The 57,671-nt window shown below is 55.4% G+C and carries 56 protein-coding genes and 3 pseudogenes (2 of these 59 running past the window's edge); 54 read left to right on the top strand and 5 right to left on the bottom strand.

Features of this window, described 5'->3' with window-relative positions; genetic code table 11:
• The 5 genes from G7K71_RS17205 to ispF all read left to right on the top strand — a co-directional run.
• Positions 1-762 carry the 3' portion of a lactate racemase domain-containing protein gene (locus G7K71_RS17205; protein ID WP_243175080.1) on the top strand. 489 nt of this gene lie to the left of the window's left edge, so the window shows 762 of its 1,251 coding nt (coding positions 490-1,251); the start codon falls outside the window, past its left edge; the stop codon is at positions 760-762.
• A gap of 218 nt (positions 763-980) precedes the next feature.
• A complete protein-coding gene (locus tag G7K71_RS17200; RefSeq protein WP_013824152.1) occupies positions 981-1,457 on the top strand; it encodes a CarD family transcriptional regulator in 477 nt (158 codons plus the stop codon).
• 141 nt (positions 1,458-1,598) lie between these two features.
• Positions 1,599-2,738 carry a PIN/TRAM domain-containing protein gene (locus G7K71_RS17195; RefSeq protein WP_166349065.1) on the top strand — a complete coding sequence of 380 codons (1,140 nt, stop codon included), beginning with the start codon at positions 1,599-1,601 and terminating at the stop codon, positions 2,736-2,738.
• On the top strand, positions 2,725-3,444 hold the full coding sequence (gene ispD / locus G7K71_RS17190) for a 2-C-methyl-D-erythritol 4-phosphate cytidylyltransferase (RefSeq protein ID WP_207713022.1): 720 nt from the start codon (positions 2,725-2,727) through the stop codon (positions 3,442-3,444). Before G7K71_RS17195 ends, ispD begins: the two co-directional genes overlap by 14 nt.
• Before the next feature lie 95 nt (positions 3,445-3,539).
• Positions 3,540-4,154 (top strand): 2-C-methyl-D-erythritol 2,4-cyclodiphosphate synthase, encoded by a 615-nt coding sequence (gene ispF / locus G7K71_RS17185; protein ID WP_313885036.1) that lies wholly within the window; start codon positions 3,540-3,542, stop codon positions 4,152-4,154.
• A gap of 96 nt (positions 4,155-4,250) precedes the next feature.
• On the opposite strand, the gene coaE is transcribed toward ispF, so the two are convergent.
• Complete coding sequence (gene coaE / locus G7K71_RS17180) at positions 4,251-4,853, bottom strand: dephospho-CoA kinase (RefSeq protein WP_166349061.1); 603 nt, start codon at positions 4,851-4,853, stop codon at positions 4,251-4,253.
• A 244-nt stretch (positions 4,854-5,097) separates the two neighbouring features.
• Here coaE and gltX point away from each other — a divergent pair, with 244 nt between their 5' ends.
• The 46 genes and pseudogenes from gltX (at position 5,098) to ltrA (ending at position 52,498) form a co-directional block, all read left to right on the top strand.
• The gene (gltX, locus tag G7K71_RS17175; protein ID WP_166349059.1) at positions 5,098-6,546 is read left to right on the top strand and encodes a glutamate--tRNA ligase; all 1,449 of its coding nucleotides are present in this window, start codon (positions 5,098-5,100) and stop codon (positions 6,544-6,546) included.
• A 40-nt stretch (positions 6,547-6,586) separates the two neighbouring features.
• The gene (gene cysE / locus G7K71_RS17170; protein ID WP_013824146.1) at positions 6,587-7,324 is read left to right on the top strand and encodes a serine O-acetyltransferase; all 738 of its coding nucleotides are present in this window, start codon (positions 6,587-6,589) and stop codon (positions 7,322-7,324) included.
• 160 nt (positions 7,325-7,484) lie between these two features.
• Positions 7,485-8,936, top strand: coding sequence for a cysteine--tRNA ligase (gene cysS, locus G7K71_RS17165; RefSeq protein ID WP_166349057.1), 1,452 nt, complete (start codon positions 7,485-7,487; stop codon positions 8,934-8,936).
• Complete coding sequence (locus G7K71_RS17160) at positions 8,933-9,364, top strand: Mini-ribonuclease 3 (protein WP_207713021.1); 432 nt, start codon at positions 8,933-8,935, stop codon at positions 9,362-9,364. The genes cysS and G7K71_RS17160 overlap by 4 nt, the downstream gene beginning before the upstream one ends.
• On the top strand, positions 9,357-10,127 hold the full coding sequence (gene rlmB / locus G7K71_RS17155) for a 23S rRNA (guanosine(2251)-2'-O)-methyltransferase RlmB (protein ID WP_166349055.1): 771 nt from the start codon (positions 9,357-9,359) through the stop codon (positions 10,125-10,127). The genes G7K71_RS17160 and rlmB overlap by 8 nt, the downstream gene beginning before the upstream one ends.
• Positions 10,105-10,617: an NYN domain-containing protein gene (locus tag G7K71_RS17150; protein ID WP_166349053.1), complete on the top strand. Its 513-nt coding sequence runs from the start codon at positions 10,105-10,107 to the stop codon at positions 10,615-10,617. The genes rlmB and G7K71_RS17150 overlap by 23 nt, the downstream gene beginning before the upstream one ends.
• Positions 10,618-10,861: 244 nt before the next feature.
• The gene (gene sigH / locus G7K71_RS17145; RefSeq protein ID WP_013824141.1) at positions 10,862-11,506 is read left to right on the top strand and encodes an RNA polymerase sporulation sigma factor SigH; all 645 of its coding nucleotides are present in this window, start codon (positions 10,862-10,864) and stop codon (positions 11,504-11,506) included.
• A 205-nt stretch (positions 11,507-11,711) separates the two neighbouring features.
• The gene (locus tag G7K71_RS17140; RefSeq protein WP_166349051.1) at positions 11,712-12,050 is read left to right on the top strand and encodes a nucleotide pyrophosphohydrolase; all 339 of its coding nucleotides are present in this window, start codon (positions 11,712-11,714) and stop codon (positions 12,048-12,050) included.
• A gap of 148 nt (positions 12,051-12,198) precedes the next feature.
• A complete protein-coding gene (gene nuoE, locus G7K71_RS17135) occupies positions 12,199-12,729 on the top strand; it encodes an NADH-quinone oxidoreductase subunit NuoE (protein ID WP_166349049.1) in 531 nt (176 codons plus the stop codon).
• Positions 12,730-12,754: 25 nt separating this feature from the next.
• Positions 12,755-14,621 (top strand): annotated as a pseudogene (locus G7K71_RS17130) (NADH-ubiquinone oxidoreductase-F iron-sulfur binding region domain-containing protein).
• A gap of 3 nt (positions 14,622-14,624) precedes the next feature.
• A complete protein-coding gene (locus G7K71_RS17125) occupies positions 14,625-15,266 on the top strand; it encodes a 2Fe-2S iron-sulfur cluster-binding protein (RefSeq protein WP_166349047.1) in 642 nt (213 codons plus the stop codon).
• A 284-nt stretch (positions 15,267-15,550) separates the two neighbouring features.
• Positions 15,551-15,772, top strand: coding sequence for a 4Fe-4S binding protein (locus G7K71_RS17120; RefSeq protein ID WP_166349045.1), 222 nt, complete (start codon positions 15,551-15,553; stop codon positions 15,770-15,772).
• Entirely contained in the window at positions 15,769-16,929 is a 1,161-nt protein-coding gene (locus G7K71_RS17115; RefSeq protein WP_166349043.1) for a 2-oxoacid:acceptor oxidoreductase subunit alpha, read from the top strand. The genes G7K71_RS17120 and G7K71_RS17115 overlap by 4 nt, the downstream gene beginning before the upstream one ends.
• Positions 16,913-17,734, top strand: coding sequence for a 2-oxoacid:ferredoxin oxidoreductase subunit beta (locus G7K71_RS17110; protein ID WP_166349041.1), 822 nt, complete (start codon positions 16,913-16,915; stop codon positions 17,732-17,734). Before G7K71_RS17115 ends, G7K71_RS17110 begins: the two co-directional genes overlap by 17 nt.
• A gap of 18 nt (positions 17,735-17,752) precedes the next feature.
• Positions 17,753-18,310, top strand: coding sequence for a 2-oxoacid:acceptor oxidoreductase family protein (locus G7K71_RS17105; RefSeq protein WP_166349039.1), 558 nt, complete (start codon positions 17,753-17,755; stop codon positions 18,308-18,310).
• A 216-nt stretch (positions 18,311-18,526) separates the two neighbouring features.
• A complete protein-coding gene (locus G7K71_RS17100) occupies positions 18,527-19,741 on the top strand; it encodes an MFS transporter (protein ID WP_166349036.1) in 1,215 nt (404 codons plus the stop codon).
• A gap of 92 nt (positions 19,742-19,833) precedes the next feature.
• Positions 19,834-20,166, top strand: a complete 333-nt coding sequence (locus G7K71_RS17095) for a DUF3870 domain-containing protein (protein ID WP_013824131.1) — start codon at positions 19,834-19,836, stop codon at positions 20,164-20,166.
• Positions 20,167-20,426: 260 nt separating this feature from the next.
• On the top strand, positions 20,427-21,449 hold the full coding sequence (locus G7K71_RS17090) for a TRAP transporter substrate-binding protein (RefSeq protein ID WP_166349034.1): 1,023 nt from the start codon (positions 20,427-20,429) through the stop codon (positions 21,447-21,449).
• A gap of 99 nt (positions 21,450-21,548) precedes the next feature.
• Complete coding sequence (locus G7K71_RS17085; RefSeq protein ID WP_166349031.1) at positions 21,549-22,106, top strand: TRAP transporter small permease; 558 nt, start codon at positions 21,549-21,551, stop codon at positions 22,104-22,106.
• Positions 22,084-23,361, top strand: a complete 1,278-nt coding sequence (locus G7K71_RS17080) for a TRAP transporter large permease (protein WP_166349028.1) — start codon at positions 22,084-22,086, stop codon at positions 23,359-23,361. Before G7K71_RS17085 ends, G7K71_RS17080 begins: the two co-directional genes overlap by 23 nt.
• A 242-nt stretch (positions 23,362-23,603) precedes the next feature.
• Entirely contained in the window at positions 23,604-24,770 is a 1,167-nt protein-coding gene (locus G7K71_RS17075) for a PrpF domain-containing protein (protein ID WP_166349026.1), read from the top strand.
• Positions 24,771-24,801: 31 nt separating this feature from the next.
• Entirely contained in the window at positions 24,802-25,803 is a 1,002-nt protein-coding gene (locus G7K71_RS17070; RefSeq protein ID WP_166349023.1) for an isocitrate/isopropylmalate dehydrogenase family protein, read from the top strand.
• Between the two features lie 14 nt (positions 25,804-25,817).
• Positions 25,818-26,498 (top strand): 4Fe-4S dicluster domain-containing protein, encoded by a 681-nt coding sequence (locus tag G7K71_RS17065; RefSeq protein WP_313885023.1) that lies wholly within the window; start codon positions 25,818-25,820, stop codon positions 26,496-26,498.
• Positions 26,499-26,517: 19 nt separating this feature from the next.
• Positions 26,518-28,143 carry an FAD-binding protein gene (locus G7K71_RS17060; RefSeq protein WP_395858285.1) on the top strand — a complete coding sequence of 542 codons (1,626 nt, stop codon included), beginning with the start codon at positions 26,518-26,520 and terminating at the stop codon, positions 28,141-28,143.
• 101 nt (positions 28,144-28,244) lie between these two features.
• Positions 28,245-30,167: an aconitate hydratase gene (locus tag G7K71_RS17055; protein ID WP_166349020.1), complete on the top strand. Its 1,923-nt coding sequence runs from the start codon at positions 28,245-28,247 to the stop codon at positions 30,165-30,167.
• 84 nt (positions 30,168-30,251) lie between these two features.
• Positions 30,252-30,653, top strand: a complete 402-nt coding sequence (locus G7K71_RS17050; protein WP_166348975.1) for a 4Fe-4S dicluster domain-containing protein — start codon at positions 30,252-30,254, stop codon at positions 30,651-30,653.
• Between the two features lie 16 nt (positions 30,654-30,669).
• Positions 30,670-31,533, top strand: a complete 864-nt coding sequence (locus tag G7K71_RS17045; protein WP_166349017.1) for a CoB--CoM heterodisulfide reductase iron-sulfur subunit B family protein — start codon at positions 30,670-30,672, stop codon at positions 31,531-31,533.
• A gap of 43 nt (positions 31,534-31,576) precedes the next feature.
• Positions 31,577-33,397, top strand: coding sequence for a sigma 54-interacting transcriptional regulator (locus tag G7K71_RS17040; protein WP_166349014.1), 1,821 nt, complete (start codon positions 31,577-31,579; stop codon positions 33,395-33,397).
• A 156-nt stretch (positions 33,398-33,553) separates the two neighbouring features.
• A complete protein-coding gene (locus G7K71_RS17035) occupies positions 33,554-34,249 on the top strand; it encodes a FadR/GntR family transcriptional regulator (RefSeq protein WP_166349011.1) in 696 nt (231 codons plus the stop codon).
• Between the two features lie 195 nt (positions 34,250-34,444).
• Positions 34,445-35,413, top strand: a complete 969-nt coding sequence (locus tag G7K71_RS17030) for a TAXI family TRAP transporter solute-binding subunit (RefSeq protein WP_243175132.1) — start codon at positions 34,445-34,447, stop codon at positions 35,411-35,413.
• Between the two features lie 86 nt (positions 35,414-35,499).
• On the top strand, positions 35,500-37,404 hold the full coding sequence (locus G7K71_RS17025; RefSeq protein WP_166349005.1) for a TRAP transporter permease: 1,905 nt from the start codon (positions 35,500-35,502) through the stop codon (positions 37,402-37,404).
• The gene (locus G7K71_RS17020) at positions 37,401-38,330 is read left to right on the top strand and encodes an oxaloacetate decarboxylase (protein WP_166349002.1); all 930 of its coding nucleotides are present in this window, start codon (positions 37,401-37,403) and stop codon (positions 38,328-38,330) included. The genes G7K71_RS17025 and G7K71_RS17020 overlap by 4 nt, the downstream gene beginning before the upstream one ends.
• Positions 38,331-38,343: 13 nt before the next feature.
• Positions 38,344-39,117 carry a citryl-CoA lyase gene (locus tag G7K71_RS17015; RefSeq protein ID WP_166348999.1) on the top strand — a complete coding sequence of 258 codons (774 nt, stop codon included), beginning with the start codon at positions 38,344-38,346 and terminating at the stop codon, positions 39,115-39,117.
• A 67-nt stretch (positions 39,118-39,184) separates the two neighbouring features.
• Positions 39,185-40,423: a succinate--CoA ligase subunit beta gene (locus G7K71_RS17010; RefSeq protein WP_166348996.1), complete on the top strand. Its 1,239-nt coding sequence runs from the start codon at positions 39,185-39,187 to the stop codon at positions 40,421-40,423.
• Positions 40,423-40,701 (top strand): ferredoxin family protein, encoded by a 279-nt coding sequence (locus tag G7K71_RS17005; protein ID WP_013824114.1) that lies wholly within the window; start codon positions 40,423-40,425, stop codon positions 40,699-40,701. The genes G7K71_RS17010 and G7K71_RS17005 overlap by 1 nt, the downstream gene beginning before the upstream one ends.
• Positions 40,701-41,600, top strand: a complete 900-nt coding sequence (locus G7K71_RS17000) for a CoA-binding protein (protein ID WP_166348993.1) — start codon at positions 40,701-40,703, stop codon at positions 41,598-41,600. The genes G7K71_RS17005 and G7K71_RS17000 overlap by 1 nt, the downstream gene beginning before the upstream one ends.
• 11 nt (positions 41,601-41,611) lie before the next feature.
• Positions 41,612-42,961, top strand: a complete 1,350-nt coding sequence (locus G7K71_RS16995; RefSeq protein WP_166348990.1) for an MmgE/PrpD family protein — start codon at positions 41,612-41,614, stop codon at positions 42,959-42,961.
• A 6-nt stretch (positions 42,962-42,967) separates the two neighbouring features.
• Complete coding sequence (locus G7K71_RS16990) at positions 42,968-43,648, top strand: 2Fe-2S iron-sulfur cluster-binding protein (RefSeq protein ID WP_166348987.1); 681 nt, start codon at positions 42,968-42,970, stop codon at positions 43,646-43,648.
• A gap of 21 nt (positions 43,649-43,669) precedes the next feature.
• Positions 43,670-45,298 (top strand): FAD-binding protein, encoded by a 1,629-nt coding sequence (locus tag G7K71_RS16985; protein WP_166348984.1) that lies wholly within the window; start codon positions 43,670-43,672, stop codon positions 45,296-45,298.
• 12 nt (positions 45,299-45,310) lie between these two features.
• The gene (locus tag G7K71_RS16980; protein ID WP_013824110.1) at positions 45,311-45,811 is read left to right on the top strand and encodes a fumarate hydratase C-terminal domain-containing protein; all 501 of its coding nucleotides are present in this window, start codon (positions 45,311-45,313) and stop codon (positions 45,809-45,811) included.
• Positions 45,812-45,823: 12 nt separating this feature from the next.
• Complete coding sequence (locus G7K71_RS16975; RefSeq protein WP_166348981.1) at positions 45,824-46,714, top strand: fumarate hydratase; 891 nt, start codon at positions 45,824-45,826, stop codon at positions 46,712-46,714.
• Entirely contained in the window at positions 46,695-48,326 is a 1,632-nt protein-coding gene (locus G7K71_RS19975; RefSeq protein WP_166348978.1) for an L-aspartate oxidase, read from the top strand. The genes G7K71_RS16975 and G7K71_RS19975 overlap by 20 nt, the downstream gene beginning before the upstream one ends.
• A 54-nt stretch (positions 48,327-48,380) precedes the next feature.
• On the top strand, positions 48,381-48,782 hold the full coding sequence (locus G7K71_RS16965; protein WP_166348975.1) for a 4Fe-4S dicluster domain-containing protein: 402 nt from the start codon (positions 48,381-48,383) through the stop codon (positions 48,780-48,782).
• A gap of 16 nt (positions 48,783-48,798) precedes the next feature.
• Positions 48,799-49,662: a CoB--CoM heterodisulfide reductase iron-sulfur subunit B family protein gene (locus G7K71_RS16960; RefSeq protein ID WP_166348972.1), complete on the top strand. Its 864-nt coding sequence runs from the start codon at positions 48,799-48,801 to the stop codon at positions 49,660-49,662.
• A 44-nt stretch (positions 49,663-49,706) separates the two neighbouring features.
• A complete protein-coding gene (locus tag G7K71_RS16955) occupies positions 49,707-50,708 on the top strand; it encodes a PAS domain-containing protein (RefSeq protein WP_313885022.1) in 1,002 nt (333 codons plus the stop codon).
• Between the two features lie 528 nt (positions 50,709-51,236).
• Positions 51,237-52,498: pseudogene (gene ltrA, locus G7K71_RS16950) on the top strand (group II intron reverse transcriptase/maturase).
• A 46-nt stretch (positions 52,499-52,544) separates the two neighbouring features.
• Here ltrA and G7K71_RS16945 read toward each other — a convergent pair.
• Positions 52,545-52,862: a DUF1670 domain-containing protein gene (locus G7K71_RS16945; RefSeq protein WP_166348969.1), complete on the bottom strand. Its 318-nt coding sequence runs from the start codon at positions 52,860-52,862 to the stop codon at positions 52,545-52,547.
• Complete coding sequence (locus tag G7K71_RS16940; RefSeq protein WP_313885035.1) at positions 52,849-53,826, bottom strand: IS4 family transposase; 978 nt, start codon at positions 53,824-53,826, stop codon at positions 52,849-52,851. Before G7K71_RS16940 ends, G7K71_RS16945 begins: the two co-directional genes overlap by 14 nt.
• A gap of 185 nt (positions 53,827-54,011) precedes the next feature.
• Here G7K71_RS16940 and istA point away from each other — a divergent pair, with 185 nt between their 5' ends.
• Positions 54,012-55,493 carry an IS21 family transposase gene (gene istA, locus G7K71_RS16935; protein ID WP_313885021.1) on the top strand — a complete coding sequence of 494 codons (1,482 nt, stop codon included), beginning with the start codon at positions 54,012-54,014 and terminating at the stop codon, positions 55,491-55,493.
• Positions 55,490-55,828, top strand: coding sequence for an ATP-binding protein (locus G7K71_RS16930; protein ID WP_166348963.1), 339 nt, complete (start codon positions 55,490-55,492; stop codon positions 55,826-55,828). The genes istA and G7K71_RS16930 overlap by 4 nt, the downstream gene beginning before the upstream one ends.
• Before the next feature lie 12 nt (positions 55,829-55,840).
• On the opposite strand, the gene G7K71_RS16925 is transcribed toward G7K71_RS16930, so the two are convergent.
• Positions 55,841-56,248 carry a helix-turn-helix domain-containing protein gene (locus G7K71_RS16925; protein ID WP_166348960.1) on the bottom strand — a complete coding sequence of 136 codons (408 nt, stop codon included), beginning with the start codon at positions 56,246-56,248 and terminating at the stop codon, positions 55,841-55,843.
• Positions 56,249-56,508: 260 nt separating this feature from the next.
• Complete coding sequence (locus tag G7K71_RS16920) at positions 56,509-56,952, bottom strand: transposase (protein ID WP_243175078.1); 444 nt, start codon at positions 56,950-56,952, stop codon at positions 56,509-56,511.
• Between the two features lie 102 nt (positions 56,953-57,054).
• On the opposite strand from G7K71_RS16920, the pseudogene G7K71_RS20300 reads away from it, so the two are divergent.
• A pseudogene (locus G7K71_RS20300) lies at positions 57,055-57,671 on the top strand (IS110 family transposase) (its annotated part continues 94 nt past the right edge of the window); the annotation flags it as partial.

Below are 57,671 nucleotides of genomic sequence, written 5' to 3'. Positions count from 1 at the left end.
GCTGTTGGATTAGGGAAAAAAGAAGGGGCATCTTTTATTCACCGGGTGGGTCCGGATAAGATTGCTTCTGCGCTCCTGGAAATTGGGGAAATTTTCTTGCATTCGAAAAAGGTTGTTGCCGGCGTGGGGATTGTTGAAAACAGCTACGACGAAACTGCCCTAATTCAAGCAACGTTGCCGGAAGATCTCATCCAGACGGAAATGTGCCTTTTAAAAGAGGCCTACCGGTTAATGCCTCGCCTGCCAGTGGAAAAACTCGATTTTCTGGTGGTCAAGGAAATGGGGAAAAACATAAGCGGCACGGGTATGGATGTCAACGTAATTGGGAGGATGAGAATAGCAGGGGTGCCTGAACCAGCAAAACCTCTTGTTGCCAGGATTGTGGTTCTTGATTTAACGGAAGAGTCCCACGGTAACGCGACCGGAATTGGCCTTGCGGATATAACCACCGAACATTTGGTGAAAAAAATAAACCGGGAGGTAACCTACCTTAATTGTTTGACCAGCGGGAACGTTCAAAGGGCTATGCTTCCCATAATTATGCCCGATGATCAAAAGGCAATTGAAGCGGCCATCAAGAGCCTGGCAGCAGGAGATCCTACCGGTTTAAGAGGGGCAATAATAAAAAATACCCTTGAGCTGGAATACCTCTGGGTTACCGAAAATTTGGCCGAAGAGCTTATTCAAGGAGGACAGGTGGAACTTGTCGACCCGGTACGCCCCTTAGATTTTCAGGATGGATTTCTTGTCCTTGATGTATGAGGGAATTGCTTTGTCTATTAATGAGTTGGCAGGCTCTGGCCACCGGTTGCCAGGTGGCCGTGTAAACCCATTTTGACTACAAAAATCTGACATTCACGCTGCCAAAATTGCTGTTGACACCGTATGGCAGCTATGCTAAAATTATAGTTTCTTGACAAAAGCCAGGCCCCGTGTTATAATAATACCAGGGCAAAGTTTTAGTTTAAGGGGGTCCGGCGTTGTTTAAAGTTGGTGATAAAGTCGTGTACCCCATGCACGGGGCAGGGATCATCGAAGCCATTGAGGAAAAGGAAGTCCTGGGAGAGAAGAAGCAGTATTATATTTTGCGCCTACCCGTGGGTGATATGAAAGTAATGATTCCCATCGCCAACTGCCGGGAGGTTGGCCTGCGGGAGGTTATAGACCGGGCAAGCGTTCCCAAGGTAATCAATATTCTCAAGGGAAAAAGTACCGCCATGTCCTCCAACTGGAACCGGCGCTACCGGGCCAACCTGGAAAAAATGCGCAGCGGTGATATATATGAGGTAGCCGAAGTGGTGCGCAACCTGGCCAAACGGGAGAAGGAAAAAGGCCTTTCTTCCGGGGAAAGAAAAATGCTTGAAAATGCGCGTCAAATACTAATCAGTGAGCTGGCTCTGGCTACCGAACTGGAGGAAGAAAAGGCCCAGTCCCTGGTGGACAGCGCTTTCGCCTGATACACGTCAGTGATTACTGGCGTGTTTTTTTTACAGGTAAGATTCTCCATTTTTTAGTTGAAGTGGCTGTCCCATGGGACTATAATATAAGTGTCAGCAGTGCTAATAATAAACAGCAAAAGAGAAAGGGAGGTGAAGATATTGCTCAGGCGCATTATTTTTTTTCTGCTGATCGCCCTCTTTTCGGCATCCGGATTTTATTCGGGTTTGCTCATCCTGGATAAGGGTCTCTTTTCCCTTCCAGCTGGTTTACCCCAGCTGAAGTTTGGTATCCTGGCCCTGAGCACCCTGGTCGGGCTGGTTCTGGGATTAGTGCTGACTTCTCCGATTATCCGCGGGGCGCTGCGCTTGACTTCTTTCCTGGAACAGCGCCTTTCCAGGACACCGACCCAGGACCTGGTCATGGGTTCTGTGGGCTTGATTATTGGACTCATAATTGCTAATTTATTAGGTTCAATTCTTTTCGTTCTGGGGCCTTTGGGCAGGTTAATCTGGATCCTGGGTACGCTGCTTTTAGGCTACCTGGGTATGAGTGTGGCCGTGAAAAAGCGGGAGGAATTGCTGGGCCTTTTCAGCAATTTTCCCCGTTTCGGCAAGGAAAAGGTTTCCCGGGCGGAAAACCGCCAGTCCAATTACAAGCTGCTGGACACCAGTGTGATCATAGACGGCCGCATTGCGGATCTGGTTGAGAGCGGCTTCATCGAAGGCACCCTTCTGGTCCCCGCCTTTGTGCTGGAGGAACTGCGGCATATTGCCGATTCCCCGGACGTGCTGAAGCGCAACCGCGGCCGTCGGGGCCTGGATATCTTAAACCAGATGCGCAAGAATTCCCCGGTCAAGGTGCAGATTATCGACAACGTACGGGGCCTGGATGATGTGGCCGAGGTAGACTCCAAGCTGGTTAAGCTGGCCCAGCGGTTGGGGGCCAAAATAATGACCAACGATTTTAATCTGAACAAGGTGGCCGAGCTTCACGGCGTGAAAGTGCTCAATATAAATGAACTGGCCAACGCCATCAAGCCGGTGGTTCTGCCGGGAGAAGAGATGACCGTGCAGGTGGTGCGGGACGGCAAGGAGGCCGGCCAGGGCGTGGGCTACCTGGATGACGGCACCATGATCGTGGTGGACGGGGGCAAGAAATATATGGGTCAAACCATCAGCGTGCTGGTAACCAGCGTTTTGCAAACCGCAGCCGGACGGATGATCTTTGCCCGCCCCCGGCAGGAACAGCGCCAGGAGGCACAAAATGTGCGGTACAACGGGGTGAATGCCCTTGGATAGTGTTTTTGGCGTGGTGGTGGCCGCGGGACGATCGGTACGGATGGGGCAGGGAGTAAACAAACAGTTCCTGCCCCTTTCCGGTTTGCCGGTACTGGCCCGGAGCCTGCGGGTTTTTGAAGAGGCCGTGCCGGTCAAGGGATATGTTCTGGTAGTGGCAGAGGGTGAGGTAGACCGCGCGTCCCGGCTGGCCTGTCAGGAATGGGGCTGCCGGAAGCTGCTGGCGGTGGTGTCCGGCGGCGAGCGGCGGCAGGATTCCGTGCGCAAGGGGCTGGAGGCCCTGCCGGCGGAAGCGGAGATAGTGCTCGTTCACGACGGTGCCAGGCCGCTGGTGGGGGTGGAAGAGCTGGTGGCGGTGGCCTCCGAGGCCGCCCGCTGGGGGGCGGCCACCCTGGCCGTGCCTGTGAAAGATACGGTCAAAGAAGCCGGTACCGATGGCTTTGTGGTGCGCACCCTCCCCCGGGAGGTACTGTGGCTGACCCAAACCCCCCAGGGCTTCAAGTGTTCCCTGCTCCGGGAAGCCCACCGGAGGGCGGAGGCGGAAAAAATTTCGGCCACCGACGACGCTTCCCTGGTGGAGGCCCTGGGCCACCGGGTGAAGCTGGTGCCCGGCTCCTACCGGAACATCAAGATCACCACCCCTGAAGACTTAGCCGTGGCAGAGGCGCTGCTCGAAATTGAACCTGCGACGACAGGCCAGAATAGGTGAAGCCGGGCGCACAATAAACGTGCCCGGCTCCGCGGTGTTACCGGCATTGTCTCTAAAGCCTGTCATGTGGAGGTGCGTAGCAGGTAACAGTGAACATGACGCTAATTGCCCAAATTGTAAATTTCATAATTTTAGTGGCCGTTGCCTTCGCTGCAGTTTATTTTATCGTCAGAATATTACTTAGAGAATTTCATAAGCAATCGAAGGCTGCGGGGATTTCCACGCCTCTTGCTCCTTTGCGGGTGGGTTTGGGATATGATGTGCACCGGCTGGTTGCCGGTCGCCCCCTGATCCTGGGGGGGGTAAACGTGCCCTTTGACCGGGGGCTGGAGGGCCACTCCGATGCCGACGTACTGGTCCATGCCGTTATGGATGCCCTCCTGGGTGCATCCGGTCAGGGGGATATCGGCCGCCATTTTCCCGATCATGATCCCCGGTATGCCGGCATTTCCAGTCTTGTGCTGCTGGAACAGGTGGGACGGTTGCTGGCGGAACGGGGCTACAGGGTGAACAACGTCGATGCCGTGGTGGTGGCCCAGGCACCCAGGCTGGCCGGTTACATTCCGGACATGGTGCAGCATATCGCCCATGCCCTCAATATCGATGCGAAGTGCGTGAACGTAAAAGCTACGACCACCGAAGGGTTGGGATTTACCGGTACGGGTGAGGGAATAGCGGCTTACGCTGTGGCCACCATCGTTTCTCCCTGACGGAACAGCCGGAAAGCTGGTATAGTTCGTAATTCAAACATCTCGTTGACAAACTTTACCACCCAAACCGGGTGTTACGATGTAAGTGCTGGTTCCTCAAATAGTTCCTGCCTGTACCAGTTGCCGGTAGACTTCTGCCACTTGCCTTCTGGTTTCTTCCAGGTCGCCGTCGTTATAAATGACAAAATCGGCCCACTTCATTTTTTCGCCCAGGGGAGCCTGGGCGTTAATTCTTTTCAGGGCCTCATCCCGGTCGAGACCCCGGGCTAAAAGCCTTTGCAGCTGCACTTCGGGGGAAGCGTAGACCACAATGATTTTGTCCACCAGGTGCCCGGTTCCTGTTTCGATCAACAGGGGAATTTCTTTAATAATCACTGCCCGGGGATCCCCGGCTAAAATTTCTGCGGTAATTTTTTGATCCTCTTCAAAAACTGCCGGGTGAACGATCCGGTTCAACCGCGCCAGCTTTTCCGGGTCGTCAAAAACCAGGCGGCCCAGCTTTTTACGGTTGATGGTTTGGTCGGGGTTCAAAACTTCCACCCCGAAAAACCTGACGATTTCCTCCCAGGCCTTCAACCCCGGGCGCGTTACCTCGTGGGCCAGGACGTCAAAATCGATGACGTGGGCTCCCAGTTCTTGGAACAACCTGGCTACCGTACTTTTGCCCGTGGCAATGCCGCCGGTAAGACCTGCGATCATCTCCCACTACCATCCTTTTCCCCTGTCACGGCCATGAAGGCGGCCGTGCCGGGCAAAAATCCCGCCCCCGGTTGTTCGAACACCGGGGAAAGGCGCTTTTTCTACGTCATTATTCTAACCCCGCGCGAACGGCCCGGCAAGGCCCCGATTACATTCAAAAGTTGCCTCTCTACCGGCCCGGTGATATAATATGGGTCGAATAATGAGGTTTTAAAAATCTCTTAAAGCAGAGGAGGACTATTTTTTGTCCGGCGTCAGAGTAAGATTTGCCCCCAGCCCCACCGGCCCGCTGCATATCGGGGGGGCTCGTTCGGCTTTGTTTAACTGGCTGTTTGCCCGCAATCAAGGCGGCACTTTTATTGTGCGCATCGAGGACACGGATCTGGAGCGTTCTTCCCGGGAATCCGAGGAAAACATCCTGGCCGCTTTGCGCTGGCTGGGCCTCGATTGGGACGAGGGGATTGAAGTGGGCGGTCCCCACGGCCCTTACCGGCAGACGGAGCGGCTTCCCATTTATCAACGTTATGCCCGGCAGCTTTTAGAAAGCGGGTGGGCCTACCGCTGTTACTGTACCGAAGAGGAGCTGGCTGCCGAGCGGGAAGCCCTTTTGGCCCGGGGCGAGATGCCCCGCTATAGCGGCCGATGTCGTCACCTGTGCGAGGAGGACAGGCGCCGTTTGGAAGCCGAGGGGCGCCGGCCGGTACTGCGTTTCGCGGTCCCCTCCGGGGAAACCATAACCGTGCAGGACCTGGTCCGCGGGGAAGTATCCTTTGATGTTGACGGCATCGGCGACTTTATTATCGTTAAGTCCGACGGCATTCCCACCTACAACTTTGCCGTGGTGGTGGATGATCACACCATGGGCATTACCCATGTCATCCGGGCGGAGGAACACCTGTCCAATACGCCGCGGCAGATTCTCCTTTACCGGGCCTTCGGCTGGCCGGTGCCGCAGTTTGCCCACGTTTCGCTGATCCTGGGCCAGGACCGCACCAAGATGAGCAAGCGGCACGGAGCCACTTCCATCGAGCAGTACCGGGAGATGGGCTACCTTCCCGAGGCCCTGGTCAACTTCCTGGCCCTTTTAGGCTGGTCCCCCGGCGGCGAAGAGGAAATCTTTACTCTAGAAGAGTTAAAACGGCAGTTTTCCCTCGAGCGGGTGGCCAAAAATCCAGCCGTTTTTGACCTGGACAAGCTTAACTGGTTGAACGGCCACTACATTCGTCAAAGCCCCCTGGAGCGGATTACCGATCTGGCCATACCCTTTTTGCAAAAGGCCGGTTATATTTCAGGCGAGGTAACTCCGGAGCAGTACCAATGGTTGAAACAACTGGTGGCGGCCGTACGGGATTACCTGACCAACCTGTCCGGGATTACCCGGCACGTGGACATTTTCTTTGCGCCGGAAGTGGAGCCGGAAGATGAAGAGGCCCGCGCTGTGCTGGCCGGGGAGCAGGTTCCCCGCGTCCTGGCCGCCCTGGCGGAGAAAATCAGATCGGCAGACGGATTGAATGAAGAAACTGCCCGGAGCATGTTGAAAAAGCTGCCCAAGGAACTGGGTTTGGGTGCCCGCAAAGTTTACCTGCCCATCCGGGTGGCCCTCACCGGCCGGACCCACGGTCCGGAACTTTACCAGGTCATCCCCCTCCTGGGCAAGGAAAAGGTGCTGGCCCGCCTGGCCCGGGCAGGTTAATTGTATCTATGCTCCGGTCTGCCACCTGGAGGTTGGGGTTATGTTCAAGCAGCTTAAGCGTGACATACAGGCGGTATTTGAACGGGATCCGGCGGCCAAAAGCCTTCTGGAAGTGCTGCTCTGCTATCCCGGCCTGCATGCCATTATCATGCACCGGATAGCCCATTTCTTTTACCGGAAACGGCTCTTCACCATTGCCAGGTTGATTTCCCATATCTCCCGCTTCCTCACCCAGATTGAAATTCACCCCGGGGCCAAGATCGGCCAGGGACTGTTCATTGACCACGGAGCCGGGGTGGTCATCGGGGAAACGGCGGAAATTGGCGACAACGTGACCATCTACCAGGGAGTAACCCTGGGGGGAACGGGGAAGGAAAAGGGCAAGCGCCACCCCACCATCGGCAACAACGTGGTGATCAGCGCCGGCGCCAAAATTCTCGGCTCCTTTACTGTCGGGGACAACTCAAAGATCGGTGCCGGCTCGGTGGTGCTCAAGCCCGTACCTCCCAACAGCACCGTGGTGGGGGTGCCCGGCAAGGTAGTCATCCAGGACGGCAAGCGGGTGGATTCGGCGAGCGTGCCGGATATTGACCTGCGTCACGACCTGCTGCCCGACCCGGTGGCGGAAGTAATTAACTGCCTGATGCACAACATTGAGCGCCTGGAAAAACGGGTCCTTGAACTGGAGAAAAAGCTGGCGGACAGCAAGCCGGCTGAACCATTAAAGTCCTGTGACGCCTTGGTGCAGGGCGCCTTTTCCCGGCCAAACGAGTCGTGAGGGGGCGGTACGCCGGTCCTGAAACGAAGCGCTGTGAGCCCGGGACCGGCGTACAGGCCGCTACATAGGTACTGTCGCAAAACCAGAAACGAAACGGGCGGCGGTCGTCCCTTAAGGAGCGACTTATCTCACAACGTGGATTTAGAGGAGCGATTGTTCCATGGAAATATACAATACTTTAACCAGGCGTAAGGAAAAGTTTATTCCCCGGCATCCGGGGCGGGTGGATATGTACGTCTGCGGGCCGACCACCTACAACTTCATCCACCTGGGCAACGCCCGCCCCCTGGTCTTTTTTGACACCGTGCGGCGGTATTTCCAGTACCGGGGCTACCGGGTGAAGTATGTTCAGAATTTTACAGACATCGACGACAAGATCATCAACCGGGCCCGGGAAGAAGGTGTCGATGCCCTGGCCCTGGCCCGCAAATATATTGACGAATACTACCGGGACGCTGAGGCCTTAAATGTGCGGCCGGCCGATGTGCACCCCAGGGTTTCCGAGCACCTCCCGGAAATCATCGATCTCATCAGTACCCTTATCGAAAAGAAGGCCGCCTATGTGGTAGATGGGGACGTATATTTTGACATCAGCGCCTTTCCCGAGTACGGCAAGCTGTCCGGGCGCACCCTGGAGGAAATGCAGGCGGGAGCCCGGGTGGAGGTGGACCCCCGCAAAAAACACCCCATGGATTTCGCCCTGTGGAAGGCGGCCAAACCCGGCGAACCGGCCTGGGACAGCCCCTGGGGCAAAGGGCGTCCCGGCTGGCACATTGAATGCTCGGCCATGGCTTTAAAATACCTGGGGAATAACTTCGACATTCACGGGGGGGGCTTTGACCTTGTCTTCCCCCACCACGAAAATGAAATTGCCCAGGCCGAGGCGGCCACGGGCCGGCCGTTTGTGCGCTACTGGATGCATAACGGCTTCATTACCGTCAACCAGGAAAAAATGTCTAAATCCCTGGGCAACTTCTTTCTGGTGCGGGAAATTTTGGACAAGTTTCCCCCGGAGGTAGTGCGTTTCTTCCTCCTTTCCACCCATTACCGCAGCCCGCTGGATTTCGACGACGAAAAGATGGCCGCCGCCGGGCGGGGACTGGAACGCTTTAAAAACAGCATCCGCCTGTTGACCGAGGCCCTGGACCGGCCGTCCCGGGAACAAATAGAACCCGAAGATGAAGAATTTATAGCCGCCCTGGAAAAGCACCACCGGGATTTTGTGGCCGCCATGGATGACGATTTTAATACCGCCCTGGCGGTGGGCATTTGGTTTGAACTGGCCCGGGAAGTCAATGCTTACCTGCATGGTACCGCCGGCTCTCCCTCCCGGTCGGCCCTGGAAAAGGCCATGGACCTTTTCCACTCCTTTAACGAAGTGCTGGGCCTTTTCCGGGTTGATGAAAGGACCGGGCGCATACTCGTCGAGGGGCGGCATGCAAAAAGCGATGGTTTTGAGGAGGCCCTGATCGAGTTGCTGCTGGAAGTTCGGCAGCAGGCCAGGGCGAAAAAGGACTGGGCCACCGCCGACCGCATCCGGGATCGCCTGAAGGAACTGGGCATTGTTCTGGAAGACACGCCCGGCGGCGTGCGCTGGAAGAGACAGGGATGAGGGGACCGTTTGCCGTGACCATGTCCTTACCCGGGGAGATCATCCCCAACCCGGAACAACTGCCGTCCCTGGTGCTGGCCTATATTGGCGACGCCGTGTATGAGCTGGCCATCCGTCAATATCTGGTGGCCCGGGGAGTTACTTCTGTGAATCAACTGCACCAGGAGACCATAAAATATGTACGGGCCGATACCCAGGCCCGGGTGATGCATGCCCTGAAAGAACAGCTTACGGAAGGCGAGGCGGCCGTTGCCCGGCGGGGCCGCAATGCCCGGAGCGGCCACCCACCCCGGGGCTCCGATGTGATCAGCTACCGCTACAGTACGGGGCTGGAAAGTCTCATCGGTTACCTGTACCTATCGGGGCAAAGCGAGCGCCTGGAAGAAATCCTTGCCCTGGCCCGCCAGGTGGTGGAAAAGGATGACTGAAAAGGCGGCTTGTGAAAATATCATTGCCGGCCGCCACCCGGTAAAAGAGGCCCTTGTCGCCAACCGGTCCATTAACAAGCTCCTGGTGGCTAAAGGAGCCGGCGGCGGCACCCTGCAGGAAATCCTTAACCTGGCCCGGGAACGGGGGATACCCGTCCAGTACGTGGATAGGTCCCATCTGAACGGGCTGGTTAAGGATGCTCCGCACCAGGGAGTTGTAGCCATGGCGGCGGCCAAAGAATACGTTTCCGTGGATGACATCCTGGCTGCCGCGTTTCCTGAGGATCCCTTTATAATCCTGCTTAACGAAATAACCGATCCCCACAACCTGGGAGCCATTTTGCGTACGGCCGATGCTGCCGGGGTACACGGTGTGGTTGTTACCCGGCACCGTTCGGCAGCCCTTACCCCGGCGGTGGCCAAGGCTTCCTGCGGGGCGGTGGAATATGTCCGGGTGGCCCGGGTGCCCAATCTGGCCCGGACCATTACCTACCTCCAGGAGCGGGGACTCTGGGTGGTCGGGGCCTGCGGGACGGCCCGGGACATGTACTGGGATGTGCGTTTGGACGGCCCCATTGCCCTGGTCATTGGCGGCGAAGACAAAGGCCTGGGGAGATTGGTGCGGGAAAAATGCGATCAACTGGTCAGACTGCCCATGGCCGGGCGGGTTGGCTCCCTAAATGCCTCGGTGGCGGCAGCCCTGCTGGCCTACGAGGTGGTCAGGCAGAGGAGACTGGTCCATGGACGAGTACCTGATCGTTGACGGCTATAACATCATTCATGCCTGGCCGGAACTGGAACAGCTTTCCGAATCAAGTTTGGAGCATGCACGCACCCGGCTGGTGGATATTTTAGTTAATTATGCCGCTTTCACCGGGGAGCACGTGGTGGTGGTCTTTGATGCCCACCAGGTGAAGCACGGCGGGGACCGGTCGGAGACCGTCGACGGGGTGCAGGTGATTTATACCCCCGAGGGAGAAACTGCCGATGCAGTCATTGAGAAACTGGTTGGGGAGCTGTCCCGGCGGGGAACGGTTTATGTGGCCACCTACGACTGGGCCGAACAGAGGATGATTCTGGGGCGGGGTGCCTACCGGATCACGCCCAGGGAGCTGTGGAAAAAAGTCCAGCACACGCAGGAGGAAGGAAAAAAGCATTTTGACAGCGGGCGGCCGGCGGATGCTTATTTAGAAAACCGCCTGGTGGACGATATTCGCCTAATTTTTGAACGCTGGCGAAGAAAAAAAGACTAGCCAGGATGATTGTGGAACGAAAGCAAGTCCTAATTTTTCTTGACGGGTTATCGGGGCTGAGATATAATTAGTTAGGCAAAATTAAAGAAAGAGGTACGGGAAAATGCCTTGATCCGTTCAAAGAAAAGAGAGTCGGGATCTATATCAGCCCGGACTTCTGACTAACGGCGGAAAGGCTTTTCTTTTTCTTCTGGTTTAAGTGTTTTGAGCGGGAAAGCCGGACACACAAAGCGGGGGGGATATTGTGAGTCTGAGCGTCCAGAGGGAATGTGCGAGCTGTTATCACATGATGGACGATGAGGAAGTGGTGGAATACGCCCGCGAAGGTGATGACGCGGCCCTGGAGTATTTGATTAATAAATACAAAAACTTTGTCCGGGCGAAAGCACGTTCCTACTTCCTCATTGGGGCTGATCGGGAGGACATCATTCAGGAAGGGATGATCGGCCTTTACAAGGCCATCCGCGATTTCCGGTTAGACAAGCTATCATCTTTCCGGGCCTTCGCAGAACTTTGTATTACCAGGCAGATCATTACGGCCATCAAAACGGCCACCCGGCAAAAACACATCCCCTTGAACTCTTATGTTTCCTTGAACAAGCCCATTTACGACGAAGATTCCGACCGCACCCTTCTGGATGTCATCTCCGGCACCAAGATTGCCGACCCGGAGGAGTTGATCATCAGCCGGGAGGAATTTTATGATATTGAAGAAAAAATGGGCGAGATCCTGAGTTCCCTGGAGTGGAAGGTGCTGATGTCCTACCTGGAGGGTAAGTCCTACCAGGAAATTGCCGAGGACTTGAAGCGCCACGTCAAGTCCATCGACAATGCCCTGCAGCGAGTCAAGCGCAAGCTGGAAAGATATCTGGAAAAGCGGAACAACTAATTAGCTGAAAAGGGTTACTTAAAAAGTAGCCCTTTTATTTTTTAATTCGACCTGGAAGGATACATTCCTGCTTTTTTGGACGATTTTTTGATGTAGCCCCTGAAAAGGTGTCGAAGATGGACACGGCATGTTTTTAGCGCCGGGGTTCTTTCCTGGTGGTGCCTGAGACCGAAAGAGCAGTTTGTTGACGGGGGGTTGCTTTCAGATGCCTGAAGATGCCCGAATCACGCTGCAGGATTTAAAAAATATGGTGGCCGCCTTTGTGGAGGAGAGGGACTGGGCGCAGTTTCATACGCCCAAGAATCTGGCCATGTCCGTGGCCATTGAGGCCGCCGAACTAATGGAGCTTTTCCAGTGGTCCGACGGGCGGGAGCTGGAACCCGGGCTTTTAGAGCGGGTGGAGGAGGAACTGGCCGATGTATTGATTTACTGCCTGGCCATGGCCAACACCGCAGGCATTGACCTGGCCCGGGCGGTAGAGCAAAAAATGGCGGCCAATGCCAGGAAATATCCTGCAGATCTCTACCGGGGCAGGTACCGGTAGTTTTTGGCTATTTAAAGTAAATGCGGAAAAATTTCTTAAAATAATTTAAGGCTGTTGACCATTAACATGTTTAGCGTTATGATTATGGAGAGGTTTTCAAGATAACCGGGTAATTGAGTTTTCAACAAGTCAGTCGGGAGAGATGTCCATGCATTTAACGGAAGAAGAAAAAAGGGTTGCCTTAGAACAAACCGGGAACATCCTGGAAAATTATTCCCGTGAACGGGGTAATCTCATTCCTATTTTGCAGCAGGTACAGGAAAAGCTGGGCTATGTCCCCCTGGTGGCCATGGAGGAAGTGGCGCGGCACCTGGGCATCCCGGCTGTGGATGTTTACAGCGTGGCCACCTTTTACAACCAGTTTCGCCTCATTCCCCCGGGGAAACACCAGATCAAGGTATGCATGGGCACGGCCTGCCACATGAAGGGGGGCAATATCATCCTGGACTGCTGGAAGAGACGGCTGGGTATTGACGTTAACCAGGTTACGCCGGACCGGGAATTCAGCCTGGAAAGGGTGGCCTGCGTGGGATGCTGCACCATGGCACCGGTAACGGTGATCGATGAAGAGGTGCACGGCAGGGTAACCCCCACCCGGGTGGACGGATTGCTCTTTTCCTTTGGCGTAAAAATCCCGAAAGGCCAGCAGAAAGAAGGGGAAGCAGTTGAACAGCTGTAGTTTAGTAGCAGAAACTTTTGCAAAATTGCAACAAAAATCCAGAACTGCCTGGCAGAGCCTGCGGGACCGGCCCTTGATTCTGGTGGGCACGGCCACCTGCGGCCGCGCAGCCGGGGCCCTGGAGATTTTAAAGGTAATTAAAGAAGAGCTTGAAAAACACGGCATTGACGCCCGGGTCCTGGAAGTGGGCTGCATGGGCCATTGCTATGCGGAGCCCCTGGTTACCGTTTACAAGCCCGGTTTCCCACCCATCAGCTACGGCTACGTTACCGGGGGCATTGCCGCCCGGCTGGTGCAGGATTTTTTAGGCGGTGACGACCCCTGCCTGGAATTTGCCCTGGCCGCGCTGGAGACCAACGATATGGTTCCGGCCCTCACCGACTTTCCCCGGGGAATGATTGAAAAGCCCATTATTTTGGATAAGTGTGGCCTCATTGACCCGGAAAAAATCGAGCACTACATTGCCCAGGGCGGGTATGCCGCCCTGGCCAGAGCCCTGACCCGGGAGCCTGAATGGGTGGTTGAAGAAATAAAGGCTTCCGGTCTGCGGGGGCGGGGTGGAGCCGGTTTCCCCACCGGGCGCAAGTGGGAAACCTGCCGTTTGGCGCCGGGAGAAAAGAAGTATGTCATTTGCAACGCTGACGAAGGGGACCCGGGGGCCTTTATGGACCGGGCCATCCTGGAGTCAAACCCCCACGAGGTGCTGGAGGGGCTGGCCATTGCCGCCTACGCGGTGGGAGCCCGCCAGGGCTATTTCTATATCCGCGCCGAGTATCCCCTGGCCGTGGAAAGGGTGAAAAAGGCCATCGAACAGGCGCGCCAGGCCGGCCTTTTGGGGACCGATATCCTGGGCAGCGGTTTTAGTTTTGACGTGGATGTTTTTCAAGGTTCGGGGGCCTTTGTCTGCGGCGAGGAAACGGCCCTGATTGCCTCCATGGAAGGGGAACCGGGCCTGCCCCGCCACCGGCCGCCATTTCCGGCCACCGCCGGGCTTTGGGGCAAGCCCACGGTAATTAATAATGTAAAGACACTGGCTTACGTGCCCCATATTATTGAGCGGGGTGCCCAGTGGTTCAGGGAGACCGGTACTGCCGGCAGCCCCGGTACGGCCGTCTTTGCCCTGGCCGGGAAAGTGATCAATACCGGCCTGGCCGAGGTGCCCATGGGCACAACCTTAAGAGAAATGGTTTACGATGTAGGCAGCGGCATTCCCAGGGGCAAAGCCTTTAAGGCCGTGCAGATTGGCGGGCCGTCGGGGGGGGTGCCTGCCTGAAGCAGCCCTGGATATGCCCATAGATTTCGACTCTTTAAGCCAGGCCGGGGCCATGATGGGTTCCGGCGGGATGGTCATCCTGGATGAGGACGACTGCATGGTGGAAATAGCCCGGTTTTTCCTGGATTTCACCCAGAAGGAATCCTGCGGCAAGTGCACCATGTGCCGCCTGGGAACCAAGCAGATGCTGGACATCCTGGAGGCAATTACAAAGGGGCAGGGCAGACCCGGGGATGTAGAGCTTCTTTTGGAACTGGCTGAAGACGTGAAGGCCGGATCGCTGTGCGGGCTGGGCAAGACGGCGCCCAATCCCGTTTTAAGCACCATCCGCTATTTCCGGGACGAATACGAGGCCCACATCAAGGAACGCCGCTGCCCGGCGCTGATGTGCCGGGAGCTGATTGCCTACTACATCCTGCCGGAAAAATGCGAGCGCTCCTGTGATGCCTGCGTGGGCAGCTGCCCGGTGGAGGCCATTTATCCCAACGAGGACCGCATTAAGGTTATTGATCAGCAGAAATGTGTTAAGTGCGCCAGCTGCCTGGAGGCATGCCCGCCCCAGTACAAAGCGGTCATCAAGCTCTCGCCGCCGGAACTGGTGGCCGGAAGGGGGGCGTAAGGTATGAAAACAGTCACCTTAACCATAGATGGCCGGACCGTGCAGGCGCGGGAAGGGGAAAAACTGCTCTGGGCGGCCCTGGAAAACGGCATCTACATTCCCAACCTCTGCGCCATTCCCGGGGTAAAACACCCGGCTGCCGCCTGCCGGTTGTGCTTTGTGGAGATCGAGGGCTACCCGCGTCCGGTGACCGCCTGCACCGAGCCCGTGGTGGAAGGCATGGTGGTGTCCACCCGCAGCCCGCGGGTGGACCGCCTGGTACACACGGCCTTTGAGCTCCTTTTGTCCAATCACCACCTGGACTGCGCCAGCTGCCTCCGCAACCGCTCCTGCGAATTGCAGCGGATTGCCCGGGAACGCCGCTTCCCCTTACGGGTGAAGCGGCTGAGAAAGCTGGAACGGAATCTGCAGGTGGACGACTCCAGCCCGGTAGTGCGCTACAACCCCGGCAAGTGTGTCCTCTGCGGGCGGTGTGTGTGGGTCTGCCGGGAAAAAGGCACCGGAGTGCTGGGTTTTGCCGGAAGGGGGTTTGAGCGCAAAGTAACCACCTTTGGGGATGTTCCCCTTGGCCAGTCGGGCTGTAACGGTTGCGGCGAATGTACCAGAGTTTGCCCCGTGGGTGCCATGACGGGGAAACAGGCCTGACATTCTCAATTTGAGATCAATGCCGGAAGTGCCTAATTTGGCGGTAACGCTGCCAAAGTTTACCCCGGCGTCGCAGAATGAGATAGCTTCCCGTTTCGCTTTGAGATGGAATACGGAAAAATGCCGTCGCAGGAAGTACTTTCTTCCTGCTTTATTTTTTCTGCAGCCGGGGTGGTTCAAGGCTTTGCCGCTTATTCCCCCAACCGCCAGCAATTACATAGGGTCTGGCACAACTCTTGCGTGTATAATCAGGTAAAGGTTCCAAACCGCGCGAGGTGATGGCAATGGCTAATGCTTTAGCCGCTCCAAAAGCTGTGCATATAGAGGTGCGGGAAAGATGGTGCAAGGGGTGCGGGATTTGTGTCGCCCTTTGCCCCAAGGAAGTGCTCTCCCTGAATGGTTCGGGCAAGGTTGCGGTGGTGAATCCCGACCGCTGCGTTGGTTGCGGCCGGTGTGAAATCCACTGTCCGGACTTTGCCATCGGCATAGAGGTGAAGGAACAATGAGCGATGTGGTGGAAATGGCCCGCCTGATGCAGGGCAACGAGGCGGTGGTGGAAGGAGCCCTGGCGGCCGGGGTACGCTTTTTTGCCGGTTACCCCATCACCCCATCCACGGAGATTGCCGAGCTGATGGCCGAACGCCTGCCCGGGCTGGGCGGTAAGTTCATCCAGATGGAAGACGAGATCGCCAGTATGGCCGCGGTAATCGGTGCTTCCCTGGCCGGGGTGAAGGCCCTTACGGCCACCAGCGGGCCGGGCTTTTCCCTGAAGCAGGAGAACATCGGCTATGCGGCTATGGCTGAAATTCCCTGCGTGATTGTCAATGTGCAGCGCTGGGGACCCAGTACGGGTATTCCCACCGCTCCGGCCCAGGGAGATGTGATGCAGGCCAGGTGGGGAACCCACGGCGATCACCCGGTTATCGTCCTCTGTCCTGCCTCGGTGCGGGAGGCATACATGCTGGCCATCCGGGCAGTCAACCTATCGGAAAAGTACCGGGTGCCGGTGATCCTGCTCATGGACGAAGTGATCGGTCACATGCGGGAACGTGTGGTACTTCCCCAGGCCGGGGAAGTAGAGGTAATTGAGCGTAAAAAGCCGGCGGTGGAGCCAAAAGATTATTACCCCTACCGCCCCGGCGATGACGGTGTACCGCCCATGGCCAACTTCGGAGATGGTTACCGTTACCACGTAACGGGGCTGGTGCACGATGAAAAAGGCAATCCCACCACCGACCCTCAGGTTGCTGAAAGCTTAATTCTGAGGCTGCACCGGAAAATTTACGACCATCTGGATGATGTGGTTACCGCAGAGGGCTATCAGCTGGAGGATGCGGAAGTAGTTGTGGTCGCCTATGGTGCGGTGGCCAGATCGGCTAAACGGGCGGTCAAAGACGCCCGGGCGGCGGGTATCAAAGCAGGGCTGTTCCGGCCGGTAACCATCTGGCCCTTCCCGGAAAAAGAGGTGGCGGAACTGGCCGGCCGGGTGCGGCACATCATCGTGGCCGAGATGAACCTGGGCCAGCTCAAGGGAGAAGTGGAACGGGCGGTGCAGGGCCGGGTAAGGGTGACGGGGGTTAACCGGTTGAACGGGGAACTGATCACCTTTGACGAAATCCTGTCCGCCATCAAGGAGGTGACAACGGATGCTCAGTCAGGTTGAATCCCACCTGCGGTCTGACCGGTTTCCCCATATCTGGTGTCCCGGTTGCGGCAACGGCATAGTTCTGTCGGCGCTGGTCAGGGCCATTGAGAAACTGGGGTACGACCCGGACAAAACCGTGGTGGTTTCCGGCATCGGCTGTTCTTCCCGGGCGGCGGGTTACCTGGATTTCAACACCCTGCATACCACCCACGGGCGGGCGCTGGCCTTTGCCACCGGTATCAAACTGGCCAGGCCTGAACTGGATGTCTTTGTCCTGATGGGCGACGGCGACGCCACGGCCATCGGCGGCAATCACTTTATACACGCTGCCAGGCGCAATATAGACCTCACGGCCATCATTTTCAACAACAGCATCTATGGTATGACCGGGGGGCAATATTCGCCCCTCACTCCTCCCGGCAAAAGGGCAACTACCGCCCCCTACGGGAATGTAGAGCGGAGCTTTGATATTGCCGAACTGGCTAAAGGTGCCGGCGCCACCTATGTGGCCCGGGCCACCACCTATCATGCCACCATGCTGGAAAAATTGATTGTGGCCGGAGCCAAAAACAAGGGCTTCAGCGTCATTGAGGCCATTACCGCCTGCCCGGTGGGTTACGGGCGGCGCAACAAAATGGGCAACGGGCTGCAAATGCTTCTCTGGCAGAAGGAACATGCGGTAACGGTGAAACAGGCGGAAAAAATGAGCCCGGAGGAGCTGCAGGATAAAATAATCATTGGTGAGCTGTACAGGGGGGAAGCTCCCGAATACACCGCCATGTACGAAGAAATCATTGCCAGGGCAAAGGGCAAAAACCAGTGAGCAAAGGAGATGAGTAAAATGTCCGGAACGATAGAATTCAGGTTGAGCGGTTCGGGTGGTCAGGGCCTGATCCTGGCGGGCGTTATCTTAGCCGATGCGGCCATCCGGGAGGGCAAAAACGCCGTGCAGGCCCAGTCCTACGGCCCGGAAGCCCGCGGCGGGGCCAGCAAGGCTGAGGTGGTGGTAAGCGACGGGGAAATTGATTACCCGAAGGTTACCTGCCCGGATGTGGTGCTGGCCATGAGCCAGGAAGCAGCCAATAAATATGCCGCTCGTGTAAAAAAAGGAGGCCTTTTAATTGTTGACAGCACCTACGTAAAAAATATACCGGCCACCCCGGGGCGGGTGTACGTTTTTCCCATCAGCCGCCTGGCCCGGGAAAAGGTGGGCAAGGAACTGGTGGCCAATATAGTGGCCCTGGGAATCCTGGTCGGTCTGACCGGTGTTGTCTCCCGTCAGGCCCTGGAGCAGGCGCTGCTTTCCCGCATCCCCAAAGGTACCGAAACCTTGAATATGCAGGCCCTGGAAGCAGGGTTTGAAATGGCGAAGGCCTCTTCGGTAAAGGTTCCGGCTTAATAAAGTAAGGATTGTTTTGGGTTGGGAGCACATTTCCAGGGGGATTGTTTGACTGTCAGAAACTGCCGGAGGAAAAACACTCCCGGTGCAGAAGAAATGGATAGGGCTGTAATTGATACTGTCGCCAGTCCGGGGAAGATTTCCCTCCGACTGCTTTAGCGACAGTATCTTATTACGGTCTGAATGGGGCCACGGGGACCATCGGGGGGAAAAAGATTGCTATGGAAGAAAAATTTGTATGTCCTGTGCCTGGCGCAGTTTCTGGCCATGTCTTCAATGCAGTTGATCATGCCCTTTCTTCCCTTCTATATTGAGAAACTGGGCGTTACAGAACCAGGAGCCGTAACCGTCTGGACGGGTATCATTGCCTCGGCCAATTTTCTGGCTTCGGCCATTATGTCCCCGGTGTGGGGAAACATGACGGATCGCCTTGGTTGTAAAATTATGGTTCTGCGTTCACTGGTTGCCCTGGCGACATTTGCCGTCTTTTTAAGTCTGGCGCAGAATGTTTACCAGTTTACGGCCATCAGAGCTTTGATGGGGGCCTTCAGTGGCTTTAATGCGGCAGCCATTGCCCTGGTGGCGGTGAACACGCCCGAACAGCACCTGGGTTATGCCCTGGGACTTTTGCAGACGGCCCAGGTGGCGGGAACCATAACAGGCCCCCTGTTCGGTGGAATAATAGCCAGCCTTTACGGGTACCATCAGGTTTTCCATCTGATTACCCTGATTAACGCCCTGGCAGCGGTGATGGTATACAGTTTGATCAGGGAAAGTTTTGGCCCTGGCTGTACCGGGCGGGATATTCACGATCCGGCGGAGGAAAGCGGATCTTCCCCCGGGCAAACCCCTCTCTGGGTTGTTTTTGTCGTTATTTTCATTGCCCAGCTGTCCGTACGCATTGTGGAACCAATGGTTCCCATCTTTGTGAAATCCTTATACCAGGATGAGCGCTTCCTGTCCTTAATCGCCGGGATAATCATTGCTTCCACGGGTGTGGCCAATGTGCTGGGCGCCCCTGTGCTGGGGCGCCGCAGTGACAGATCCGGCTATAAGCTAACCCTGGTGCTGTCCCTTACCGGTGCGGGTCTCCTGTATCTGGCCCAAACTCTGGCCAGTTCCTCCTGGCAACTGGGCATTTTAAGATTTTTCCTGGGCTTTTGCATGGCCGGTATTTTCCCGTCCGCCAATGCCATAGTGGGGCACCTTTTCCCGAAGGAAAAGCGGGGGAAGGCCTATGGTATAATTTCCAGCGCCACTTTTTTGGGCAATTTTGCCGGGCCGCTGGCCGGAGGATTGATTGCCGCCCGGTTTAGTGTACATGCCGTTTTCCCGGTTACCGGTGCACTGTTACTGATCAATGCGGTGTGGGTGGTTAAATCCCTGGTGGAACCCAGAAAAATTTTTAACCCCGGGCAGCAGGAAAATTAAATATTTATGTCGAATACACTATCAACAGGTTTTCAAAAAATTTGCAACAGGGACTTCAATGCTTGCAGCGGGGATGGTATGGAGGCTTGAAGGTGAAAAAGACGGTGTTTGTGGCCGGCCATGCCAGTCTTCCCCAGGGCATGGCGGCCAAGGGTATATATGGTACCCTGGCCATTGTTGCGGAAATTGATCGCAAGTACGGCGTTATTGTCCAGGCATCCTGCACACTGGTTACTCCGCTGGCTCAGGAGTATATCAGATCAATTTTGGTGGGCCACAGCCTTTTAGATGGCATAGAAGGGCCAATTCAGGAAATTAAAGAATATTATCACGGGGCGGCGCAGAATGCCCTGATCGCCGCTCTTAAGGACTTGTACCGGACTTACCTGAGCGGTTCCGGGCAGGCAAGTCAAAAGGCCAGGTAGCGAAAAAAATAAATACGCTTTTAAGCGGAAAAAGTGTCTTTAATAAGGTCCGTCAACTGTAATATCTACAATCGCCCGAGCGATCGGGCGGTGCGAGTAGATAGGTAGCCAGTTGTACGCCGGGCGTCAACGGTTACCTATTTTTTATTTTCGGATTTTTGTTTAGGTTTTGACTTATACTTATGTTCGCACAGGAGGTGATTTTTGGGAAAAAGAAATATAAAGAAAAAAGTTTGATAATTTAGGAGGAGGTATCGCAAATGAGAAAGCGGAACTACTTGCTTTCCCTGTTAGCTTTGTTGACGTTGTTCACACTTTTACTGGCAGGTTGTGGCGGCAAAAAAGAAGCGGCTCAAAACCAGTCTACTGAAAAAATAGTGGCTAAGTTCAGTCACGTTACTGCTCCGGGCACACCTAAGGGTCTTGCTGCGCAAAAGTTTGCGGACCTGGTAAAGGAGCGCACCAACGGGCGGGTAGAAATTCAGGTATTTCCGTCCTCCCAGTTGTATGGCGATAAAGATGAGTTTGAAGCCCTTCAAGCCAATAACGTCCAGTTTATCGCCCCATCCGCCGGTAAGTTAATCAGTTTCGACCAGCGATTCCAGATTGGGGACATGCCTTTCCTGTTTAAAGATAACCAGGGGGCGGCCAGATTTTGGGATAGTGAAGCAGGTAAGAAGTTGTTGCGAAGTCTGGAAAGCCAGGGCATGATCGGCCTTACCGCCTGGCCCAACGGCATGCGGCAGTTCATGAACAGCAAAAAGGAATTGAAAACACCTGAAGATTTTAAAGGTCTGAAGTTCCGGATTCCCGCCGGCGGTGTATTGGTCGATATTTTCCAGGCACTGGGTGCGGGAACCGCCAACATTCCGTTTAGTGAAGTTTATACCGCCCTTCAACAAAAAGTTGTCGACGGAACTATTGCTACCTTTGATAACATAGAACACGAAAAATATGACGAAGTACTGAAATATCTTACTGTAGCCAATGTCAATAATCTTTCCTATATCGTGATTGCAAACAAACAATTTTGGGATAGCCTCCCACCGGATATTCGGGAAACTGTTGAACAGTGCCTGAAGGAAGCGACTGAATATGAGCGGCAATTGGCCGATCAGCTGGACCAGGAAAGCCTGGCTAAATTGAAGCAGAAAATCAAGGTGCACGAGTTAACTCCGGAAGAACGCCAGGCTTTCGTGGAGGCCATGCAGCCGGTATGGGCCAAGTACGAACCTGTCATTGGTAAGGAGCTCTTTGAGGAAGCGAAAAAGTTGAATCAATAAGTTTTCAGCCCTGAGAAGGGTTTAGTGCGGGAGGTTTCGGGTGTACCATAAACGGTGCACCCGAGTTCCCCCGGTTTTAACGGGTGAAGGGGGGAAAATATGAGCCGTCTCCAGCGTATTTATTCCGCCTTCGAGGAGGCCATTGCCGGTATCTTTTTCTTTGCGGGAGTAACCCTGATCTTTTACGGGGTAATCAGCCGCTATGTGTTTAAAAACCCGCTTTTTTGGGTGGACGAGATCTCTACTTATATACTCGTCTGGGGGTGTATTTTGGGTTGGAGCATCGCCCAGCGGGACGGGCGTCACATCCGGGTTAGTCTTTTGTACAATTATATGCCGTCAAAGGTACAACGCTATGTGAGTATCTTTGCCAGCATTGCCAGCATTTTGTTCTGCCTGTTCCTGACTTACCTGGGATACATTTTGGAAACCAAATACCTGCATACAGGACAGCGGTCCTTAAATACGCAGTTTCCCTTGTGGGCGGTGTACTTTTTTGTTCCCATTGCTGCTTTTATGCTTTGCATCCGGTATATTGAAGAGTTGTACCACCTTTTAAAAAATGGGGGAAAGGACAGGCCGGCGGCAGGGTCCGGTGAAACCGAGGATGGACAGAAAGGAGTAATGTCGCATCATGGAGGCAGCCCTACTCTTTAGTATTTTCATCATTTTGTTCCTTTTACATGTACCCATTGCCCTGAGCCTGGCCATTTCCAGTGTCCTGGTTTTAGCCTTAACTACGGACTTCAACCTGTACATGGTGGCCCAGAAGATGTTTTCCGCCCTGGAGTCCCCTCCGCTTATGGCCATTCCCGGTTTTGTCCTGGCCGGTGCCATTATGGCCCACGGGGGGATTTCCAGGTACCTGATTGCCGCCCTGCGGGCCTGGGTCGGCCACCTGCGGGGAGGGCTTTCGGTAGTAACCATCCTGGCCTGCATGATCTTTGCCGCCATTTCGGGTTCCAGTCCGGCCACCGCTGCCGCCGTCGGAGGCATTCTTATACCGGCCATGGTAGAGGCCGGGTATGAGAAGCGTTACGCCATGGGGCTGGTGGCTGCTTCCGGCACCCTGGGTATTTTGATCCCGCCCAGCATTACCTTTGTGCTCATCGGGGTGACGGCTAATGAGTCCATCGGTAAACTGTTTATGGCTGGTGTGTTACCGGGCATTTTCCTGGGCGGTGTGCTCCTGCTTACAGCCATCATTTATGCACGCCTGAAAAATTACGGCGGTGAGCCCAGGGCCGACTGGAAAACCAGGTGGCAATACACCTGGAAAGCCATTCCCGGGCTTTTGCTCCCCGTGCTCATTCTGGGCAGCATTTACGGCGGGGTCTGCACGCCGACAGAAGCTTCAATTGTGTCCGTCTTTTACGCCCTTTTTGTGACCATCTTTATTTATCGTGAAATGACCTGGAACAAATTTCGCTCCATCCTCAGGGAAGCCATAGGCATCACTTCAATGATCTTCTTGATTATTCCTGCAGCCATGACGTTTGCCATGTATTTAGCCAGTGAACAGATTCCCGCTAAAATCGCTCAATGGATTGCCAATAGCAATTTGGGGGTGGGTATGTTCTGGGTGGCAGTTCTGGTAATGTTTTTTGTTATGGGTACTTTCCTGGAAGCAGTTTCTATCGTACTTATTACCCTCCCCATTCTGATACCGATAATTAAACACCTGGATATCAGTATGATCCATTTTGCGGTAGCCATGGTGGTAAGTATGGAACTGGCCATGATCACGCCTCCGGTAGGGTTGAACCTGTTCGTGGTAGGCGGTATTGCCCGGGAGCGTCTGGAAGAAGTCGTCAAGGGTGTATTGCCATTTATAGCCGTTATGATCCTTACCCTTATATGCCTGGTTTTATTCCCGAAAATTTCCCTTTACCTGCCCTCGCTAATGCGCTAAAATTAAAGATGAAATCCATGTATTTTGTGTACAATTCCAAAAGCGATCTTCCGAGGAGTTCCCTTTGATGAGCTTTATAGCCGGGAACTTCGGTGCAACTGCAGTTATTCACCACCGTGCGGGCAGACCGGGCGGTAAGAGTGGATAAGGCAACCAGTTGTAACTTACGGTTACATGCTGGTTGCCTTTATGTTTTTTAACCCATTTTATCCGACGGGATGAGAAAAGGAGGTTGATCAGGCGTGCGGGAGTATGAAAAAATACGCTGCGCCATCATCCGGGGAGGAACCAGCAAAGGGGTTTTCCTGCTGGAAAATGACCTGCCCCGGGATCCTGAAACACGGGACCGGGTGATCCTGGCCATCTTCGGCAGTCCCGACCCCAGGCAAATTAACGGCCTGGGCGGGGCGGACTCTTTAACCAGCAAGGTGGCCATTATTGGGCGTTCCAGCAGGCCCGACGCCGATGTGGATTACACCTTCGGGCAGGTCAGCATTACAGCCCCCCTGGTGGATTATAAGGGCAACTGCGGCAATATTTCTTCCGCCGTGGGTCCTTTTGCCATCGACGAGGGCCTGGTCAAAGCAGTGGAGCCCGTAACCACGGTGCGCATCTTTAACACCAATACCGGGAAAATCATTGCGGCGGAAGTTCCCGTTAAGGATGGAAGGGCGGTCACCGAGGGTGACCTGGCCATCGACGGCGTGCCGGGTACCGGCGCCCGCATCACTTTGAACTTCCTGGATTCCGGAGGGGCGATTACCGGTAAATTACTCCCGACCGGCAATTTAAAGGATGAAATAACCCTCTCCGACGGGACCAGGCTGACGGTGTCCCTGGTGGATGCCGCCAACCCGGCGGTCTTTTTTAAGGCCGCGGACCTGGGGTTGACCGGCGTGGAACTGCCGGATGCGGTCAACAGCAACCCGCAGTTACTGGCCCGCATTGAAGAGATCCGGAGCATTGCCGCCGAAATGATGGGGCTGGCGCACCGGCTGGAGGCCACGGCGAAAAGCCCGGCGGTACCCAAGATCGTTTTTGTCTCCCCGCCCTGTGCATATAAAACCAGCGACGGCCGGGTCATCGAAGCCGGCCAGATTGACCTGGTGGCGCGGACCATGTCCATGCAGAAGATGCACAAGGCCTTCGCCGTAACGGGTGGGATCTGCACGTCGACGGCAGCCAAGCTGGAGGGGACGGTGGTCAGCGAGGTCCTGGGCCCATCTGCCCGGCAGGGCAATGTGGTCAGGTTGGGACATCCTTCGGGCACTTTGGAATTTGAAATCGAAATTACCCGCGATGCCGGAGGCAATTTGCGACTGGAAAAAGCTGCGGTGGCCCGGACGGCCCGCCGCATCATGGATGGTTTTGTTTATGTGCCGCGCCGGATTTTCTGGCCGGAAGTTTAACTGGTAACAGCACACAAAAGGAGGGGCTGGCATGTACCGCATTACCCTGATTCCCGGAGACGGCATTGGTCCCGATATCACGGCGGCTACCAGGACGGTCCTGGCCGCTACCGGGGTGGATATTCAGTGGGAGGAAAAACTGGCCGGAGAAACCGCCCTGAGGGAGTACGGGGAGCTTTTACCGGAGGACACCCTGGCCTCCATCAGAAAAAACAAGGTGGCCCTGAAGGGCCCCCTGACCACTCCCGTGGGCACCGGTTTCCGCAGTGTTAATGTGGCCCTGCGCAAGGAGTTTGATTTGTTCGCCAATCTCCGTCCCGCCCGTACATACCAGGGCGTTAAATCGCGCTACGATAATGTGGATCTGGTGGTTGTCCGGGAAAATACCGAGGACCTGTATGCCGGTATCGAACACATGGTGGGCGAAGATGCGGCCGAAAGCATCAAAATTATCACCCGCCGGGGGGCGGAACGGATCGTCCGCTTTGCCTTTGAATATGCAGTGCGGGAAGGACGCAAAAAAGTGACTGTGGTCCATAAAGCCAACATCATGAAGTGCACCGACGGCCTGTTTCTGGCCGTGGCCCGGAAAGTGGCCGAAGATTATCCCCAAATTGAGTTTGAAGATCGCATTGTTGACAACATGTGCATGCAGCTGGTGCAAAAACCGGAGCTGTACGATGTGCTGGTGATGCCCAACCTCTACGGGGACATCATATCGGATCTCTGCGCCGGTCTGGTGGGCGGTCTGGGGATGGCCCCGGGGGCTAATATCGGCACCGATATAGCCATCTTTGAACCCGTTCACGGTAGTGCCCCCAAATACGCCGGGCAGAACAGGGTAAACCCCTCGGCCATGATTCTTTCCGCCGTTATGATGCTGAAGTACCTGGGTGAAAAGGAAGCTGCGGCCAGGGTGGAGCAGGCGCTGGCCGAAGTCATCCATGAAGGACGTGTGGTGACCTACGACCTGGGAGGCAGCGCCAGTACCTCCGAAATGGCCGGGGCCATTGTAGACAAAATGCGCGGGTAAGGAGGTAGTCCCCTGTGGGAGAGTCGTTAATTCCAATTTACATCATGGGGAAGCGCTACGAGGTACCCGAAGGACTTACTATTATGAAGGCCCTGGAATGGGCAGGTTACCAGCTTATCCGCGGCTGTGGCTGCCGGGGCGGTTTCTGCGGCGCCTGTGCCACGGTATACCGGGTACCCGGCAACTTCCGGATACAGGTCGGTTTGGCCTGCCAGACGCCGGTTACACCCCATATGACCCTCATGCAGTTGCCCTACTTCCCGGTCAATAAAGCCATTTATGACCTGGATAAAGTGGGTTCACCTTTAGAAACTCTATTGCAGCTTTACCCCGAAGCCGCCCGCTGCCTGGGGTGCAACACCTGTACCAATGTTTGTCCGCAGAAATTACAGCCCATGTATTACGTGGCGGCGGCGCTGCGGGGGGATTTTGCCCGGGCGGCGGAACTGTCCTTTGATTGCATTATGTGCGGCCTCTGTGCCGCCCGCTGTCCGGCCCAACTGGTGCCGTACAACATTGCCATCTTTGTCCGCCGTTACTACAGCAAACATATGAGGCCCAAACCCCGACACCTGAAGGACCGGGTGGCTGAAATCCGGGCGGGCCTGCACGATCAGGCTCTGGCCGGGATTGCCGCTGCCAGTGAAGAAGAGTTGAAGAAGCTCTATTTAGAACGGGAATTTGAAAAGCTGTAATGCGGGGAGGAGATTTCAGGTGGGCTATCCCATAGAAATGCAGGAATCAATTCGCAAACTGGAAGCTACCCGTGCCTTTCGCCTCCAGCAGGAAATTCCGCGCCTGACGCCGGAAGAGAAAACCCGCCTGCTCGAGCAGTGCCACCCCGACTTCCGTCCGGATGGGATGCGGCCGGTAAGGGTGGGTCCCAATAAAGGCCAGCGCATGCAAAATGAACTGGTGGATCTCCTGGAGGCCTACAGCCGTATTGACCCAGATCGGGTGGATCTCAGCCGTATAGATTACGATGTGGATGTCCTGGTGGTGGGCGGGGGTGGCGGGGGAGCAACTGCCGCCCTCATTGCCCACGAAAATGGAGCGCGGGTGCTCCTGACCACCAAGCTGAGGTTGGGCGATGCCAATACCATGATGGCTGAAGGAGGTATTGCCGCCGCCACCCAGCCCAATGACTCTCCCTATTTGCATTTTCTGGATACCATTGGCGGAGGAAGGTTCCAGAATAAGCGGGAGCTGGTCTGGGCGCTGGTACACGATGCGCCCCTGATCGTGGAATGGCTGAAGGACCTGGGGGCCATGTTTGATACCCACCCGAACGGGGATCTGGTGGTATCCTTTGCCGGGGGGCACTGCCGCCGCCGGGTGCACTCCTGCAAGGACTTAAGCGGTATGGAATTTATGCGGGTCATTCGCGATGAGCTGTGGAACAGAAGGGTGGAAGTGCTGGAATTCAGTCCCGCGGTGGAACTTCTGCTGGACGAAAGAGGCCGCTGTGCGGGGGCCATTTTGATGAACCTGGAGACCCGCGAGCACATCATTGTCCGGGCCAGAGCGGTTATCCTGGCTACCGGCGGCATTGGCCGCCTGCACCCCAATAAATTCCCCACCACGAACCATTACGGTGCCACTGCCGACGGGCTGGTGATTGCTTACCGGGCCGGAGCCCGCCTTCTTCACATGGACGCCATTCAGTACCATCCTACCGGTGCCGCCTGGCCGGAGCAGATGTTGGGCCAGCTGATCACCGAGGCTCTGCGGGGCAACGGTGCCCAGCTGGTGAACGTACACGGGGAAAGGTTTATCAACGAACTGGAAACCCGCGACGTAACCTCTTCGGCGATTATCCGGGAAGTACGGGACAGGAAAAATGGGGTACGCACACCCACGGGCATGGAGGGGGTGTGGCTGGATACACCTCTAATTGATATCCGCGGTGGAGAGGGAAAACTGGACCGGATGTTTGCCGGCATAGTGCACCGGTTTCGCGAATATGGCATTGACGTCCACAAAGAGCCCATCCTTGTCTTTCCAACACAGCATTACCAGAATGGTGGTGTCGAGATCGATCCGGAAGGGAGAACGGGCATACCCGGCCTTTTTGCGGCCGGCGAGGTGGCGGGAGGAGTGCAGGGCAGAAACCGCCTGGGCGGAAACTCCCTGGTGGACATTTTTGTCTTTGGCCGGCGGGCCGGACAGGCAGCGGCGCTTTTTGCCAGGGAGGGGCCTTCACCTGGAAAGCTTACGCTGGAACACGTGCGCCGTTATCATCGGGAACTGGCAGCCGAAGGCATTGAAAAGGGGCGCGTCTCGCCGCTGTTGCTTCCCGATTATACCCGTCCCGAAGTTAAAGAGCGTCGCTATAGTTAAATTACTAATGATATAATTTGGATGACAAGCATTTGCCTTCACAGGAGAGGACGTGCAAACGGCAGGCAAGTGCTATTTTCAGGACGGAAGAGGTGGTATTTATGGGCTATAATCTCACCCAGAAGATCCTGCTCAATCACCTGGTTTCCGGTACCATGCAGCCGGGTCGGGAGATCGCCATCAGGATAGATCAAACCCTTACCCAGGATGCTACCGGTACCATGGCTTACCTGCAGTTTGAGGCTATGGGCATCCCCCGGGTCAAAACCGAACTTTCCGTATCTTACGTGGATCATAATACCCTGCAGACCGGCTTTGAAAATGCCGACGACCACCGGTTTTTACAAAGTACGGCAGCTAAATACGGGGCTTATTTCTCCAGGGCGGGCAACGGCATCTGCCACCAGGTTCACCTGGAAAGGTTCGGCGTACCCGGCAAAACCCTGCTGGGATCGGACAGCCATACCCCCACGGCCGGGGGCCTGGGCATGCTGGCCATTGGGGTGGGCGGCCTGGACGTGGCGGTGGCCATGGGCGGAGGTCCTTTCCATATGGTGATGCCCAGGGTGGTCAACATCCGGCTGCACGGCCGGCTGGCGCCGTGGGCCACGGCCAAGGACGTGATCCTGGAGGTTTTACGCCGGCTAACCGTTAAAGGTGGGGTGGGCAAGATCCTGGAGTACGGCGGGGAAGGGATCAAATACCTTACCGTGCCTGAACGGGCTACCATCACCAACATGGGGGCGGAGACGGGAGCCACCACCTCGATCTTCCCCAGTGATGAAGTAACCAGGGCCTTTTTACGGGCCCAGGGCCGGGAAGAGGTCTGGGTGGAACTGGGGCCGGACCCGGATGCTGCGTATGATGAAGTGCTGGATATTGATTTAAGCACACTGGAGCCCCTGGTGGCCTGCCCCCACAGCCCCGACAATGTAAAGCCCGTGCGCGAGGTGGGGCCGCTGGCCGTGGACCAGGTGGTCATCGGCAGCTGTACCAACTCTTCTTACCTGGACCTGATGAAGGTTGCGGCCATTCTCAAGGGGAAAGTGGTGCATCCCCGGGTGAGTCTCGTTATCGCCCCCGGCTCCCGGCAGGTTCTCACCATGCTGGCACAAAACGGTGCCCTGGCGGATCTGGTGGCCGCCGGTGCCCGGATCCTGGAGTGCGCCTGCGGGCCGTGCATTGGCATGGGGCAGGCCCCCCCTTCCGGCGGGGTCTCGGTGCGGACCATCAACCGGAACTTCAAGGGGCGCAGCGGTACGGCCGATGCCCGGGTGTACCTGGCAAGCCCGGAGACCGCGGCAGCAGCTGCCCTCACGGGCAGGCTGACCGACCCGAGGGAACTGGGCGACCCTCCGGTAATTGCGCTGCCTGAAAGATTCCATGTGGATGACCGCATGATCTTACCCCCTGCTGATAACCCGGATGACGTGGAAATCGTGCGCGGTTCAAACATAAAGCCCCTGCCGGTGGCTGAACCTCTACCCCGGAGCATACAGGGCCGGGTGCTCCTTAAGGTAGGCGACAACATCACTACGGACCACATTATGCCGGCCGGGGCCAAGGTATTGCCCCTCCGTTCCAATATCCCGGCCATGGCCGAGTATGTTTTTGCCGCCGTGGATCCTTCTTTCCCCCGCAGAGCCAGGGAGGCCGGAGGCGGGATTATCGTGGGGGGGGAAAATTACGGCCAGGGCTCCAGCCGGGAGCATGCCGCGCTTGTTCCCATGTACCTGGGTGTGAAAGCCGTGCTGGCCAAATCCTTTGCCCGCATTCACCGGGACAACCTGATCAACTTTGGTATTCTGCCCCTCACCTTCATTGAGCCTGCAGATTACGACAGGTTGGAGCAGGACGACGTGCTGCAGATCGATCAGATACACCGGGCCCTGCAAGAAGGAGCGGAACTGGAAGTTAAAAACGTCACCCGCAACATAACCTTTAAAGTCCGGGCGCAGATGACGCCCCGGCAGGTGGAGATCATCCTGGCGGGAGGTTTGCTTAATTACACGCGCAGGGGTTAGAACATGCGTAACAGGGGGCATCAATACTTGGCATGAAATAAGGACGGTACGGTATCCGGAAATAATTAAAGGAGCCCGATGCCAATGGTTATGGAACTATCAAACAAAATGAGCCGGGAGATTATTGAGCGCATTAAGGAAATCAGCGGGCAGGACCCGTATTTATGCATGCAGTGCGGCACCTGCAGTGCGGGATGTACGGGCAGGGAGGTCATGGAACTGTTGCCCCGGCAGGTCATGCGCCTGCTCCAGCTGGGTGACGCCCGAGCCCTGCACTGCCGCTCCATTTGGGTCTGCAGCACCTGTTTGCTCTGTACCGCCCGCTGCCCGCGGGGTATAGATCTGGCCCGGTTAATGGAAGCTCTGCGGGTAATCAACCTGCGTTCGGGCGGGGAAGTGCTGGTTGCAGAGAAAATACCGGTGGAATTGCTCACCCGGGTTCCCCAGATGGCCCTGACCAGTGGTTTTCGCAAGCTGAGCGCTTGAAAAGGGGGGCATAGGGATGAAAATACCATACTTTCCGGGATGTACGCTATACAATAAAGCAAGAGGTCTGGATAATTCTACCCGGGCCTCCCTGGCCGCTCTGGGGGTGGAGCTGGCCGAGCTGTCCCGGTGGACCTGCTGCGGAACGGTGTTTCCCCTGGCCCGGGATAATTACATGGGCATGGTCGCAGCGGCGCGTATTCTGGCCGGTGTCGCCGGAGAAGGAGAAGACAGGCTGCTTACGGTCTGCTCCTTCTGCTATAACGTTCTAAAACGGGTAAATTATGAAATGCAGCATAATCTGGAGGCCAGGCAAAAGCTGAATAATTACCTGGAAGAAAATTATACCGGGGAAATACAGGTGGTCCATCCACTGGAAATTTGCAAAGAAGACGTGGGGTTTGACGCTATCCAGGCGAAAGCCGGCCGCAACCTGAAAGGCCTAAAAGTGGCCTGTTATTACGGCTGCATGCTTGTGCGGCCCGCTCTGGAGATGGGTTTTGACGATCCGGAGAACCCCACCGTCATGGAAGAGCTGGTCGCCGCCCTTGGTGCGGAAGTGGTGGAATACCCCCATAAAACCACCTGCTGTGGCTCCTACCAGGTGCTGCACGAAAATGTTCTGGTGAGGCAAAGGGTACAGGACATTCTCAACTCCGCCGCTGCCAAAGGGGCGGAAGCAATCATCACCAGTTGCCCCCTGTGCCAGTTCAACCTGGACTGGCTGCAGGGAAAAATCCTGGAACAAGACGCCGGCTTTCGCCAGATTCCCGTCCTGTATTTCACCCAGCTTCTGGGGGTGGCCCTGGAACTCCCCCGGGAAAGCCTGGGACTGGAGCAGCATTACGTAGATCCCCGGCCTTTATTGCTGGGGGCATAAATTTGCTTCGAAGGAAGAGCACTTCAAACGGATGTGAGGTCCCGTGTCCAGACTGGATCAGGTAAAAGAAGACTGCCAGCGGGCCGCCGAAGCCATTGCCGCCGCCCTGGGGGTCGAGGTCGAAGTAATCGACCTCGACCTGGTGCGGGTGGCCGGCACGGGCAAGGTGCGCAACGACGTGGGCTCCCGCCTCCTGCGGGGGTTTGTGAATAAGCATGTGCTCAAGACCAGCCAGCCCATTTTTATCAAAGAAGCAGGCTATCACCCCATCTGCATGTCCTGCCCCCTGACGGGGAGCTGTTTTTACAAAGCTTCCATCGTTTACCCCATCATTGCCGGGCAGAATGTCATCGGCACCATCAGCCTGATTGCCTTTAGCGACGAGCAAAAAGTAACCCTGCTTACCCGCACCGAATCCCTGATGGAATTTATCGGGCGCATGGCCGACCTGATCGCAGCCAAGGTCCTGGAAACCGAGGCCATGACTGAGAAAATGATCATGGCCAGCCAGGTGAACGCGGTCATGGATGCGGTGGATGAAGGGGTCATTGCCATCAACAGCGACGGGGTGGTGACCCACTTCAACCTCTCCGCCGAACGGATGTTTAATGTACCCAAAAACGAAATTCTGCAGCAACACCTGGAAGAACACTTAGCCGGCCTTCCCCTCCTGCAGGCCCTGCGCCAGCCTGGAGGCTTTACCTCCCGGGAGTGTTTTGTCCAGGCCAGGGGACGGCGGCTGCATCTTCTGGTTACGGCCCGCCCCATAATGGGCAGCGACGGCCGGTCCGTAGGAGTGGTGGCCTCGGCCCGGGACTTCAAGGAGACGCAAAAGCTGGCCTATGAAATTATGAGCGCCCAGAAGGTCTTTACCTTTGACGACATCATCGGGGAAAGCCGGGCCATAAGGGAATTGAAAGCCAAAGCAGCCAAGATTGCCGGCAGCCATTCCACCGTCCTGATCACCGGGGAAAGCGGCACGGGCAAGGAAATTTTTGCCCGGGCCATCCACGCCGCCAGCCCGCGGAAAAACAAGCCCTTTGTGGCCATAAACTGCGGGGCCATACCGGAAACCCTGCTGGAAAGCGAACTGTTCGGCTATGAAGAAGGAGCCTTCACCGGTGCCCGCAAAGGGGGCAAACCGGGCAAGTTTGAGCTGGCCAATCACGGGACCATTTTCCTGGACGAAATCGGGAACATGTCCCTCTACCTGCAGGCGAAGCTGCTACGGGTACTGCAGGAGCGCCAGGTGGAACGCGTCGGCGGCAACCGCCTGATCCCGGTGGACATACGCATCATTGCCGCCACCAACAGCAACCTGGAAGAAATGATTGCCAAGGGGCGTTTCCGGGACGACCTGTATTATCGCTTAAGTGTGATTCCCCTCTACATACCCCCTTTGCGGGAAAGGCCGGAGGATATCAAGCTGCTCCTGGAATACTACCGGGAGCACTATAACAACCTCCTGGGCAAGAATATCCGGGGTTATACCTCCCGGGCGGAACGGGCCTGCCTTGCCTATAGCTGGCCGGGAAATGTGCGGGAACTGATCAACGCCGTGGAATATGCCGTAAACCTGGAGGAAGGCGACCTTATTGATACCGGCAGCCTGCCCCGTGCGGTACAGGAAGGCGGTCACCGCATGGCAGAAATCCCCGATCGCGAAAACCGCTGGGTTACTTTAGAGCAGATGGAAAAGGAGGCCATCATCAGCGCCCTGGATCACTTCGGCTGGAATGAACAGGGCAAAACAAAAGCCGCCCGGGCGCTGGGCATAAGCCGGGCGACCATCTACCGCAAAATTGCCAAATACAACCTTCCCACCCGCACGGACCGGGAAACGACCACGGCTGAAAAGCGTTAATTATTAAATGGAAATAGTCTAATTATCAATTAGTGCTCCTTCTTTGGCTGTATTTTCAAAAATTTTTGCCAACCTAGTTGACAAGCGTTTCCCAGTGAAATAAAATGAAAACAAGTGGATCACCCAATTACCCACTTACCAGGAGGGCCTGTACAAATGTTCAAAAAAATCGAGTACCGCAGGTTATATGAAGACGTAATTACACAAATAGAAAACATAATCCTGGCAGGTCAACTGGCACCTGGTGATAAGTTGCCACCCGAACGTGAACTGGCAGAAGAAATAGGTGTTAGTCGGGGGACTCTGCGTGAAGCGTTTCGCATCCTTGAACGCCAGGGTATTATCGAAACCAGGCCCGGCGGGGGCCGTTATGTAAGAAAATTGCCGGAAAATAGGTTGGATAGGGAAAGAATTTTATCAAATTTAGAAACAGCGGCAATGCTGGACCTTTTGGAGGCTCGCGAGGCGTTAGAAAGCAAGATTATCGAGCTTGCCTGTGAAAGGGCTACCAAAGCTGATCTTGAAGCAATAGAACGTGCATTGTCGATAATTGAAGAAGGCAAAGCGGAAAGATATGAAGTGCTTGATCATGATCAGGCGTTTCACCTTGCCATCGCCGAAGCAACACACAATATAGTTTTTGTGACTATCTGTGAACTTTATTTGGACTTGCTTTTTAAAATACGCGCAAAAACGACCGTAATGCCCGGGCGGGCTAAACAAATTTTAGAGGAGCACAGAGCTATCTTTGAAGCGATCAAATGTCGTGATGCAAATGGCGCAAAAAAGGCATTGATGGACCATCTCAGAAATATCAGAACTTCTATTAAAAAAGCTGAAGGTAAGGAATAATGAAAGTATTCAGTTAACTATTTGAAAAGAATTATTTTCGGCAAAAAGAGGCAAATGCCATCCCGGGAGGGCACAATTTTAGGAGGTGGGAGATGAGTTAAATCAATATTGCCCCAGTGCCAGAAGGAGGTTTGTTTTATGAAAATCTAAAAGGAGGTCTTCCCTGTGAAAAAAATAGGTGTTCTGGTTACGGTAATGTTATTTTTATTTTCTCTTCTGGGGCTAACCGGTTGCGGGTCCGGTGGCGAGAAGCAGGGAGGGAGCCAGCAAGGAGACGGCAAGACGGCGAACCATCTCACCTTTGCCACTGCCGGAACAGGCGGAACCTTTTATCCCCTGGGCGGCGGTATGGCCAAGATTATCAGCAAGTATGTCCCCAGCCTGCAGGTAACGGCAGAGGCCACCGGCGGCTCGGTAGAGAATGCGCGCTTGCTGGACAGAGGTGAAGCCGATCTGGCTTTCATGGCCGGCGATGTTGCTTATGAGGCCTATCACGGGCTGGGCGATTTTCAAAATGAGAAGAAAAAGTTCGTTGCACTGTTTAAAACATATTCAGAGCCGCTTCATATAGTAACCCTGCAGGACAAAAAAATCAATTCTATTATGGATCTGAAAGGTAAAAAAGTTGCCGTTGGATCTCCCGGCAGTGGAACTGAGGTTAAAGCCAGGGCTTTACTGAATGCTTTGGGAATCACCTACAATGATATTGACGAGCAGTACCTCTCGTTTGCAGAAGCTTCAGATGCTTTAAAAGATAACAACATTGACGCCGCTATAATGGCTGTTGGCGCTCCTGCTTCGGCAGTCATGGATCTCTCGGCAGTGCGTGAAGTTAAGCTAATCTCTCTGACTCCAGAGGAAATAAGCAAGGTTAAGGAAAAACACCCCTATTTCTTTGAAAGTAAAATTGAAAAGGGCGTTTATGAAAAGATCCCCGTGGAAGTAGAAACCGTGGCGGTTCCCATTGTGGTTGCGGCCAGGGCTGATCTCCCCGAACAAACTGCCTATGAGGTAGTGAAAGCCATCTTTGAACACCTGCCTGAGCTACAGACTGTGCACAGGGTAGCAAAAGAAATTACCTTGGAAACTGCGGTACCGGCCGTAGTTCCCCTTCACCCTGGTGCAGAAAAGTATTTTAAAGAGAAAGGCTTGACGTGGAAGTAGCCATTGCCGGCAGGGTACCCGGCCGCGCCGGTGCGGGCACCCTGCCCCCCAAAAATTGCTCCATTGCAAGAAAGTGAGGTGTTTTAATGTCCACTGCCAAGGCACCAGGTACGAGCCGTCCGGGTACATTAATAATCACCATCGTAGCCGTCAGCCTTTCTTTGTTTCAATTGTATACGGCAGGGTTTGGCGTTTTAACCCCGGTTCTCCAACGGGTAACTCACCTTACCTTTGTGCTGGTACTGGTCTTTCTTTTGTTCAGCACAACGAAAAAGGCACGGTTTTGGTGGCTAGACGCCATTTTTCTCACTGGTGCGGTGGCCACGGGGGTCTACATGTGGTTAACTTACCAGACCCTGGTCTTTCGGGCCGGAGACCCCACCACCCTTGATATGATCATGGGTGCGGCAACGATCGTGCTCGTCCTGGAAGTAACCAGACGCACTACCGGGTGGCCGCTGGTTATAATTGCCGTACTGGCCCTGGTTTACGCCCGGTATGGCCCATATTTTCCCGGCATATTGAGCCACAAGGCCTACTCCTTTGAACGGATTATTTCCCAGCTTTACCTGAGCATGGAAGGTATTTGGGGCGTTACCCTCGGGGTGGCCGCGACGATGGTGGCCCTGTTTGTCCTCTTTGGGGCATTTCTGGAGGCCACCGGCGGTGGCAAAATGTTCATAGACCTGGCTTTTGCCATTGCCGGCAGAAGTACCGGCGGTCCGGCCAAGGTGGCGGTAGTTTCCAGCGGGTTGATGGGAACCATTTCCGGGAGCCCGGTGGCCAACGTGGTCACCACTGGTACATTTACCATTCCCCTGATGAAACGCCTGGGATATGATCCGCACGTGGCTGGCGCAATTGAGGCCGTGGCCTCTTCGGGGGGGGCCATTATGCCTCCCATTATGGGTGCGGGGGCTTTTGTCATGTCCGAAATGACCGGTATACCCTACAGCAAGATATGTATTGCCGCTGCCATTCCAGCTGTTCTCTATTACCTTTCCCTTTTCCTTGCGGTGCATTTTGAAGCAAAACGCAAGGGTATGAAAGGGCTTCCGGCATCGGAACTACCCCACCTGGGGCAAACCTTAAAAAAGAGCTTGTTTCTCCTTATTCCTATTTTTGTTTTACTTTATTTACTGGTCGTGGTTCAGGTTTCGCCGATGAAGGCTGCCTTCTGGGGCATTTTAACCCTGCTCCTCACCAGCAGTACCATTGGTCCCCACAGGTTTGATGCCAAAAGTAACTTAAATGTTATTTTAAAAGCGCTTGAGAAAGGAGCCCGGGATGTTTTAACCGTTAGCACTGCCTGTGCAACGGCAGGCATTATTATCGGCGTTATCGCCCAGACCGGAATTGGCCTGACTTTCTCCAGCATCGTTGTGGAGGCGGCCGGTGGACGGCTGATACTCGCCCTGGCCCTGACCATGGTGGCCAGTATCATCTTGGGTATGGGCCTCCCGCCGACGGCGGCCTACATCGTGCTGGCCGCCATGGGAGCACCTGCTCTGATCGAACTCAATGTACCCGTCTTAATAGCCCACCTGTTTATTTTCTACTTCAGCGTCTTTGCTCCTATCACTCCTCCAGTGGCTTTAGCAGCGTATGCCGGTGCCGGCATAGCGGAAAGCGATCCCATGCGTACCGGTGTTACCGCTTTCCGGTTGGGCCTGGTTGCCTTTTTGATTCCATACATGTTTACCTATGGGCCGGCCCTGGTGGCTCTGGGTTCAGTTGGAGAGATAACCCAGGCCCTGATTACGGCAAGCATTGGTGTGTTTTGCCTGGCTTCGGCGGTTATCGGCTGGATGCTCAAGGATCTTTTCTGGTTTGAGCGGTTATTCTTTTTAGGTGCGGCCCTGGCACTAATTGATCCGGGTTTGCAAACCGACTTGCTTGGTCTTGCCCTGCTCGGTGTAGCCTTTCTTTCCCTATACCTTCGCCAGCGGAAAACGCCTAAAGCTTCAGAAACAAGGGAAGTGACTGAATGAAGAAGACTACTCGCCTGCGCCAGTTGATAAATGCACCGGAAATATTGATCATGCCCGGCGTTTACGATTGCTTGAGTGCACGGATTGCCGAAATGGTTGGTTTTGAGGCCGTCCAGGTTACCGGTTTTGGCCTTTCGGCCGCCTGCCTGGGGGCGCCTGATTACGGTTTGCTCACCATGTCGGAAATGCTTGACCAAACCCGCAGGATCGTCAAGGCCGTGGATATACCGGTAATGGCCGACGGGGATACGGGTTTTGGCAATCCCCTGAATGTCTACCGGATGGTGCGCGAGCTGGAGGAGATGGGCGCCGCAGGTGTAAACATTGAGGACCAGGTGTTCCCCAAGCGATGCGGGCATATGACCGGCAAACAGGTGGTGCCCCTGGAGGAGGCGGTGGCCAGGATCAGGGCGGCGGTGCATGCCCGTAAAGATCCGGACTTTATTATTAACGCCCGGACCGATGCCATTGCCGTCCTTGGGGTGGAGGAAGCAGTAAGGCGGGGCAATGCCTATGCTGAAGCCGGTGCCGATTTGATTTTTGTGGAAGCACCCCGCACTGTGGAAGAGATTGAGTATGTGGTGAAGAACATCAAAGCGCCCGTAAGTATTAACATGCTGGAAGACGGACGCACTCCCCTGATCAGTGCCAGGGAACTGGAGGCAATGGGTGTGGCGCGGGTCAGTGCACCCCTTACACCCCTCTTTGCCGCGGCCAGCGCCATGGAGAAGGCGCTGCGCATTTTAAAGGAAAAAGGGACCACCCGGTTTGACCGGGATTTGTTCACCACGTTTCCCCATTTTTCGGAGATAACACGGCTGGAACGGTACCGCGACCTGGAGTCGGAATTGCTTACCGATCTGGAAATTAAATTAAGGTACGGCAGCAGTGAAGAACTGCAAAAGGCAAAAGAAGAAAACCGTTAAAGGGGAGGGTGTTATGTCTGCTGAAAAAGAATGGTACACGGGGATTACCGACGTTGCCCCGAACCGCATTGTGATCCGGGGTTACCGGCTTGAGGATTTGGTCAGGTCAGTAACCTTTACCGAAGCGGCGGTACTTTTGCTTAAAGGCGAACTACCCGGACCTAATGAAAGGGAACTGTTTGATGCCGTCCTGGTTTCTGCGGTAGATCACGGGGCGAGCCCGCCCTCTACCCTGGCCGCCCGCACGGTGGCTTCAACCGGAGGAGCGCTAAATGCCTCCCTGGCGGCCGGACTTCTCTCCATTAACTCCTACCACGGCGGCGCCGTGGAGAACTGCATGCGTTTTCTCCAGGAAGCAGTTTCATCCGAAGAACATGGCGGTACGGGAGAAGCGGCGGATAAAATCGTACAAAAATACCTGGAGGCCAAAAAGCGTATCCCCGGCTATGGCCACCGCATGCACAAGGCCGACCCGCGGGTGAAAATCTTAAAAGAAAAGGCCGAAAAACTGGGCTTTGCCGGTCCCTTTGTCCGCATGGCCCTGGCGGTGGAAACCGCGCTAAGCCGCCGGGGTAAGGAATTGCCCTTAAATGTGGACGGCATGATGGCGGCCCTGTTATGTGAGATGGGGTATCCCCCCGAGTTGGCCAACGCCATTTTTATGTTCGCGCGCTTGCCCGGCTTGATTGCCCACAGTGTGGAGGAGCGCGTCCGGCAGCGTCCCATGCGGCGCATAGATCCCACCGGTTTCCATTATGATGGGCCTGCAGTCAGGGATCTACCGTAAGCATTTTAACAAGCATTCAGTTAATTATTTGGTCCACCCAATTATCCAATTGCAAGGAGGTTGTTCCATGGCCAGACTTTTCGAATACCAGGGGAAAGAACTGTTAAAAGAATGCGGCATTCCCGTGCCGCGGGGCCGGCTGGCTGGAACGCCGGCAGAAGCCAGAGAGGTTGCGGCCGAACTCGGTAAGCCCGTAGCCATCAAGGCACAGGCCTGGGTAACCGGTAGGGCGGAGGCCGGAGGAATTAAATTTGCCGATTCGCCCGGGGAAGCTGCGATGCACGCTGAGGCCATACTGGGGCTTCAGTTAAAAGGATTTCGCGTGGAAAAGGTTCTGGTGGAAGAAAAGCTGGACGTAGCAGAACAATTTTATGCTGGTGTAATTGTAAGCGACCAGTACCGCTCCCCGGTGATGATGTTCAGCACCATGGGGGGTACCGGGATCGAGGAAATTGCCCGGGCGCACCCGGATAAGGTCTGGCGGTTGCCGGTGGATATTTTCACGGGCCTGAGGGAGCACGAAGCGCGCAACCTGGTCCGCAGAGCGGGGATCAGGGGCAAGTTGCAGGCCAAGCTGGTCCAGGTGCTGGTCAAGCTTTACCGGTTGGCCCGGAAAGTGGAGGCCAGGTCCCTGGAGATTAATCCCCTGGTCCTGGATCGCTCCGGGGAAATATACGCCGCTGACTGCCGGGTGACGGTGGATGATAATGCCGTCTTCCGCCATCCGGAACTGGGCATCGAGATCGCCCGGGAGTTTGACCGGCCGGCGACCCCGCTGGAAAAGATAGCCTACAAGGTTGAAGAAAAGGATTACCGGGGGACTTTTTACTTCCTGCAACTGGAAACCCAGTATGAAGATGAGGGTTATATCGGTTTCCACGGCGGCGGTGGCGGTGGTTCCATGATGGCCATGGATGCACTGATGCGGGCGGGGTTCAAGCTGGCCAATTTCTGTGACACCAGCGGCAACCCGCCGGCTTCCAAAGTGTACCGGGCGGCTAAAATTATTTTGTCCCAGCCGAAACTGGAAGGGTATTTCCATTCCGGGTCCGGTGTGGCCAGCCAGGAGCAATACCACACGGCCAGGGGAATGGTGAAGGCCTTCCGGGAAGTTAACTTGAGTATACCGGCGGTAATCAGGATCGGAGGTAACTCGGAAGAAGAAGCCATCCGCGTTCTGACGGAGTACACCCGGGACCTGCCCGGAAAAGTTGAAGCTTACGGGCGGGATGTGCCGGTGGAGTATTGTGTAAAAAGGCTTAAAGAACTGATTGCGGAAAATAAGACCAGAAAGGCGGTGTCCTGATGCAGGACTACATCTTTGCAACCATCACCGGCCAGGTGGTTTTCGATTACGAGCGCTGCCGGCAATGCGAAGGGAAACCGTGTGTGGCTTCCTGCCCGGCCGGGGTTTTAAAGCTGGAAGGAGATGTACCGGTACTGGCTATGGACGCCGAGCAGGTTAGAAAAGGCAAGTGCACCGAATGCCTGGCCTGTGAACTGGAGTGCCATTTTCAAGGGGCGGGCGGCCTGAAAATAGAGCTCCCGATTCCCGGACTTGACGCCTTAATGGGGGTGAAATAATGTCCATTTTAATTGATGAGCGTTCCAGGGTTGTGGTTCAGGGAATTACCGGCCGGGAGGGCATGGTCCGGACAAAGCTGATGGTAGAATACGGGACCAATGTAGTGGCTGGCGTTACCCCCGGAAAAAAAGGGGAAGAGGTTTTCGGGGTGCCGGTGTTCGATACTGTCGAAGAAGCATGGGAGGAAGCAGGCCCTCTGGATGTGAGCGTGATCTTTGTACCGGCCCCCTTTGTTAAAAATGCGGCCATTGAGGCAATTGATGCCGGGGTGAAGTTGCTGGTCATTATTCCGGACAGGGTACCCTTGTATGATGTTTTGGAAATAGACGCGCTGGCCCGCAGGAAAAACGTGCGTTTTGTCGGCCCCAATACGCTGGGCCTGATCAGTCCGGGGAAAGCCGTGGTAGGCATGATCGGGGGTAAGGCCGACACGGCCAAAGAGTGGTTTCACCCCGGACCCGTGGGGGTTATTTCCCGCAGCGGGGGGATTACTTCAGCCATTTCCTACTACCTTACCAGAGCCGGGGTGGGCCTGAGTACGGTGGTTCACGTGGGGGGGGATCCCATCATTGGACTGCCTTTCCCGGAACTACTCAAGGAGTTTGAAAGGGACCCGGAAACCAAGGTGGTGGTAATGTTTGGGGAGATTGGAACCTCCCAGGAGGAAATGGCCGCCGAACTGATCAAGGCCGGCGAGTTTACCAAACCGCTCGTGGCTTTCATTGGCGGCGCGGCGGCCAAAAGCGGCACCCGCTTTTCCCATGCCGGTGCCATCATCGAAGGAGGAAAGGGAACTCACCGGGGCAAGGTGGAAAGCCTGCGTTCAGCGGGCGCTATAGTAGTGGACACATTTAATGAACTTTTTACCGTTACGCCGGAGATCGTGGGGAGAGTTTGAGGAGGTTGCCCATGATTACCGAACAGGTTGCACGGTTTGTGAGCAATACGGGCTATCAAGACCTGCCGGATCAGGTTGTGGACAAGGTCAAGATGTGCATCCTGGACTGGCTTGGCTGCCTGCTGGCGGCAGTGGATGAACCGGTGGCCGTAATCACACGTAAGCTGGTCCAGGGATGGGGTGGCAATGAGCAGGCACGGGTGGCCGGTTTACCCGTCAAGGTTCCGGTACCAAACGCCGCCCTGGTCCACGGCGTGATGGCACACACCATCGAATTTGATGACATCTATAAAGACGCCCTTTATCATCCCGGTGCACCGGTGATCTCGGCGGCCTTTGCCGTGGCCGACTACCTGGGGGCTCCCGGCACTGAACTGGTGCGGGCGGTGGCCCTGGGATACGAAGTTTCCAACCGCCTGGGGGCTGCCGTGAACCCCTCCCATTACCGTTTCTGGCATACGACCGGTACGGTGGGTACCTTTGGGGCGGCGGTAGCGGCGGCGGTTCTGTTGAATCTTAGCTCTACGCAGGTTGAAGAATGCCTGGGACTGGCGGGCACCCAGGCAGCCGGTTTGTGGCAGGCCGGTGGGACGATGGGGAAGCCCTTCCACGCCGGCAAGGCAGCCATGAACGGTGTGCTGGCGGCCCTTCTGGTGAAAGAAGGTTTTCGCGGGCCGCACCAGATCATTGAGGGTGAGAAGGGCTTTGCGGCGGCCATGGCGGATACCTTTAACCCTTCCTTAATCTTCGCAGAACTGGGGAAAAATTACACCATCATGGATGTCACCCACAAGTATTACCCTTCCTGCGGCCACACCCATGCCGCCATAGACGCGGCACTGGGCATCGTGGATACTTACAGGGTGAGGCCGGAAGAAATAAGGCAAATTAAAGTGGATACTTACCGTGCCGCCCTGGAGGTGGCCGGCAATCCCTCGCCGGTCACTCCTTACGAGGCCAAATTCAGCGTCCCCTACTGCGTTGCTGCTGCCGTCATGTACGGTGGTCTAACCCTGGCCGATTTTACGGAAAGCAAACTGGCACACCCGGAAATACGACGGCTCATGAGGAATACTTTCCTGTCTGTTGATGAAGAAATTCAGGCCGCTTTTCCCGGCAAACGGGGCGCGCGGGTGGTGATTGATACGGCCCGGGGTACCTTTAGTCACGCAGTTTCCTGCCGCCGGGGAGATCCGGAAAACCCGCTCACCTGGTCGGAAATCAAAAACAAGTTTAAGGCATTGGCTGGCCCATATCTAAAACCAGAAAACACGGCAACTGTTATCGGCCTGGTTTTAGAAATTGACCGTTTTCCTGACGTATCACGGGTAGCAGAGCAAATTTTTGGCCTGGAAAGGTGAAGTAACATGTCCAAGGTAAATGTTTATATCATGGGTAAGCGTTATGAAGTCCCGGAAGGGTATACGATCATGAGGGCATTTGAATATGCCGGCTACCGGTTGATTCGCGGTTGCGGCTGCCGGGCGGGGGCCTGCGGCGCCTGTGCCGTCGTGTACAGGATTGCAGGCGATTACCGGCTAAAATCGGGACTGGCCTGCCAGACTCCCGTGGAAGAAGGCATGAGCCTTACCCAGGTTCCCTTTTTCCCCGCCCAAAAGGCCGTTTATGACCTCAACCGTCCGGCCGACCCCGTGGCGGAATTCTACCGGTTGTATCCCGAGTTGGCCCGGTGTCTCGGCTGCAACGTCTGCACTAAAATATGCCCCCAGGGACTTGACGTGATGTACTATATTGCCGCTGCGCAAAGAAAGGATTTGGCTTTAACTACAGAACTATCTTTTGATTGCCTCATGTGCGGCCTTTGTGCCGCCCGCTGCCCGGCCGAAATTTCCCAGTTCAACGTGGCCATGTATGCACGGCGGGTGTATGGAAAAGAGCTGGCCCAAAAATACAGTTATGCCCGGAAGCGTGCCGATGAAATCCGCCAGGGCATTTATAACGATGAAGTACGCAGGCTCAGGAACATGGACCGGCAGTCGCTGAAGGAACTGTATGACCGGCGTGATATCGTGACGGCCAAGTACTAGCGGGAGGAAGGGGAAAGAAATATGTTCATAAAAGGCTATCCCGATGAGTTAAGGCAATCCATTGACCGGGTGAAAGCGTCCAGGCAGGCGCGTTTGGATACGGAGTTTCCCCGCCTGACACCGGAGGAAAAAACCGCTCTGCTGGCCGCGTTTCATCCCGATTATCGTGTGGAAAGCAAAAGGGAACTGAGGGTCGGCCCCAACCGGGGGGAACGGGTGCCGCAGGAACTGGCCGACCTGCTGGAGGGGAAAAGCTGGATCGATCCCGACCGGTTCCGTCTTGATGTGGCTGATTACGAAACAGACGTGCTGGTTATCGGGGGCGGCGGTGCCGGCTGTACAGCCTCTCTGCTAGCCTGCGAGCACGGCGCCCGGGTGTTGCTGGCCACCAAGCTCCGTTTGGGTGATTCCAACACCATCATGGCCGAGGGGGGGATAGCTGCAGCCACGGAACCTGATGACTCACCAATGCTCCACTACCTGGATACGGTGGGGGGAGGGCGCTATGAAAACGTGCCCGAACTGGTGGAGGCCCTGGTGCTGGACGCCCCGCTGGTGGTGGAGTGGCTGGAGAACCTCGGCGTTGTCTTTGACCGCCGGCCCGACGGGTCCATCCTTACCCACGCTCCCGGCGGCCACTGCCGCCGCCGGTCACACTCCTGCAAAGATTTAACCGGGCTGGAGATCATGCGGGTACTGCGGGACGAAGTACGTAACAAAGATATTGAAGTCATGGAATTTTGTGCAGTGGTGGAACTGCTTCTGGATGAAAACGGGAACTGCTCCGGTGCGGTACTCTATAATTTTGACAACCAGGAGTACCTGGTAGTGCGGGCAGGGGCAGTCATTCTTGCCACCGGCGGCATGGGGAGGCTGCATATCAATAAATTCCCCACCTCAAACCATTACGGGGCCACGGCCGATGGCCTGGTTGTGGCCTACCGGGCGGGTGCGCCGCTCCTTTATGTGGATGCAGTTCAGTATCACCCTACCGGCGTGGCCTGGCCGGATCAAATGCTGGGTTATTTGATTACCGAGGCCCTGCGGGCCCACGGCGCCCAGCTGGTCAATGCCAGGGGTGAACGTTTCATTAACGAGCTGGAAACCAGGGATGCCGTTGCTTCGGCTATCATCCGCGAATGCCGGGAAGGGCGCGGGGTGCGCACGCCTACCGGGACCGAAGGAGTCTGGCTGGATACCCCTTTAATCGATATTATTGGCGGCCAGGGAAAGATGGTGCACCAGTTTACCGGGATATGCAAGCGTTTTGAAAGGTACGGCATTGACGTGGCCGTCGACCCCATCCTGGTCTACCCCACGCAGCATTACCAGAACGGCGGTGTGAAACACGATCCCCAGGGTAAGACCAGCATCCCCGGCCTTTTCGTTGCCGGTGAAGTGGGGGGCGGGGTGCACGGTCGCAACCGCCTGGGGGCCAATTCTTTAGTCGATATCTTTGTTTTTGGCCGGCGTGCCGGTGCGGCGGCAGCCATATACGCCCAAAGCAGCCGGACCGGTAAGTTAACCCTGGACCATGTGCGCAGCTTTCACCGGGAATTGCTGGAGGCCGGTATTACCGAGCCGGTTACTTCCCCGTTGCTGATTCCGGATTACCTGAGTGCCGAGCATAAAGCCCGGCTGTATGCTTAGGGGGTAGGACAAATGAAGATCAGGACGCCTGTTTCTGCGGAGATTGTGCGCCAGCTTAAAGTCGGTGATCAGGTTGAAATATCCGGCTCCATTTATACCGGGCGGGATGCCGTGCTACCCAAATTATGCCGGGCCATTGAAAACGGTGAACTCCCCAAATTGAGGCTGCAGCTGGAAGGGGCCGTCATTTTCCATACTGCCGTAAGTCCAGCCGGCATTGGGCCCACTACCAGCAACAAGGTGGAAATCGAAGGGAGCATTCCGGTTCTGTCGCGGGCCGGTGTCAGGATTCACCTGGGCAAGGGGGCTTTAAGCAGACAGACGGTGATGGCACTGCAGGAAACCGGGGCCGTTTTTTTGGTCACCCCGCCGGTCACTGCCCTGTTTATGAACAATATACGTTCGTCCAGGGTGGCGGCATTTCCCGAAGATGGTATGGAAGCCATGCACGAACTGGTGGTTGAGGATCTCCCGGCCATCGTGGCCATAGCCCACGGGGAGTCCATATTTTAAAGGAGGGCGGTTATGCTTACCAGCGAAGAGATTAGCATTGCTGCCAGGGATGCTCTCATCCAGGCCAGCACCACCTTCAGGCCCGACCAGGTGGAGGCCTACCAACAGGCACTGGAACGTGAGACCAGCCCGCGGGGGAGGTGGGTCCTTGAGCAAATTTTAAAAAACGCCAAAGTGGCCCGGGAGAAAAAGTACCCCCTTTGTGACGACACCGGCATCCCGCACGTTGTTTTAGAGATCGGTGACCAGGTGCGCATTAGTGGAAAAGTGTTCCAGGCTGTTGCCGAAGGGATCAGGGAGGGTTTGAGGGCATTGCCGGGGCGTCCAATGGCCGTGCGGGGGGAGGGTATGGAGCGCCTGGGACAAATCCTGGGGATGTATGACGACCCGGGTATGCTGGAGGCGGCCCCCGTGACCGTATATTCCATTTCCGGGAATATCCTGAAAATTACGGTACTGATGCTTGGTGGAGGCCCGGAGATACGGGGCAAGACCATGCGTGTCTTCCATCGCCACCGTGGGGAAAACGTGATTGAGGAAGTGGGCCGGTGGGCGGCGGAAGCAGCCGCCGCTTTAGGGTGCACCCCATGCGTGCCCATTATCGGCATTGGGCGAACCCAGTATGAGGCCGCGGCCTTGCAGCTGGCAGCCGCTCTGGAGGGCGACTTTACCCGGCAAAGTCCCTGGGAAGCAAAGATAACGGAAATGGTGAACAATACGGGCGTGGGGCCGCTGGGTCTAGGTCGGTCGGTGACGGCGCTGGGGTCCTTCGTCAAAATTGGTCCGGCACGGGCCAGCGGCGTCCGGATCGTCAGCCTGCGCCTGGGCTGTTGTTTTGATCCGCGGCGGGCGACTGTTGTCCTTAAAGATGAGGGTGAAGGTAATGGAGAAGCTCCGGTGTGATGTTCTGGTTGTGGGCGGCGGCCTGGCCGGGTTGATGGCAGCAATTGGGGCTCGGAAATATGTAGAAAAAGTGGTTCTGGCAAGCAGTGCACCGGTAGGCCGCGGAGGGAACACCATAGTCTCGGGAGCAGGGTTTTCGGCTTATCTTGGCGCGGAAATGCCCGGGGACAGCGAACAGCAATTTTTCCAGGATACCTTTTGCGGGGGGGCACAAATTGGGGACCCGGCTCTGATCCAGAATCTGGTGGAGAAGGCCGGCCCGGTGTTGCTCCAGCTGGAAGCCGCCCACGGCGTAAAACTGAAGCGCCGGGAGGGGAGAGTCGTGCGGCGGCGGCCTCCCGGCCATACCTTTGCCCGTATGGTAACAACAGTTTACTCGGACTATCCATACAAGGTGAGAGGGCTTTCCATCACCCAACCGTTAGCACGGGCTCTCCGAACAAGCCGGATCATTTGCCTGGACCATTACCTGGCCATAGAGCTGGCAGTATATGACGGTCAAGCTTGCGGGGCCTATGTGCTGGATAGCCGGGGCTCAGGTTCTTTGATTGGCGTAAACGCAAAGGCAGTTGTTTTGGCTGCCGGGGGCGGGGGAAGGTTATTTTCCCATAGCAATAATACTAATGACATAACCGGAGACGCTTATGCAATGGCCCTGAGGGCGGGAGCGGAACTCCGGGATATGGAGTTCGTCCAGTTTTATCCGACCATGGGAGTTAAACCGGTGAAGGTAACCATTTCCAATTCCCTGTTCGGACATGGAGCCGTTTTGCGCAACTGCTCCGGCGAGAGATTTATGGACCGGTATGATCCCCGGGGAGATATGGCTACCAGAGATGCCATGGCCAGGGCTATTTTCTGGGAAGTCGCCAGGGGGAACGGTGTCGACGGGGGCGTTTACCTGGACTGCACCGGCATTGGTGAGGACGTACTCCTCGGTGTATACGGTGAGTTAACCAATTTTTTGCGCAAACATGGTTGCGACCCCACTCGTGACTGGCTCATTGTCTACCCGTCCACTCATTTTTTCTGTGGCGGAGTAAAAATCGATGCGCAGGGTTATACCGGTGTTCCCGGCCTGTTTGCTGCCGGGGAAGCGACGGGCGGAGTGCACGGTGCCAACCGCCTGGCCGGCAATGCCTTAAGCGAAGCCCTGGTTTCTGGTTGTTGTGCCGGTGAGGCCGCCGGGAAATTCGCCGCCGGGATGGGAAGTTCTTTACCGCCGCTGCCGGCGCCCCCTGTCCTAACCTTCAAAGAGAAGGGAAGTGTCTCACCGGAGGAGTTGGGCGACACCTTACGGCAGACTTTATGGCAGGACGCCTCCCTGGTACGGGATCAGCAATCTCTAGAAAGGGCGCGGAATACGATCATGGCCTGCGAAAGGTCCCTGAAAACCTGCCGAATTGCGAATGAGCACGAGACGAAAAGATATTTTCAGGTCAGAAACATGTGCCTGGTTGCCCGGGCAGTGGTGGAGGCCGCCCTGCGCCGAAAGGAGAGCCGTGGTACTCATTACCGCCGTGATTTCCCTCAGGAAAGCGAGGCTTACCGCGGCAGCTTCTTTATCCGTCTGTCAGGTCAAGACCTGGTTCTTGAATTCAGGAAACAGTGAAAAGGAACTGATAACGCCTCACTGACTAAAGCGAATTAAAGGAGCCCGATGCCAATGGTTATGGAACTATCAAACAAAATGAGCCGGGAGATTATTGAACGCATTAAGGAAATCAGCGGGCAGGACCCGTATTTATGCATGCAGTGCGGCACCTGCAGTGCGGGATGTACGGGCAGGGAGGTCATGGAACTGTTGCCCCGGCAGGTCATGCGCTTGCTCCAGCTGGGTGACGCCCGAGCCCTGCACTGCCGCTCCATTTGGGTCTGCAGCACCTGTTTGCTCTGTACCGCCCGCTGCCCGCGGGGTATAGATCTGGCCCGGTTAATGGAAGCCCTGCGGGTAATCAACCTGCGTTCGGGCGGGGAAGTGCTGGTTGCAGAGAAAATACCGGTGGAATTGCTCACCCGGGTTCCCCAGATGGCCCTGACCAGTGGTTTTCGCAAGCTGAGCGCTTGAAAAGGGGGGCATAGGGATGAAAATACCATACTTTCCGGGATGTACGCTATACAATAAAGCAAGAGGTCTGGATAATTCTACCCGGGCCTCCCTGGCCGCTCTGGGGGTGGAGCTGGCCGAGCTGCCCCAGTGGACCTGCTGCGGAACGGTATTTCCCCTGGCCCGGGATAATTACATGGGCATGGTCGCAGCGGCGCGTATTCTGGCCGGTGTCGCCGGAGAAGGAGAAGACAGGCTGCTTACGGTCTGCTCCTTCTGCTATAACGTTCTAAAACGGGTAAATTATGAAATGCAGCATAATCTGGAGGCCAGGCAAAAGCTCAATAATTACCTGGAAGAAAATTATACCGGGGAAATACAGGTGGTCCATCCACTGGAAATTTGCAAAGAAGACGTGGGGTTTGACACCATTCGGGCCAGGGCGGGCCGCAAGCTGAAAGGGCTTAAAGTGGCCTGTTATTACGGCTGCATGCTTGTGCGGCCCGCTCTGGAGATGGGTTTTGACGATCCGGAGAACCCCACCGTCATGGAAGAGCTGGTCGCCGCCCTTGGTGCGGAAGTGGTGGAATACCCCCATAAAACCACCTGCTGTGGCTCCTACCAGGTGCTGCACGAAAATGTTCTGGTGAAGCAAAGGGTACGGGACATTCTCAACTCCGCCGCTGCCAAAGGGGCGGAAGCAATCATCACCAGTTGCCCCCTGTGCCAGTTCAACCTGGACTGGCTGCAGGGAAAAATCCTGGAACAAGACGCCGGCTTTCGCCAGATTCCCGTCCTGTATTTCACCCAGCTTCTGGGGGTGGCCCTGGAACTCCCCCGGGAAAGCCTGGGACTGGAGCAGCATTACGTAGATCCCCGGCCTTTATTGCTGGGGGCATAAAATTGCCTCGAGTTGAAAAGCACTTCAAACGGATGTGAGGTCCCGTGTCCAGACTGGATCAGGTGAAAGAAGACTGCCAGCGGGCCGCCGAAGCCATTGCCGCCGCCCTGGGGGTCGAGGTCGAAGTAATCGACCTCGACCTGGTGCGGGTGGCCGGCACGGGCAAGGTGCGCAACGACGTGGGCTCCCGCCTCCTGCGGGGGTTTGTGAATAAGCATGTGCTCAAGACCAGCCAGCCCATTTTTATCAAAGAAGCAGGCTATCACCCCATCTGCATGTCATGCCCCCTGACGGGGAGCTGTTTTTATAAAGCTTCCATCGTTTACCCCATCATTGCCGGACAGAATGTCATCGGCACCATCAGCCTGATTGCCTTTAGCGACGAACAAAAGGTCACCTTGTGCTCCCGCACCGAATCCCTGATGGAATTTATCGGGCGCATGGCCGACCTGATCGCAGCCAAAGTGCTGGAAACCGAGGCCATGGCCGAGAAAATGATCATGGCCAGCCAGGTGAACGCGGTCATGGATGCGGTGGATGAAGGGGTCGTTGCCATCAACAGCGACGGGGTGGTGACCCACTTCAACCTCTCCGCCGAACGGATGTTTAATGTACCCAAAAACGAAATTCTGCACCAGCGCCTGGAAGAACACTTAGCCGGCCTTCCCCTCCTGCAGGCCCTGCGCCAGCCTGGAGGCTTCACCTCCCGGGAGTGTTTTGTCCAGGCCAGGGGACGGCGGCTGCATCTTCTGGTTACGGCCCGCCCCATAATGGGCAGCGACGGCCGGCCCGTAGGAGTGGTGGCCTCGGCCCGGGACTTCAAGGAGACGCAAAAGCTGGCCTATGAAATTATGAGCGCCCAGAAGGTCTTTACCTTTGACGACATCATCGGGGAAAGCCGGGCCATAAGGGAATTGAAAGCCAAAGCAGCCAAGATTGCCGGCAGCCATTCCACCGTCCTGATCACCGGGGAAAGCGGCACGGGCAAGGAAATTTTTGCCCGGGCCATCCACGTGCGCCCGGCATGGGCGTTAACTTGGTGGTGAAAGTCCACTGCAGGCGAGGCAGCACAAGTCTGCTAGCCAAAGGCAAGGGTGTCCATCGCGAGGTGGAATCGGATCGGTGCGCCGGCGGCAAAACCACGGCCCGATGAACAAGAACCCCATAAGAGGCTAGACCGTTCGGATGAGCTGGCACTACACAGCGAAATCCCAGGCTGCCAAGGGACGGTAGAGTAGATGGGGCGGGCGCGGGGTGAAGGTTAACGCTCTTACCCGGGGAGGCCTGCCGGTAAGCCAGGTAGAGCTGGTAACCCGTGTCGAAAGGCACGGCTGAACCGGCAGGAGTCAGCAGAGGGCATAGTACCCTGGGGGTCATGAACTCCAGGGGAAGGCCCGAACATCAAGTCAGAGGTGGGACCGATGCGTTTGCGAGAAGGGCGAAGACAGCAGAAAACCCCGGAAGGGGCCTGCCCGCGGGAGGAAGTGGTGAAGCCACGGGGGACCGCGGGAGGGCCGAGTCCTTCTCCGGCACAAAGCGGGACGGCACCTCGCGGAGACCAGGATAGCAACCTGATGGAGCAGGTGGTGGCCAGGGAGAACATGCTGGCCGCCCTGAAGCGGGTAGAGCGGAACGGAGGCGCGCCCGGCGTAGATGGCATCCCGACCGAACGGCTTCGGGACCAAATTCGTGTAAGATAAGGCCGCGCATCCGGGAGGAACTGCTCACAGGTACCTATAGACCGATGCCCGTGCGCCGGGTCGAAATCCCGAAACCCGGGGGAGGCAAACGGCTATTAGGGATACCTACCGCAATGGACCGCCTAATCCAGCAGGCGCTCCTGCAAGTATTGACGCCCATTTTCGACCCGCAATTCTCAGAGGCCAGCTACGGGTTTCGGCCCGGAAGGAGAGCCCATGACGCGGTAAGGAAAGCGCGTCAATACGTGGAAGAAGGATACGAATGGGCCGTGGACCTGGACATAGAGAAATTCTTTGACCGGGTAAACCACGACATTCTCATGGCCCGGGTGGCCCGAAAAGTGACGGATAAGAGGGTACTTATACTTATCCGCCGCTATCTTACCGCAGGCGTCATGGTAAACGGTGTGGTCATGGAAACGGCGGAAGGGACGCCGCAGGGTGGACCTTTAAGCCCGCTCCTGGCTAACATTCTGCTGGACGACCTGGACAAAGAACTGGAGAAGAGGGGTCACAAGTTTGTCCGCTATGCTGACGACTGTAACATCTACGTCAAAAGCAAGCGGGCGGGAGAAAGGGTCATGGCCAGTATCCGTAAGTTCCTGCAGGAGCGGTTGAAGCTCAGAATTAACGAACAAAAGAGCGCGGTAGACCGGCCGTGGAAACTGAAATTCCTGGGGTTTAGCATGTACAAGGTCAAAGCAGGGCAAATCCTTATCCGCTTGGCACCGCAAACCATCAAACGGGTGAAGATGAAAATTCGGGAGATAACTTCCCGGAATAAGCCCGTAAGCATGGCTGAGCGCATAGAGCGGCTAAACGCCTACCTGGGCGGGTGGATGGGCTACTTTGCCCTGGCCGAAACGCCCAGCATCTTCAAGAACTTAGAAGGCTGGATGCGGAGGAGGCTGCGCATGTGCCTCTGGAAGCAGTGGAAGCGAGTGCGGACAAGGTACCGCGAGCTACGTGCACTGGGACTGCCTGAATGGGTAGTACATGAATTCGCCAACGCTCGCAAAGGGCCGTGGCGGATGGCCCACGGGCCAATGAATAGAGCCCTGGGCATCGCCTACTGGCAGTCCCAGGGCCTGATGAGCCTAACCGAACGCTATCAAAGTCTTCGTCAAGCTTGGTGAACCGCCGGATGCGGACCCGCATGTCCGATAGTCTAGATGGCCCGAATCACAAAATTTTGAGTCCTTGCTTGCGCAGATAGCCTTTGACGGCGTTACGGTTCGGGAAGTGCTCCTTGACGATCTCGAGGTGTTCAAGGATAAGGTAACGGCCGTGTCCGGTTACCCTGGCCATGAGATCTACGGGCAGATCGTAGAGATAGAGGACCAGTACGGACTGGAACACCTTGAGATAAGCATCTACGGCTTCCGGAGTGTGATGGGTCAGGCGGGCGATATCCCTGGTCAAGTGGCCCTGGACGGAGAGAGTGATAATAATATGCTTGTCATGCGTGATCGGTTTACCAGATATGTTACTTATTACCATCTAATACCTGGGAATTTACCGCCTTTACCCAGGGTGACAACAGGCGTTCTCTGTTGACATTGGGATCGACACCCTCAGCCATGAAGTAAATTATAAGCAGGAGAGGATCTTCGTTAACTCCGATAAACTTGAGTACGCGAGCCATTATAACCGGCGCAATGGAGTAAAACGATTCGGCCCAGCGCAAAGGAGTAAAGCGGGCACTTTTCTCCGGAGCCAGCAACCGCATGTGGTTAAGCAGCCGGTGGCTTACAACCAGGGTCAGCATGGCCACCAGAACCAGAGATTCTACCACGGCAGGCGCCCCACTGGAGATCACATCCAACTGGTAGAGACGCTTCAGTTCCTTGAAAACCAGTTCGATGCTCCAGCGCGCCCGGTAAAGGAGCGCTACATCCTCTGCTGAAAGCTGTTCCGGCGTGATGTTGGTGAGGTAGAAATGATACGTCTTGCTTTCCTTGTCGAGCACTCCTACCAGACGGAAGGTTTCTTTAACTTTAGACGTGCTACCCTTGGGATGATAAATCTCGAACGTATTGTCTTTTTCGGTCTTCTTGGCTTTGATGGAGACCTCCACCTCAATGTCGATAACCTCCCCTTTAAGCCGGGGGAGGACCTCCTTGAGCTTTTTGCCGGCAATGTCGACCGGGTTACCCCGGTAGGCGTGCAGCACCGAGACGATGGTCGGGTTGGCCGATTGCTTAAGCCTGCTTACGAAATATCCTTTATTTTTCCTGATCCTGCTGAACAGCTCGTACTTGAAGTAACCAAGGTCAAACAGGAGGATGTTGTCCTTCACCCAGGGTCCGATGCGCATGGTTTTTATATCGGCGGTCTTACCGGGATAGATGGCTATGCTCTTTTTGTTGCTGGTGAGCCCGATGACGGTATGTATTTTGAGTTCGGCCTTGCCCCTCGCCCCGGGAAACTGTGCGGCCAAGTTATCGTGTGTATTTGCTACTATAAAACTGATCCATTTTTAGCCCCTGTGATATTGTCAAACTGATCCACCCTGGAAGCCGTGGTAGACAAAATGATAATGTGAAACTGATCCACTTTGGCGAAATTGATATTCTAAAACTGATCCACTTCCTTCAATAATCCCCTATACTGGATGTACATTCATCCGGGTCTGGGGGGAGAAGGGAAGTGATTGAAATTAATCTTTACGAACAAATCAGGTACCTTTATGCCGTGGAAAAACTTTCTAAAAGAGAAATTGCAAGAAGACTGGGCGTATCCCGCAATACCGTCAAGCGTTACTGTGACGGTGAAAATGTACCCTGGGAAAGGAAACCCCGGCAGGGTAAATGCCCGGTTACCGACCCCATTAGAGAGACCGTTAAAGAGTGGCTGGAATCAGATAGGGAAGCACCTGCCAAACAACAACATACTGCCCAGCGCATTTACGAACGCCTGGTGAATGAACAAGGTTTTACCGGCTCTTACTCGACAATTAGAAAACTGGTTCGGGAATTACGACCGAAAAATCTGCAGGCGTATATACCTTTAGAATTCGACCCCGTCGAAGCGACCCAGGTGGACTGGGGGCAGGCAGTGGTCATTGTGAATGGTGAGAGGATACGTGTAAACATCCTCTGTTTCCGGCTCTGTTATAGCTGTGCACCCTATGTGGCCGTTTTTCCCAATCAGAGCAGCGATAATTTTCTGGCCGGCCATGTTTTAGCCTTCAACTTTTTCGGCGGTGTATCAAAGCGGCTGATATACGACAATCTTAAAACGGCAGTAAAGGACGGCTGGGGGAAATATGTACAGAGCCTTCAGAAGGACTTCCTGGCCCTGCGCAGCCACTATGCCTTTCAAGCGGACTTTTGCAATCCCGGAGCAGCCCATGAAAAGGGCCTGGTCGAAGGGCTGGTCGGCTACATTCGCCGGAACATCTTCGTTCCAGTGCCGAATGTTAACGCCATAGAAGAGTTGCAGCCCGAACTGGACAAAAGATGCCTGAAATACCAGGACAAGCACCTGCAATACCGGCCAACTACGGTTAAAGAAGCGCTCACCCTGGAACAACAGCACCTGACCCCACTGCCGGCCAGGGAATTCGACTACGCCCGGACCAGAACGGCAGAGGTGGATAGCCTGAGCCTGGTTAAGTTTGACCGGAACCGTTATTCGGTACCGGTGGCCCTGGCCGGTAAAACAGTAACGGTGAAGGGCTATCCCTTTCAAGTGAAGATCTATTACCGCTCCCGGGAAATAGCCTGTCACCCACGCTGTTACCAGCAAAACAAAACCAGGCTGGAATGGGAGCATTACCTGCCGTTGCTGGTGAAAAAGCCCCGTTCTTTGCAAAATGCCCTGCCCTTACGTCAGGCAGTCCTACCACCCGATTTAAACCAGCTGAAAGAACACCTTCTGACCCGGGCTCAAAGCTACGAACTGGCCCAGGTGCTGGGCCTGGTTATGGAACATGGCGTTGAAGCGGTGGAAGAAGCCATTGTTCAGGTCCTGGCAGCAAACCAGTACAGTTTCCAGGCTGTACACTACTATCTGACCAGCAGGAAAAAACCGGTGACCTGCCAGCTCGAACTGGAAACAGGCTTGCCCCAGGTAAAACCAGTGGACCTGCACATCTACGACCAGCTCCTGGGAGGTGCGACCCGGTGAGTACCCCCCAGAGCATAGCACTGTTGGCCAGGGAATTGAAACTTTCCACGTTTGCTGATTACCAGCAGGTATTGCGTTTGGCTGCCGAAAAAGGCCTCGGCTATGAAGAATTCCTGCACGAGATGTTGACCCGGGAAGTATCTGTCCGTAAGGAAAATCAGGTAAAGAAAAGAATCCGGGATGCCCGCTTCCCCTTGGTCAAAACCCTCGACGAATTCAAGTTTGATGCCCTACCCCACGTTAAGGAGGCCCTGGTCTGGCAGTTAGCCACCGGTGAATTTATCCAATGTCGCGAAAACATCGTGATGATCGGTAATCCCGATCCAACGACATAATGCCCCTCCTTGCTACATGCTTGGAAAATCTAACTTTATTTGATGCGGATCTTCTGGTAGCGGAGACCGCCTACCTGCTTTAATGGCTGAAACCGCAGATTTCACTTCTTCAGTGTCCAAATCTTCCTTCCTAATAATCCACGGCGCAGAGGGAACAATTTGCTTCCCTGGAATTATCCCTGCAGAAAGCAACCGCCGGACCGACATGGGGCTAATCCCCAGGTATTCGGCGGCCTGGGCCATGTTTAGCCAGCCGGTTCGGGCCTGTTCCTGCGGGGAATAGGCGGGAATATCCTGGTAGTTCCTTAGCGTCCGTACCCGGCCTTCGGTCCAGGTATTGTCCTTACCTGTTTTAAGCTTTAGCCGGTTAAGGATCCGCGCAATCTCTCTATCGGAAGCAACGTGAGCCAGGTCCCGCACCAGTTCAACGACTTCCCGGCTGGTGGAATGTTGATGCTGACCGGTGCGGTTTTTCTTGACTTTAAGGGTGGTGTGGTATCCCCCGGCCCAATGAATAACGACATCAATGAGGGCTTGTTCTTCATCCTGGCCACAAGGGCTACATTACCAACCTCCTGGCATTCGGCCAAGATTTGCTCTTTGAATTCCTCGGTGTATTGTCTCATTGACCATACCCCCTAAGATCATTATAGGTTTTACACAGAGATTTTCCAATTTGTTTAGGGGGCTAAATAGGCTAAATAGGGAAGCAACCCTTTAGCTTCCGCCGCCTTTAGGATTTCTTCAAAAGCGGCGCGTTCTTTCTTGTTCAACAATAACCTGGCCCGAAACCGGCACAGGTCGGTATGGTCAAATCCTGCTTCCCCCAGGGAAAGGTTCAGTGCTACTTTCCAGCGCAGGTCGTATAAAGCACGTTGTTCCGCTTCCCGGTCTGATACCCGGTCGTGAAACTGCAGCAGGAGCACCTTGACCAGGCGGCTGGGTGGGATGGACGGACGTCCGCAGGAGGCATAGCAGTCGGCAAATAGTTCGTCCCGGAAGATATCGTCAGCCTGAGAGAGGCCATAGTAAAAGCTGTCTTCGGGAACGAGGGGCTTTTGCTCCCAGGCCTGCAGGACGTCGATGTTCGTAAATTTCAATTGTTGTTTTTGGCGGCCCAGCATTTCAAATTACCACCCTCTATCTAATGATACCTTAGATATTCGACAAATTGCTGGTCAATTCCTTCTAAATGGAAAATCTTATGGTTTTTCCGTTAGATTTTTGTGGGTGGTAAGGAGTTTTGCAACAGGCTCCTAGATGTACATCAGCGGTATTGTGAGGGGTATGAGATAGGTTCAAACGGACAAAGAAGACGTTTCCGGTTAGCTAACACCCGCGAGGCCTGGGAGGAGTTTGGCAAAACGCTCGACCAGGATACCCGCATAGTGATGGAAGCCACCAGTAACGCCTTTTGGATCTATGATATTCTATCAGCATATCCTGGACAAGTAGTAGTGGCCAACCCGTTAAAAACCCGTGCAATTGCCGAAGCTCGTGTAAAGACTGATGCCTTGGATGCCCAAATCCTTGCTCAACTTTTAGCGGCGGATTTTATTCCGATGACATGGGTGCCAGCCAAAAACGAATATGAGCTACGTGTCTTACTACATCACCGTATTCGGTTGGCCAAGATTCGAACCATGTTGAAGAATAAAATTCATGCCGCTCTGACCCGGAACGGATTAAACCCGCCCTGTACAGATTTATTTGGGAAAAAGGGGAGGCTTTTCCTGGAGGAGATTAGTTTGCCCAGAACCGACCAAATAGTCATGATTTCTTGCCTGAAGTTACTGGACCACGTCCAACGAGAAATTGATGAACTTGAAGGGGAAATTCACGA

Origin of the sequence: Desulfofundulus sp. TPOSR, from assembly GCF_011393055.1 — a bacterium.
Taxonomy (GTDB): domain Bacteria; phylum Bacillota; class Desulfotomaculia; order Desulfotomaculales; family Desulfovirgulaceae; genus Desulfofundulus; species Desulfofundulus kuznetsovii.
The sequence above is the reverse complement of the archived record's forward strand: the minus strand, read 5'-3'. Positions and strand labels throughout refer to the sequence as shown.

Coding starts and splice junctions, on each gene's coding strand:
- G7K71_RS17045 (WP_166349017.1), top strand. CDS start 30,670: ATGAAAATACCATACTTTCCGGGATGTACGCTATACAATAAAGCAAGA.
- G7K71_RS19975 (WP_166348978.1), top strand. CDS start 46,695: ATGGAGAAGCTCCGGTGTGATGTTCTGGTTGTGGGCGGCGGCCTGGCC.
- G7K71_RS17110 (WP_166349041.1), top strand. CDS start 16,913: ATGCTCAGTCAGGTTGAATCCCACCTGCGGTCTGACCGGTTTCCCCAT.
- cysE (WP_013824146.1), top strand. CDS start 6,587: ATGTTCAAGCAGCTTAAGCGTGACATACAGGCGGTATTTGAACGGGAT.
- ispF (WP_313885036.1), top strand. CDS start 3,540: ATGACGCTAATTGCCCAAATTGTAAATTTCATAATTTTAGTGGCCGTT.
- G7K71_RS16945 (WP_166348969.1), bottom strand. CDS start 52,862: ATGGTAATAAGTAACATATCTGGTAAACCGATCACGCATGACAAGCAT.
- G7K71_RS17115 (WP_166349043.1), top strand. CDS start 15,769: ATGAGCGATGTGGTGGAAATGGCCCGCCTGATGCAGGGCAACGAGGCG.
- G7K71_RS17120 (WP_166349045.1), top strand. CDS start 15,551: ATGGCTAATGCTTTAGCCGCTCCAAAAGCTGTGCATATAGAGGTGCGG.
- G7K71_RS16980 (WP_013824110.1), top strand. CDS start 45,311: ATGAAGATCAGGACGCCTGTTTCTGCGGAGATTGTGCGCCAGCTTAAA.
- G7K71_RS16960 (WP_166348972.1), top strand. CDS start 48,799: ATGAAAATACCATACTTTCCGGGATGTACGCTATACAATAAAGCAAGA.
- G7K71_RS17090 (WP_166349034.1), top strand. CDS start 20,427: ATGAGAAAGCGGAACTACTTGCTTTCCCTGTTAGCTTTGTTGACGTTG.
- G7K71_RS17035 (WP_166349011.1), top strand. CDS start 33,554: ATGTTCAAAAAAATCGAGTACCGCAGGTTATATGAAGACGTAATTACA.
- G7K71_RS16995 (WP_166348990.1), top strand. CDS start 41,612: ATGATTACCGAACAGGTTGCACGGTTTGTGAGCAATACGGGCTATCAA.
- G7K71_RS16990 (WP_166348987.1), top strand. CDS start 42,968: ATGTCCAAGGTAAATGTTTATATCATGGGTAAGCGTTATGAAGTCCCG.
- G7K71_RS16985 (WP_166348984.1), top strand. CDS start 43,670: ATGTTCATAAAAGGCTATCCCGATGAGTTAAGGCAATCCATTGACCGG.
- G7K71_RS17070 (WP_166349023.1), top strand. CDS start 24,802: ATGTACCGCATTACCCTGATTCCCGGAGACGGCATTGGTCCCGATATC.
- G7K71_RS17020 (WP_166349002.1), top strand. CDS start 37,401: ATGAAGAAGACTACTCGCCTGCGCCAGTTGATAAATGCACCGGAAATA.
- G7K71_RS16965 (WP_166348975.1), top strand. CDS start 48,381: ATGGTTATGGAACTATCAAACAAAATGAGCCGGGAGATTATTGAACGC.
- coaE (WP_166349061.1), bottom strand. CDS start 4,853: ATGATCGCAGGTCTTACCGGCGGCATTGCCACGGGCAAAAGTACGGTA.
- G7K71_RS17055 (WP_166349020.1), top strand. CDS start 28,245: ATGGGCTATAATCTCACCCAGAAGATCCTGCTCAATCACCTGGTTTCC.
- G7K71_RS17160 (WP_207713021.1), top strand. CDS start 8,933: ATGAGGGGACCGTTTGCCGTGACCATGTCCTTACCCGGGGAGATCATC.
- G7K71_RS17105 (WP_166349039.1), top strand. CDS start 17,753: ATGTCCGGAACGATAGAATTCAGGTTGAGCGGTTCGGGTGGTCAGGGC.
- G7K71_RS17140 (WP_166349051.1), top strand. CDS start 11,712: ATGCCTGAAGATGCCCGAATCACGCTGCAGGATTTAAAAAATATGGTG.
- G7K71_RS17005 (WP_013824114.1), top strand. CDS start 40,423: ATGCAGGACTACATCTTTGCAACCATCACCGGCCAGGTGGTTTTCGAT.
- G7K71_RS17125 (WP_166349047.1), top strand. CDS start 14,625: ATGAAAACAGTCACCTTAACCATAGATGGCCGGACCGTGCAGGCGCGG.
- G7K71_RS17010 (WP_166348996.1), top strand. CDS start 39,185: ATGGCCAGACTTTTCGAATACCAGGGGAAAGAACTGTTAAAAGAATGC.
- G7K71_RS17150 (WP_166349053.1), top strand. CDS start 10,105: ATGGACGAGTACCTGATCGTTGACGGCTATAACATCATTCATGCCTGG.
- G7K71_RS16920 (WP_243175078.1), bottom strand. CDS start 56,952: ATGCTGGGCCGCCAAAAACAACAATTGAAATTTACGAACATCGACGTC.
- G7K71_RS17050 (WP_166348975.1), top strand. CDS start 30,252: ATGGTTATGGAACTATCAAACAAAATGAGCCGGGAGATTATTGAGCGC.
- G7K71_RS17015 (WP_166348999.1), top strand. CDS start 38,344: ATGTCTGCTGAAAAAGAATGGTACACGGGGATTACCGACGTTGCCCCG.
- G7K71_RS17030 (WP_243175132.1), top strand. CDS start 34,445: ATGTTATTTTTATTTTCTCTTCTGGGGCTAACCGGTTGCGGGTCCGGT.
- G7K71_RS17025 (WP_166349005.1), top strand. CDS start 35,500: ATGTCCACTGCCAAGGCACCAGGTACGAGCCGTCCGGGTACATTAATA.
- G7K71_RS16975 (WP_166348981.1), top strand. CDS start 45,824: ATGCTTACCAGCGAAGAGATTAGCATTGCTGCCAGGGATGCTCTCATC.
- nuoE (WP_166349049.1), top strand. CDS start 12,199: ATGCATTTAACGGAAGAAGAAAAAAGGGTTGCCTTAGAACAAACCGGG.
- G7K71_RS17080 (WP_166349028.1), top strand. CDS start 22,084: ATGGAGGCAGCCCTACTCTTTAGTATTTTCATCATTTTGTTCCTTTTA.
- ispD (WP_207713022.1), top strand. CDS start 2,725: ATGCCCTTGGATAGTGTTTTTGGCGTGGTGGTGGCCGCGGGACGATCG.
- G7K71_RS17000 (WP_166348993.1), top strand. CDS start 40,701: ATGTCCATTTTAATTGATGAGCGTTCCAGGGTTGTGGTTCAGGGAATT.
- G7K71_RS17085 (WP_166349031.1), top strand. CDS start 21,549: ATGAGCCGTCTCCAGCGTATTTATTCCGCCTTCGAGGAGGCCATTGCC.
- rlmB (WP_166349055.1), top strand. CDS start 9,357: ATGACTGAAAAGGCGGCTTGTGAAAATATCATTGCCGGCCGCCACCCG.
- cysS (WP_166349057.1), top strand. CDS start 7,485: ATGGAAATATACAATACTTTAACCAGGCGTAAGGAAAAGTTTATTCCC.